Below are 56,775 nucleotides of genomic sequence, written 5' to 3'. Positions count from 1 at the left end.
GGAGGCCGCACAGGTCGGTTCCGGCCGCGCGCTGCGTCCCCAGGACATGGCGTTCCCGACCTACCGCGAGCACGGTGTGCTCTATTGCCGCGGTATCGACCCGATCATGCCGCTGGGTCTGTTCCGCGGCGTCGACCAGGGCGGTTGGGATCCCAACGAGTTCAAGTTCAACATGTACACGATCGTCATCGGGGCGCAGACCCTGCACGCGACCGGGTACGCCATGGGCGTGACCATGGACGGCAAGACCGGCACCGAGGACGGCGAGGCGGTTATCGCCTACTTCGGCGACGGCGCGACCAGCCAGGGCGACGTCAACGAGGCGTTCATCTGGGCGGGCGTGTTCAACGCCCCGATGGTCTTCTTCTGCCAGAACAACCAGTACGCCATCTCGGAGCCCCTCGAGCGGCAGACCCGGATCCCCCTCTACCGGCGTGCCGCCGGCTTCGGCTTCCCCGGCATCCGCGTCGACGGCAACGACGTGCTCGCCTCGTACGCGGTCACCCGCGCGGCGCTCGACCACGCACGGCTCGGTCAGGGCCCGACGATGATCGAGGCCTACACCTACCGGATGGGCGCGCACACCACCTCCGACGACCCCACCCGCTACCGGATCGCCAGCGAGGTCGAGGCCTGGCAGGCCAAGGACCCGATCCTGCGGGTACGCGCCTTCCTCGAGAAGCAGCAGATCGCCGACGCGGCGTTCTTCACCGAGGTCGACGAGCAGGCCAAGCGGGAGGCCGTGCACCTGCGCGAGCGGGTGCTCGAGATGCCCGACCCGTCGCCGTCGACGATCTTCGACAACGTCTACCCCCACGGTTCGCCGCTGGTCGACCAGCAGCGCGCGGGGTTCAGCGACTACCAGGCGTCGTTCGAGGGGAGCGCACACTGATGGCCGAGAAGCTGACCCTGGGCAAAGCGCTCAACACCGGCCTGCGTCGCGCGCTCGAGCGCGACCCGAAGGTCGTCATCATGGGTGAGGACGTCGGCAAGCTCGGCGGCGTCTTCCGGATCACCGACGGCCTCCAGAAGGACTTCGGTGACGATCGGGTGATCGACACCCCGCTGGCCGAGTCCGGCATCATCGGCACCGCCGTCGGTCTCGCCATCCGCGGCTACCGCCCGGTCTGCGAGATCCAGTTCGACGGCTTCGTCTACCCCGCGTACGACCAGATCGTGTCGCAGGTGGCGAAGATGCACTACCGCTCGCAGGGCAAGGTGCGGCTGCCGATCGTCATCCGCATCCCGTTCGGCGGCGGCATCGGCGCGGTCGAGCACCACTCGGAGTCGCCCGAGGCCTACTTCGCGCACACCGCCGGCCTCAAGGTCGTCGCCTGCTCGAACCCGGAAGACGCGTACTTCATGATCCAGCAGGCGGTCGCGTCCGACGACCCGATCGTCTTCCTGGAGCCGAAGCGGCGCTACTGGGAGAAGGGCGACGTCGACCTCGACCTGGACCCGGCGTCGGCCCACCCGCTGCACGCGTCCCGCACGGTCCGCCCCGGCACCGACGTGACGGTGCTGGCGTACGGGCCGATGGTGCGCACCGCTCTGGACGCGGCCACCGCCGCGCAGGAGGACGGGCGCTCGCTCGAGGTGATCGACCTGCGTACGCTCTCGCCGCTCGACCTGGGCCCGGCCTACGAGTCGGTCCGGCGCACCGGTCGTTGCGTGGTCGTCCACGAGGCGCCCAGCAACGTCGGCCTCGGCGCGGAGCTCGCCGCCCGGATCACCGAGGAGTGCTTCTACTCCCTGGAGGCCCCGGTGCTGCGGGTGACCGGCTTCGACACCCCGTACCCCGCGGCTAGGGTCGAAGAGGAATACCTGCCCGATCTCGACCGGGTGCTCGACGCCGTCGACCGCTCGTTCGGTTGGTGACCGCGATGTCCCGGATCAAAGTGTTCAACCTGCCTGACCTCGGTGAGGGGCTGACCGAGGGCGAGATCCTCAAGTGGCTCGTCCAGGTCGGTGAGGAGATCGAGCTCAACCAGCCGCTCGTCGAGGTGGAGACGGCCAAGGCCGCCGTCGAGATCCCGGCGAAGTGGGCCGGCAAGGTCGTCGAGATCCACCACGCCGAGGGTACGACCGTCGAGGTGGGCGCACCGATCGTCGCGATCGACACCGACCCGTCCGCGGCCGACGCTCCTACCCCGTCGGCGGCCTCGCTGGCCGCGGTCGAGGTGGCGCCGGCCGAGGGCGCCGTCGAGCCCGGCCTGATCGGTGGTCCGGCGCCCGGTGGGCGCACGGCGGTGCTGGTCGGCTATGGGCCCAAGACGGTGGCTGCCAAGCGCCGTCCGCGCAAGGGCGACGGCGCGCCGGTCGCCGCCGCTCCCGCTCCCGTCGCGGCACCCGCACCCGCTCCCGTGGTGCCCGCGCCGGCTCCGCCGGTCGAGGTTCCGGCGGACGCCCCCGGCGCCGGGGGCCGCGACCAGGTCGCGCTGGCCAAGCCGCCGGTCCGCAAGCTGGCCAAGGACCTGGGTGTCGACCTGGGCACGCTGGTCGGCTCGGGGCCGCAGGGCTCGATCACCCGCGACGACGTGCTGGCGGTGCGGAACGGCGGCGCGGTCGCGCCGGCCGCGGCGCCGGTGGTGGCGATCCCGGCGGGCGCCCGCGAGCAGCGCATCCCGGTCAAGGGCGTGCGCAAGCTGACCGCGGAGAACATGGTCGCGTCGGCGTTCACCGCGCCGCACGTGACGGTGTTCCTGACCGTCGACATGACCCGCACGATGCAGGCGATCGAGCGGCTGCGGGCGCTGCCGGACTGGCGCGAGGTGCGGATCTCCCCGCTGCTCCTCGTCGCGAAGGCGATCCTGCTGGCGGCCAAGCGGCACCCGATGGTCAACTCGACGTGGGCCGGCGACGAGATCATCGTCAAGGACTACGTCAACCTGGGCATCGCGGCAGCGACCGAGCGTGGGCTGATCGTGCCCAACATCAAGGACGCCGGCCGGTTGTCCCTCCGCGAGCTCGCCGACGCGATGACCGCATTGGTGCAGACCGCGAAGTCGGGCAAGACGCCGCCGGCCGACATGTCCGGTGGCACGCTCACCATCACCAACGTCGGCGTCTTCGGCGTCGACGCGGGCACGCCGATCCTGCCGCCGGGCGAGTCGGCGATCATCGCGTTCGGCGCTGTGCGCGATACGCCGTGGGTGCACGAGGGCGAGATCAAGATTCGCCAGGTCACCCAGCTAGCGATGTCGTTCGACCACCGGATCATCGACGGTGAGCTCGGCGCCAAGTTCCTGCGCGACGTGGGCGCGTTCCTCACCGATCCTGAGGCGACGCTGTTGGCTTGGACGTAGTTCGCGGCATTTGTCAGAGCCGGCGTGACCCTCGGGTCACGCCGGCTCTTTCGTTTGTTCTTCCGTACACCCTGGCGACAACCTTTGTTTGTTCGGCTGGTGGCGCGGCTCACCTAATAATCGATGGCGAGCGAAGCCTGGATGCGCCACAATGGGTACAGACGCCGGTTGGGGGCGACCGGTGCAGACCAGGGGAGTTTTGCAATGAGCACCATGATGGACCGTTTCCGCACGCACCGTGACCAGATGCGCCGCGTCCGCGCGCTCGAGCGGGCACTCAGCGAGACCAACTCGCCGGCGGTCCGTGCCGAGATCATCGCGATCTCGCAGCGCAGCCAGCGCTAGTCACGCGCCGTAACTCAAAGGTCCGTCCGGCTTGCCGGGCGGACCTTTCGTATTGGTGTGGTTACCGGATCCACCGTTGCGGTGCTGCTCACAGCACCGGGATTCCTACCCGTCGCACCGCCCGGTACGGTTGGTCCGGCTGCCCTGGCATCGGCATGAAACCAGGGTCGCTGTTCCGCGATGGAGGAGGCGACGATGACGTCCGAGGGTTCGCAGCACCCCGGCTACGAGCCGGACGAAGCTGCCCCGGACGCTGGCGGGGACCGTTTCGGCGAGGCTGACCCGCGGCGCCGACCGGCCGGCGACGCGTGGGCGCCACCGGGCTACGACCCACCACAGCGGACGGACCAGTGGACGCCCTCGCAGGGTGGTCAGTGGGGCGCCCCGGCACCCGACAACGCGTACGGCGCTCCGCGCCGGCCGGGTGAGCAGGGGCCCGTCAACGGGCACCGGCCGGGCGTGCACGACGAGCCTCCGGCGCACTACACGCCGGCGCCGGCCCCGATCCCGCAGGCGCCCGAGCCGACCCCGCTGCCGCCCCAGCAGACCCGGGTCCCCGGCGCGTCGTTCGGTGCCTTCCCGCCCGCCGAGTCGCCGGCCGAGGTCGGCGACCGCTACGGCGCGATCGACTACCACGGCAAGACCGAATACCCGCCGAGCGTGCCGCAGCCGCGCACCTCGAGCGACAGCCCGGCGACCGGCCGCGTGCAGATCCCGCAGCCGACCGACCCGGGCACCGACCAGCCCTCGTCGGGCGCGCCGTCGTTCGACTCCTACGGCGCCGGCCCCGGCGCGCCGACCGGCTACTCCGGGCCGAGCGGCTGGACCCCGCCGCCGCCGATCGACAGCGGCGCACCGGCCGGCCGGCCCAGCGGTGACTCGGGCGGCTTCCCGAGCGGTGACTCCGGTGGGTTCTCCGGCTTCGCCGCCGGCACCCGCGGTCTCGGTGACGCTGCTCCGCCCCAGGGCTCGACTCCGACCAGCGGCGGCCCTGGCGGGTCGGCGCCGATGGGCTCCGCGTCCGTGGGCTCCGCATCGGTCGGCTCGGCACGGGTCGGCGGCGGCTCGATGGGCGCCGCGTCGGTGCCGATGGGCGCCGTGCGGATCGACCCGGGCCAGTTCGGCCCCGAGCAACCGGCCGAGGAGCGCTCCGCCTACCCGGCGGTGCCCAGCCAGGGCGGCCCGACCTCCGGCGCGCCGAGCGGCACGGCATCGGCCGGCCGCGCGGTCAGCGCCAGTGCTTCGGTGCCGACCGCGAGCCGCGTCCAGCCGGCGACCGACGAGCCGATTCCGCAGGCCGCCAACACGCCTCCCCAGCCGCGGGTCTACGGCCGCGCGGTCGGCGCGCCCGCCGACTCCCCGGCCGCTCCGGAGGCGCCCGGCTTCGGCGGCCCCGGTGCCGAGCAGTTCCGCGGCCCCAGCGGCTTCGCGCCGAGCGCCGACCAGCCCGGCTCGGCCTTCCCGGGCTCGCCGGCCGGCGGCAACCGGTTCGGCGGCGCTCCCGAGGGTGGCAGCTTCCCGGGCTTCGGCGAGGCGCCGAGCACGGGCACGCAGCAGGGCGGCTTCCCCGGCCGCGGTGAGGGCCCGCAGGGCTTCGCGGGCCCGCAGGGTTTCCCGGGCTCACCCGCCCGCGAAGACTCGGGCTTCCCGGGCCGTGGCGACGAGGGTGGTTTCCGGCCGCAGGGCTTCCCGGGCTCGCCGGCCCGCGAGGACTCGGGCTTCCCGGGTGCGCCGGCCCGCGGCGACGAAAGCGGCTTCGGCGGCCAGCAGCCCGCTTTCCCGGGTGCGCCGGGTCGTAGTGACGAGAACAGCTTCGGTGGCCAGCCGGGCTTCCCGGGTGCGCCCGGCCGTGGTGACGAGAACAGCTTTGGCGGCCAGCCCGGGTTCCCGGGTGCGCCCGGCCGTGGTGACGAGGGCGGCTTCGGCGGCCCGTCCGGCTTCGCGGGTGCGCCGGGTCGTTCGGAGGAGGGCGGCTTCGGCGGCCAGCAGCCCGGCTTCCCTGGTGCCCCCGGTGGTCGGGCGGACGAGGGTGGCTTCGGCTCTTCCCCCTACGGCAGCCCGCCGAGTCGGGACGGCTTCGGACCTGGCGACAGCCAGGGCCCGCCGACCGCGTTCGGTCCGCCGATCGAGGTGCCGCCGGCGCCGCCCGGTCCGCCGGGCAGTTTCCGCTCCAGCGCCCGGGTCACGCCGCCCGGCGTCGACGCGCCCGAGGGCCCGCAGGGCATCCGCCCGCCGGGTGGCTATGCCGGTGTGCCCGGCATGCCTCCGCCGGGGGGACCGCAGGCAGGTCCGCAGGCAGGTCCGCAGGGCCGGATCAGCGGTCCGCTCAACTCGGGCCGCCCGCTCGGTGGCGCCAACCGACCCGGCGGCCCGCCGACCGCGACCTGGCCGGCCACGCCGGCCGACGCGGACCAGGGCCGGTTCGACGCGTTCCGGCCCGACGCGGAGGCGCCGGCCACGCCGGCCACCAGCGACGACAAGCCGGACCCGCCGCCGAAGGAGCGCAACGGCCGGGTGCTGGCGATGGTCCTGACCGCGGCGGTGCTGCTGCTGGTCATTCCGCTCGCGGTGGTCTACCTGTTCACCCGCTCCAGCGGTGACGGCTTCAACCCGGCGGTCGGTGAGTGCGTGCGGCAGGTCGGCAGCGGCGCGACCTCGGCGGAGTGCGGCGAGCCCGACGCGTTCGAGGTGGTCTCCCGGGTCAACGACGCGGCCCAGTGCCCCGACAAGGGCCAGCCGTTCGTCGAGGTCTCCGGTGGGCGCTCGAACAACGTGCTCTGCCTGGCCCCGAAGGCGGCCGCCCCGCCGGCCGGCGACGGCAGCCCGTCGCCAACCCCCAGCAACTGACGGTGCGAGCCGGGCGCGTGAGCGCCCGGCTCGAACGTCACTCGCCAAGCCGGTCGCGGTTCTCGGCCAGCCAGGCGTCCAGGGCCGCGGGGTCGTTGAGATCGACGCCCTCGGCGATGAGCTGGGCCACGGCCGCCGTCGCGGGGCTGCGGCGCTCGCCGGTGGTGTAGAGGCGGACGAACTCCGGCACGGTGTCTTCCACGGCCTGGTCGGTCGCGGCCACCGCCTCGGCCGGGAGACCGCGCACCCGCGACGCGTACGCCGCCCAGGCCCGGACCACCCTCGGCAGCAGCGCCGCGTCGTCCATGTCGAGCACCGCGCGCCGGTGCACCCAGTCGAGCAGGAACAGCTCGACCACGATCGGGCTCCACCGCATCGGGTCGGCGTCGGGCAGGCTCGCGGCGTGGTCGAGCACCAGGCTCAGGCAGAAGTGCAATGAGCCCAGGTCGCCCTCGGGCAGCCGGTCGAGCTCGAACCGGGCCGCCTCGGGTGCGGCCAGGAAGGTCCGGATCAGCGCCGAGCGCTCCTCGTCGCCGAGCGGCTCGGGCAGATCGGGCACGGGGCTCAGCGCCGGCATCGGCAGCAGGGCCAGGCGGGCACCGACCAGCGCGCGGTCGGTGGCCAGCGAGCCCTCGCCGGGCAGGTCACCCATCTCGTCGGTGATCTGGAGGTGGCGGGCCACCTCGCCGCGCAGGGTGCGCGGGTCCTCCTCGCGGAACCAGGTCAGCCCGTCGGCCGCGCACATCCGGCGGACCTGACCGAGGATCCGCTCGGCGGGGCCACCGACGAACACGTCCTTGGTGATGCCGATGTTGTGGTCGACCAGCGCGACGACGGCGTGCTCCGGACCACCCTCGGCGTCGTCCTCGTACGCGAAGGTGGCCAGGTAGGAGGTCTGGTCCCCGTACACGTCGCCATAGGCGTAGGTGCCGGTCGGCCGGACCCGCCCGAGCTGGCCGGACCACGACGGCGCCTGGGCGCCGGGCTTGACCGCGGCGGCGCCGGGCGCGTCGGGGACAAGGGAGGCGAAAACGGACCGGATGGTGGTCGCGGCCGCGGCCCGGCGGCGGGAGGTGGCGGTGAGGAAACCTTCCACGAAGGTACGGACGGCGCCGGCACGATCTTCTTCGGCGATCGCGTAGACGCTGCCGAGCAACGCGGTGCCGAGCATCTCGGCGTCCAGCGCGCAGTCGAGCTTGTCGACGTCACGCGCGGCCTTCAGTACGGCCTCATAGGGAGTCTGTGGCGTCGCCATGAAACGACCCTACGCTGGTCGCGCGGCGCCGGCACGAGCCAACTATCGGGGTGGTCCGGCCGCTGCATAGGCGTCCCGGGCGGTCGTGTAGTCGCGCAGAACCGCCCTGACCGGCGCGATCACCTGTTCGCGGCCCACCTCGGCGACCGACTCCCGCATCCGCGCCTCGGCCCGGCGCCGGGCCCGGCGGGCACCCCAACGGATGAACGGTTTCACCAGCAGGGCCAGCAGGATGCCGGCGGCCAGCCCGCCCAGCAGCCCCAGGGTCGGCAGCGGCACCTCGCCGACCATCGGGTAGTCGAACCGCGGCAACCCGAGGGCCCGGACGATGTAGCCGGCCACCAGCCAGCCCAGCCCGGCCACGGCGACCAGGGTGAGCAGCCACTGCAGGAGGCCGACCGCCCGCCACCAGGCCCGCTTGCGCTCGACGCCGAGCTCGGTGCCGGCGACCGCCTTGTCGAGGGCGTCGGGCAGGTCGCCGAGCCGGGACCGGGCCGCGTCGCCGACCGCGACCCGCCACGCCTCGGGCAGCTCGCCGGAGGTGGTGTCGGTGACGGTGCGCAGGGCGATGCCCAACGAGGCCCGCTGCGCGGCGCTGGGGTCGGGGAGCGAGGTGGTCGCCGGCACGGTGCCGTCGGCCGGCGCGAGCTCGGTGCCGACCACCGTCGGCGTGTGCAGGTGCAGCCGGCGCAGCGGGTCGGGACGCAGCTTGCGCCAGAACTTGACCAGCGGCCAGCCGGTCGCGGCGCCGGCCCGGTGCCGGTAGGCCCGCTCGGTCGCGTCGGCCACCGCCGGCACGCCCGCGACGCCGGCGAGCGCGTCGGCGAGGCGGCGGGAGGTGGCGCGGTCGACGTCGGCCGGCGCCGGACCGCCGACCAGGTCGTCGAGCCGGGCCAGCGCGGTGTCGACGTCGCTGTTGAGCCGGCGCAGCGCCGCCTGGCGCTCGGCCACCGTGCGTTCCAGCAGGCGGCGCAGCTCGACCATGGCCGCGTCCTGGACCGCCGCCGTCGCCACCACCGGCACGCCGCCGAGGCCGTCTTCTTCGAGCAGCCGGCGCAGGTCGCCGAGCACCTTCGGCAGGTCGGTCGTGGAGAGCCGGTCGGCCTGGTTGAGCACGACGACGGTGACGTCCTTGTGCCGGTGGAACTCCCGCAGGTAGGCCTCGTGCACCACGCGGTCGCCGTATTTCTGCGGGTCGACCACCCAGACGATCAGGTCGACGAGCCCGAGCAACCGGTCGACCTCGACCCGGTGGGCCGCCTCGACCGAGTCGAAGTCGGGCAGGTCGAGCAGGACGAGTCCGCGCAGCGGGGCCTCGTCGTCACCGTCGAGCGGGCTCTCCCGGGCGAACCGGTTGCGGGGGAGCACCCCGACCCAGTCGAGCAGGCCGCCGGCCTCGTCCGCGGCGCCCCAGACGCAGCCGAACGCCTGACCCGTGGTGGGCCGGCGGACCCCGACCGGCGAGAGGTGCATGTGGGCCAGCGCGTTGAACAGGCTGGACTTGCCGCTGCCGGTGGCGCCGGCGAGGGCGACCAGCGTGTGGTCGCGGGACAGGGCGAGCCGGCCGCCGGCCCGCTCGACCAGCGTGTGTGCGGGCACCAACCGGTCGGAGGGCAGGTGGCCGTCGGCGGCGTCGAGGAAGCTCTGGACCGCGTCGAGCCGGCCGATCAGGATGTCGGGATCGACACGGCGGTTGCCGCGCAGGGCCTCCCGGACCCGGCCCATGAACTGGGTCACCGCAGCTCCCCCAGATCCCGCTGCGGCAGGGCGAGCTTGCTGCCGGTCGTGAGCGCCGCCGCGGACCGGGCCCGCTCGACCTCGGCCGCGGCCGCGCGCAGCTCGCCACCCGGGTCCGCGTCGACGCCGACCGCCTCGATCCGGTCGAAGTAGCGGGCCGCCTCGTCGGCGAGCAGGTCGTCGACCCGGTCGAGCAGGTCCTGGCGGGCCTTGGCGGCGAGCCGGCGGATCGCCTGGTCGCCGAAGATCGCTTCGAGCACCTTCTGCGCGGCGACCGTGGTGCCGGCGGCGGTGCCGATCTCCAGGCCGGTCGGGATGAACGCCGTCGAGGCGAACACCGCGATCATGACGGCCAGGCCGGTGGCGTTGACCGCGTACGCCGCCGTGCGGGCCACGAACCGCTTGTCGCTGCCTTCCTGGCGGACGAGCTCGAGCACGCCGCGCTGCCAGTCGCGGACCAGCCGGTCGGCGCGGTCGGCGAGGTCGGGTGTCGGCCGGGCCAGCGAGGGCTCGAGCAAGGCGGCCCCGGCCGGGTGCGCCTGCCACCCGGTGTACGCGTTCTCGGCGGCGTCACCGGCCACCCCGCGCAACAGCGTGGTGAGCTGGGACTCGATCGCCGACTTGAGCTGGTTGCCGGGCTGTGGCCGGCCGGTCACGGCCGCCGTGATCCGGTCGCGCAGCCGCCCTATCCGCGCCTCCAGGCCCCGGAAGAAGTCACCGGTGCCGACGAACTCGTGCCAGCGGGAGAGCACCTCGCCCCGCAGCAGCCGGCCGTCCTTGAGGCTGCGCTCGACGGTCTCGGCGCCGCCGCGGTAGGCCGCGCGGACCCGCTCGCGCAAGGCCCGGGCCGCCGCGGCCTGCTCGTCGGCCGCGGCCGCCAGCCCGTCGGCGGCCGGGCTTAGGGCGGCGACGGCGCCGTCGAGGGTCTGCCGAACCACCGCGGCGCGGGCGTTGGCGTCGCTGGCCAGCCGGTCGAACCAGGCGCGGAGCTCGGCGGTGTCGCGGCCGGGCAGCAGGCCCTGGCCGTCGACGTCGGTCTCGGGCAGCACGAACAGCGGTGCCTCGGCCAGGTCGTTGGCCTCGAGCATCTCCGCGAGGTGGGCGGGCACGTCGTCGCCCGCCTCGTCCGGCACCCGGTCGAGCACGAGGGCGATCACGGTGCCGCGCAGCCGGGCGGTGCGCAGGAGCCCCCACGGCACGGCGTCGGCGTAACGGGCGGCGGTGGTGACGAAGAGCCAGAGGTCGGCGGCGGCCAGCAGTTGGGCGGCGAGTTGCCGGTTCTGGTCGACCACCGAGTCGATGTCGGGCGCGTCGAGGAACGCCAGCCCGGGCGTGAGCGCGGGTGCGGCGACCAGTTGCAGGGTGTGCGGGTCGTCGCTGGGCTTGGTCGTCCGGGTCAGGCCGGGCAGCAGGTCGCCCGCGCGGAACCACTGGCTGTCGGACGGGTTGCAGACGAGCACCGGTGCCCGGGTCGTCGGGCGGAGCACCCCGGGCGCGCTCACCCGGGCCTGCACGAGGCTGTTGACCAGCGTCGATTTGCCGGCGCCGGTGGAGCCGCCGACGACCACCAGCAGGGGTGCGTCGAGCCGGGCCAGGCGGGGCAGAAGGTAATCGTCGAGCTGAGCGACCAGGGCGGCACCGACCTCACGCGCCTCGGCGGCGGAGGTCAGGGACAGCGGGAAGTCGACCCCGGAGATCGCCGTCCGTAGTCGGCCGAGGGCGGTCGGCAACCCCTCGGGGGCCACCGCCGCCACCTGCGTCGTCACGGGTAAAGCGTGCCCGATCTATTCCGCCTGTACAACAGGAACGCGGCGGTTGAAGTTGCGCGTACCACACTCAACCCGATTTGACGCCTGGCGCGATCGTGGCATCATTGAGCCCGGTCCACTCAACTTGTAGATAAGGAAGTAGCCATGGCACGTGCGGTCGGCATCGACCTCGGCACGACGAACTCGGTCGTCAGCGTCCTCGAAGGCGGTGAGCCCACCGTCATCGCGAACGCGGAGGGTGCGCGCACGACCCCCTCGATCGTCGCGTTCGCCCGCAACGGCGAGGTGCTCGTCGGTGAGGTCGCCAAGCGCCAGGCGGTTACCAACCCAGACCGGACGATCCGTTCGGTCAAGCGGGAGATGGGCACCAACTGGTCGATTGACATCGACGGCAAGAAATACACCTCGCAGGAGATCTCGGCCCGCGTCCTGATGAAGCTCAAGCGGGACGCCGAGGCCTACCTGGGCGAGCAGATCGCCGACGCGGTGATCACCGTCCCGGCGTACTTCAACGACGCGCAGCGCCAGGCCACCAAGGAGGCCGGTGACATCGCGGGCTTCAACGTGCTCCGCATCGTCAACGAGCCGACCGCGGCCGCGCTGGCCTACGGCCTCGACAAGGGCTCCAAGGAGCAGACCATCCTGGTCTTCGACCTCGGTGGCGGCACGTTCGACGTGTCCGTGCTGGAGCTCGCCGACGGCGTCGTCGAGGTCAAGTCCACCTCGGGCGACAACCACCTCGGTGGCGACGACTGGGACGAGCGGGTCATCGAGCACCTGGTCAAGACGTTCCGCGGCCAGCACGGCATCGACCTCTCGCAGGACAAGATGGCGATGCAGCGGCTGCGTGAGGCCGCCGAGAAGGCCAAGATCGAGCTTTCCGCGGCGACCACCACCAACATCAACCTGCCCTACATCACCGCTGGTGAGGCCGGTCCGCTGCACCTGGACGTGAGCCTGTCCCGGTCCGAGTTCCAGCGCATGACGCAGGACCTGCTGGACCGCACGAAGAACCCGTTCGAGCAGGCCATCAAGGACGCCGGCGTCAAGGTCGCCGACGTCGACCACGTCATCCTGGTCGGCGGCTCGACCCGGATGCCCGCGGTGACCGACCTGGTCAAGCAGCTCACCGGCAAGGAGCCCAACAAGGGCGTCAACCCCGACGAGGTCGTCGCGGTCGGCGCGGCGCTGCAGGCCGGCGTGCTCAAGGGCGAGGTCAAGGACGTTCTGCTCCTCGACGTCACCCCGCTGAGCCTGGGCATCGAGACCAAGGGCGGCATCTTCACCAAGCTGATCGAGCGCAACACCACGATCCCGACGAAGCGCTCCGAGGTCTTCACGACGGCCGACGACAACCAGCCGTCCGTGCTGATCCAGGTCTTCCAGGGCGAGCGCGAGATCGCGGCCTACAACAAGAAGCTCGCGACGTTCGAGCTGACCGGGCTCCCGCCGGCGCCGCGTGGCGTGCCGCAGATCGAGGTCACCTTCGACATCGACGCCAACGGCATCGTCCACGTCAACGCCAAGGACCTGGGCACCGGCAAGGAGCAGTCGATGACGATCACCGGCGGCTCGGCGCTGCCGAAGGACGACATCGACCGCATGATGCGCGACGCCCAGGACCACGCCGACGACGACAAGCGTCGCCGTGAGGAGGCGGAGACCCGCAACGTCGCCGAGCAGCTGCAGTGGCAGACCGAGAAGTTCCTGGCGGAGAGCGGCGACAAGCTCCCGGCCGAGTCCCGTGACCAGATCAACGAGGCGCTGGGCGACCTGCGCAGCGCCCTGGGCGGCACCGACCTCGAGAAGATCAAGTCGGCGCACGAGAAGCTGGCTCAGGTCTCGCAGCAGGCCGGCTCGCTGCTCTACGCGCAGCAGCAGCAGGGTGAGCAGCCCGGCCCCGATGGTGCTGCCGGCCCCGGCCCCGACGGCGCTGCCGGCCCGGGCACCGGTGCTCCGGGTGGCAACGGCAACGGTCCGGACGACGTGGTCGACGCCGAGATCGTCGAGGACGACAAGAAGTGACCCGGCGGCACACGACGTCAGTGAGGATGTCGGCATGACGGAAAAGCCACGAGCCGCCGACCCGGCAGCCGCCGGGTCGGCGCCGGGTGGCACCGATCGCGACCAGGCCGATGGCAAGGGAGCGGAGCGGATCGTCATCCGGGACAAGCGACGGATCGACGCGACCGGCGGCAAGCTCAAGCACGAGAAGAGCGAGCCGGCGGAGCCGGCGGCGGAGGAGCAGAGCACCGAGGTGCCCGGCCCGTCCGCGCCGGCCGAGCAGCAGCCGGTCGACACGCCGGCGCCGGCCGCCGATGCCGGCACCGAAGCCAAGCCGGCGGAGGAAGAGAGCACGACCGCGACGGGTGGCCTGGGCGCCGAGCTCGAGTCGCTCCGGGTCGACCTGGAGGAGCGCACGCGTGACCTCCAGCGGGTCTCCGCGGAATACGCCAACTACCGCAAGCGGGTCGACCGCGACCGGGGAGTGGCGGCCGAGCAGACCACCGGCCTGGTGATCAGCTCGCTGCTGCCGGTGCTGGACGACCTCGACCGGGCCCGCGAGCACGGCGACCTGGTCGGGCCGTTCGGCAGTGTGGCCGAGCAGCTCGTCACGGCCCTGGGCAAGTTCGGGCTGACCGCGTTCGGCGAGAAGGGCGACCCGTTCGACCCGACCCGGCACGACGCGGTGGCCCACCTGACCTCGGCAGAGGTGACGGAGCCGACGTGCATCGACGTGATGCGCCGCGGCTACCAACTCGGCGACCGGCTGCTGCGACCAGCGCTGGTCGCGGTGGCCGACCCCGAGTGACGGTCAACCTACGGCTCCTCGGAAGGGAGGCGGGCTGAGATGGGCTCCAAGGACTGGCTGGAGAAGGACTTCTACGCGGTCCTAGGCGTTCCGAAGTCCGCCTCCTCCGACGAGATCAAGCGCAGCTACCGCAAACTCGCGCGGGAGCTGCACCCCGACCACAACCCGGGCAACAGCGAGGCCGAGGACCGGTTCAAGGCCGTCTCCGAGGCGTACGACGTGCTGTCCGACACCGGTCGGCGCAAGGAGTACGACGAGATGCGCTCGCTCTTCGGTGCGGGCGCGTTCCGTCGAGGTGCTCGCACCGGTGGCGGGTCCGGCCCGGGCGGCTTCGACCCCTCGGACCTGTTCGGCTTCGGCGGCGCCGGTGGCGGTGGACCCACCACGGGCACCGGTCGCGACGGGCGCTTCGGCGGTGCCGGCTTCTCCGACCTGTTCGGCTCGATCTTCTCGGGCGGCGGGCGCGGGCAGCCACAGCAGCCGCGTGGTCCGGCCCGGGGTCGCGACGTGGAGGCCGAGGTCACCCTCGACTTCGGCGACGCGGTCCGCGGTGTCACGCTGCCGCTGACGTTGCGGGCGCCGGGTGTCTGCGACACCTGCCACGGCAACGGCGCCAAGCCGGGCACCCAGCCACGCACCTGTCCGCAGTGTCAGGGCTCCGGGCTGATCACCCGCAACCAGGGCTCGTTCAGCTTCTCGGAGCCGTGCCGCGAGTGCCAGGGCGTCGGCACCATCGTCGACGAGAAGTGCCCGGAGTGCCGGGGCACCGGCGGCGTCACCAAGGCCCGCACGCTCAACGTGCGGTTCCCGGCCGGCGTCTCCGACGGGCAGCGCATCCGGCTGGCCGGCCGGGGCGAGGCGGGCGACCGCGGCGGTCCGCCCGGTGACCTCTACGTGCTGGTCCGGGTGCGGGCCGACGACATGTTCGGCCGATCGGGCAACGATCTGACGATCACGGCGCCGATCACGTACCCGGAAGCGGTGTTCGGCACCGACCTGCGGGTCCCGACGATGGACGGTTACGTGACGCTGCGGGTGCCGCCGGGCACACCGAGCGGCCGCGTCCTGCGCGCCCGGGGCAAGGGCGTGACCAAGCGTGACGGACAGGCCGGCGACCTCCTCGTCACCATCGAGGTGGCCGTGCCGACGGCGCTGACCGACGAGGCCCGCGAGGCGCTGGAGAAGTTCGCCGTGCTGTCGCCGGACGCGGGTCGCGACACGTTGTGGCGGAGGTGACCACCCCATGCAGCCCTACGAGCCAGTGCAGCCCTACGAAGAGCAGGAAATCTCGGTCACGATCGAGACGACCTCCGACGCCAAGGTCCTGATCATCTCGGTGGCGGCCCGGATGGCCGGCATGCATCCGCAGACCCTCCGGCAGTACGACCGGCTCGGGCTGGTGCAGCCGGGCCGGGCGGCCGGCGGCGGGCGGCGCTACAGCACCCGCGACGTCGAGTTGCTCCGCGAGGTGCAGCGGCTGAGCCAGGACGAGGGCATCAACCTGGAGGGCATCCGGCGGATCATCAGCCTGGAGCAGACGGCCGGCGACCTGCGTGAGCAGATCGCCGAGCTGGAGGCGGCGCTGAGCGCGGCCTATCGGCGGATCGCCGAGCTGGAGTCGATGGGCCCTTACCCGCGCGGTGACCTGGTGCCGACCGCCCGCACGTCGACCGCGCTGGTGGTCTGGCGGCCACGCCGACCGACCGACCCGCCGACGCGATAAGCGCCCGTCAGAGTCGACGAAGGACTAACCTCACCATATCGGACAAAGAAGGCCGGGATCCACGGGGGGTCCCGGCCTTCTTCGCCCGGGGGGTTCGAGGATTGGACATTCAACACCGCCGGCTGGCGGCCAACGACGCCGTGCACCACTACGCGGTGGTCGGCACGGGCCCGCCGCTGATCCTGCTGCACGGCTTTCCGCAGACCTGGCGGGCCTGGTCGCGGGTGGCCGAGCTGCTGGCCGGTGAGTTCCGGATCGTCATGCCCGACCTGCGTGGGCTCGGTGGCTCGCCCGGCCCGGCCGGCGGCTACGACAAGCACAGCCTGGCGGGTGACGTGCGGGCCATCGCCCGGGCGGAGTTCGGCACCGCCGCCCCCGCCACGGTGTGCGGCCACGACCTGGGCGGTTACGTCGGGTTCGCGTACGCGCTGAGCCACCGCGACGCGACCGCCGCCCTGCTGCTCGTCGAGGCGGCACCGCCCGGCACCTCGCAGCTCGACCACCAGATGACCAACCCGCGCAGCTGGCAGATCGCCTTCCACGCCAACGCCGATGTCGCCCACCTGTTGATCGGCGGGCGGGAGCGGGCGTACATCGACTTCGTCATCCGGTCTCGGATCTTCGACGCGGGCGCGATCGACGCAGCCGAGGTGGACCGCTACGCGGAGGCCTACAGCGCACCCGGCGCGCTGCGGGCGGCGCTGGAGATGTACCGCTCGCTCGCCCTGGACCGCCAGCTCAACCTGGCCGCGTTGGCCGAGGACGGCCGGTTGACCATGCCGGTGACCGCGGTGGGTGCCGCGCCGGCCGCGACCGAGGCCGGGCTGCGCGAGATGGTCGCCGAGATCGCCACCGACGGACGGGCCGAAGTCGTACCGGAAACCGGCTACTGGATCGCCGAGGAACAGCCAGCGGCGCTCGCGGAGATCATCCGCAACGCCGCCCGGGTCCGAAGCTAGGAAAGCCGCCGGCCGGAGCGGACCAGGCCGCCCTCGCACCAGTCGCGGTAGTCGAAGAGCTCGGGCTTGGCCAGCAGCACCCGGCTGTTGTGCGCCCAGGTGCGCATCTGGTCGTCGCCCAGCGTCTCGGCCTGCTGCACGAGCTTGCGCAGCCGCCGCTTCGGGTGGGCGCGGAACTTCGTGCGGATGCCGTCGGCCGCGTAGATGTAGAGGCAGTGCAGCGCGAACCTGCGGGCCGGACACGACCGGTCCATCGCCAGCTCGAACAGCGTGGTGACGAGATGGTCGCCCGAGACCAACAGATCCCAGTCGGGGGGCATGGACTGCAACGGGACAGTGTCCGGTTGGTAGGCCCAGGCTCGCAACTCCGCCGGTGTTGGATCAACGGGATTGGTGAAGCCGCTGAACGACGTCGACTGCACGCTCACGGACACCTCGCTCCGCATGGTCATGCGTCGATCTCGCCCAATGGTCGATCTTCCGCTAACAGACCCATCTGCGGCGTCACGCTAGCGCTTGGCGCGAACCGGGGGAAGGGGTCAAAGGTTAAGACCCGGGCACGATCGGCTGTGAGCGCTGAGTTACTGGCCAGTAGCGTCCGGTGTGTGTTGAGTTAGGGCTCCTTGCGCCTCGGTCGCCTGGACGGGCACCGCCGCGACGACCGTCGGCCGGGGTCGCAGTAGCGCCTTGAACCACTCGAAGTCCGGCAGCCGCGCGATGATCGGGCCGACCACGACGGTGATCAGAACGTACGCCGTGGCGAGCGCGCCCAGCTCCGGGTTGATGCCCGGCGTGGCCACCGCGAGCCCGGCGATGACGATCGAGAACTCGCCGCGCGGGGTCAGCGCGAGGCCGGCCCGCCACCGACCGCGCACCGCGATGCCGGCGCGCCGGGCGGCGACGTACCCGGTGAGGATCTTGGTCGCGATGGTGGCGATCGCGAGCCCGATCGCCGGCAACAGGACGGGCGGCAGGTGGGCCGGGTCGGTGGTCAGCCCGAAGAACAGGAAGAACACCGCGGCGAAGATGTCCCGCAACGGGGAGAGCAGCCTGGTGGCGTGGTGGGCGACCGGGCCGGAGACCGCGATGCCGACGAGGAACGCGCCCACGGCGGCGGACACCTTCAGCTGCGCGGCCACGCCGGCGACCAGCAGGGTGAGGCCGAAGATGCCGAGCAGCAGCGCCTCGGGGTCGCGCGCGGAGATGGCCTTGGAGATCCAGCCGCCGAACCGGATCGCGACGACCAGCACGACCGTGACGGCGAGCACCGCGATGCCGAGCGCGATGCCGCCGCCGAGCAGCCCGGTGCCGGCCAGCAGCGCGGTCAGCAACGGCAGGTAGAGCGCCATCGCCAGGTCTTCCATCACCAGGACCGAGAGCACGACCGGGGTCTCCCGGTTGCCGAGCCGGCCCAGGTCCGCGAGCACCTTGGCCACCACGCCCGACGAGGTCACCCAGGTGACGCCGGCGAGCACCACGGCGGCGACCCAGCCCCAGCCGAGGATCAGCGCGAAGGCCGCGCCGGGCAGCGCGTTGAGCACCGCGTCCAGCAGGCCGACCGGTGCGGCGGCGCGCAGGTTGCCGACGAGCTCGTCGGCCGAGTACTCCAGGCCGAGCAGCACCAGCAGGAGGATCACGCCGATCTCGGCGCCGACCGAGAAGAACTCCTCGCTCGCGTTGAGCGGCAGCAGCCCACCGTGGCCGAAGGCCAGGCCGGCGAGGAGGTAGAGCGGGATCGGCGAAATGCCGAAGCGGCGGCTGAGCCGCCCGAGCAGGCCGAGGAGGAACATCAGCGCCCCGACCTCGATCAGCAGGACCGTCGTGCTCTGGTGCATCGCCGGTTCAGCCGTCGGGATCGTTGTCGGCGAGGATGCGGGTCAGCGCGTCGAGGCTCTTGCGGGTGCCGACCGCGACCACCACGTCACCGCTCTCGAACCGGAAGTCCGGGCCGGGCGACGGGATGACCTGCGCGGCGCGCAGCGTCGCGACGATCGAGGCGCTGGTGCGGGTGCGCGCCCGGGTGTCGCCGAGCGGGCGGCCGACGAACGGCGAGCTCGCGGGCAGGGCGATCTGCTCGGTGAGCAGGCCGGCGGCCTGGTCGCGCAGGCCGGCGAGCTGACCCAGCATCAGCGACGCGCCGAGCAGGTCGGCGAGCGCCTCGGCCTCGTCGTCGGTGAGCGGGATCGCGGCCAGCCGCGCGTCGGGATCGTCGCGGTCGTAGACGATGAGCGCCCGCCGCCCGTCGCGGTGTGACACCACACCGAGTCGGCGGCCCGCCTCCGTGACGAAGTCGTGCCGCACACCAATACCGGGTAACGACGTCTGTTCCACCCGTACTCGCACGGTGGCAACTTATCCAAAGATCGGGAACCATGCCCATCCCACGAGACTCGTATCCGTACGGGGAGGTGTCATGCGCGGACGGATCATGACGGCGGCGGCGGTCGTAGTCGTGCTGCTGACGGGGTGTTCGGTCGGTGACATCCGGCGCAAGCCGCCACCGCCGCCGAGTGCCCCGCCGGCACCGACGGCCGAGGTGGTGGACTTCGAGACGCGCCGGGGCTCGATCCCGGTGCCGCCGAGCTATCGGCTGCGGAGCGTCGAGTTCGTCGACCAGGCGCTGGGCTACGCGCTGTTCGGCCGGTGCGGCTCGACCAGCGACGCGCCCGGCGTGGCGGAGAGTTGCTCGGCGGCCCTGGTGCGCACCGAGGACGGCGGGCGGAGCTGGCACCAGGTCTACCACCCGCATCCCGAGGGCAAGGACCATCAGCTGTACGCGGACCGCGCGCGGTTGGTGCTCTGGGTGGACCCGGACGGCTACTACGTCTCGTTCGACCGGGGACGGACGTTCGAGTACGCGGCCGGTGACTACGACGTGGTCCGGCCGATGTTCGGCGAATACCAGGCCTGCTGCGACGCTGACGAGAAGCAGCGCGTCGTGTGGTTCGGTGGGGACGGCAAGCCGTCGCCGACCAAGGCGCAGCCGGACTTGCCCAACGTCCGTGCCGTGGCTTCGGCGGTGCACTGGCTCTTCGCGGTCGGCATCGACGACAACGGCCGGCCGATCGCCTCGGTCTCCAACGACCAGGGTGCGACCTGGCGTCAGGTGCCGGTCGCGGGCGCGAGTGGCAAGGTCGGCGCGGTCCAGATCGCCGTCGACCGCAGCGGCACGTACGCCTGGATGATCGGCCAGACCGACCTGATCTCGTGGCCGTCGCTCTGGTACTTCGACGACAACGGCTGGCGGCCGATGGGCGCGACGGGCCATCCGCGGGACTTCACCTCGGCTGTCGTCCTCGAGGACGCCAGTCTCGCCGTCACCACCCCGCAGGGGGTCGGCCTGGTGTCAGGCGACGCCTTCCAGCGCCTGGACTGGCCGATCGGCGGCTGCTCCCTGCGCATGTTGCCCGAGGGGACGCTGTTCTGCCCGCACGACGCGGTCAGCTGGCTCGGCATCGAGGACTTCGGCCAACGGAAGTGGATCAGGGTGCTCGTGGGCAACGAGTGACGCAGATCACAGCCCTGAGGTTGAGCGGAATAGACTCAACTCTGGTTGTGTCGTGTCTAGTGGACGCCAGCTACCAGGGGAGCCCATGAACACCGAACGTCTGACGACCAAGAGTCGTGAGGTCATCACCAGCGCGGCCGCCGGGGCGGCCCAGCGCGGCAACGCCACCGTCGAGCCGTGGCACCTCCTGCTCAGCCTCCTCGATACCGGCGGCTCGACCGCCGGCGGCCTGCTGCGCGCGGTCGGGGCCAACGCCGCCGACATCCGCCGCGCCGCCGCCCGGGCGATCGAGAGCCTGCCCACCGCGCAGGGCCCGAGCGTCGCCGAGCCCAGCCTGTCCCGCGAGTTCGTCAACGCCATCGGCGCGGCCGAGCAGATCGCCCGCCCGCTCGGCGACGAGTTCGTCTCCACCGAGCACCTGCTCGCCGGCCTCGCCCGGGTCGGTGGTGCCGTGGCCGACGTGCTGAAGGCCCAGGGCGCGACCGAGGCCAACCTCGTCGCCGCCTTCCCCGCCATCCGCGGCGGCGACCGCCGGGTCACCAACGCCGATCCGGAGCAGACCTACCAGGCACTCGAGAAATACGGCGTCGACCTCACCGCGCGCGCCAAGGACGGCAAGACCGACCCGGTGATCGGCCGCGACTCCGAGATCCGGCGGGTCATGCAGGTGCTGTCCCGCAAGACCAAGAACAACCCGGTGCTGATCGGTGAGCCCGGCGTCGGCAAGACCGCGATCGTCGAGGGCCTGGCCCAGCGGATCGTGGCGGGTGACGTGCCCGAGTCGCTGCGCGACAAGAAGCTCGTCTCGCTGGACCTCGCCGCGATGGTCGCCGGCGCTTCGTACCGCGGCCAGTTCGAGGAGCGGCTCAAGTCGGTCCTCGAAGAGATCAAGAACTCCGACGGCCAGGTCATCACGTTCCTCGACGAGCTGCACACCGTCGTCGGTGCGGGGCGCGGCGAGGGCTCGATGGACGCCGGCAACATGCTCAAGCCGATGCTCGCCCGCGGCGAGCTGCGCATGGTCGGCGCCACCACGCTCGACGAATACCGCCAGCACATCGAGAAGGACCCCGCGCTCGAGCGGCGGTTCCAGCCCGTCGTGGTCGGCGAGCCGTCGGTCGAGGACACCATCGGCATCCTCCGTGGGCTCAAGGAGCGCTACGAGGTGCACCACGGCGTGCGGATCACCGACGCCGCACTAGTTAGCGCCGCTGCCCTGGCCGACCGCTACATCACCGACCGGTTCCTGCCCGACAAGGCGATCGACCTGGTCGACGAGGCCGGCTCGCGGCTGCGCATGGAGATCGACTCGCGGCCGGTCGAGGTCGACGAGGTCGAGCGGGCCGTGCGCCGGCTCGAGATCGAGGAGATGGCGCTGGCCAAGGAGCCCGACGTGGCCTCCGCCGAGCGCCTCGCGCGGCTGCGCAAGGAGCTGGCCGACAAGCGCGAGCAGCTGACCGCGCTGTCCGACCGGTGGCGCCTGGAGAAGGAGCACATCACCAAGATCTCTACCGCCAAGGAGGAGCTGGAGCGGCTGCGTGGCGACGAGAGCCACGCCGAGCGCGACGGCGACTTCGCCCGGGCCTCCGAGCTGCGCTACGGCCGGATCCCCGAGCTGGAGGCGGAGCTCACCGCCGCCGAGGCCGAGCTCGTGTCGCTGCAGACCAGCGGCGCGATGCTGAAGGAGGAGGTCGGCGCCGACGACATCGCCACCGTCGTGGCGGCGTGGACCGGCATCCCGGCCGGCCGGCTGCTGGAGGGCGAGACGGTCAAGCTCCTCCGGATGGAGGATTCCCTCTCGTCCCGCGTGGTCGGGCAGCCCGAAGCCGTGGGCGCGGTCGCTGACGCGGTGCGCCGGGCCCGGGCCGGCATCGCCGACCCTGACCGGCCGACCGGCAGCTTCCTGTTCCTCGGCCCGACCGGCGTCGGCAAGACCGAGCTGGCCAAGGCGCTCGCCGGGTTCCTGTTCGACGACGAGCGGGCGATGGTACGCATCGACATGAGCGAGCACGGCGAGAAGCACAGCGTCGCCCGGCTCGTCGGTGCCCCGCCCGGCTACATCGGCTACGAGGAGGGCGGGCAGCTGACCGAGGCGGTGCGCCGCCGGCCGTACTCGGTGATCCTGCTCGACGAGGTCGAGAAGGCCCACCCGGACGTGTTCGACGTGCTGCTCCAGGTGCTCGACGACGGCCGGCTGACCGACGGGCAGGGCCGCACGGTCGACTTCCGCAACGCGATCCTGATCCTCACGTCCAACCTGGGCTCGACGCTGATCGCCGACCCCACCCTGGGCGAGGAGCAGCGGCGCGAGGCCGTGCTGGCCGTGGTCCGTGCGCACTTCAAGCCGGAGTTCCTCAACCGGCTCGACGACATCGTGGTGTTCTCCGCGCTGTCCGGGCCGCAGTTGCGGGCGATCGTCGACATCCAGCTCGAGTTCCTGCGCAAGCGGCTGGCCGACCGGCGGCTCACCCTCGACGTCACCGACGCGGGCAAGTCCTGGCTGGCCGAGCACGGCTACGACCCGATCTACGGCGCCCGGCCGCTGCGCCGGCTGGTGCAGTCGGCGATCGGCGACAGCCTGGCCAAGGCGCTGCTGGCCGGCGAGATCCGTGACGGCGACACCGTCTCGGTCGACCTGGCCGACAGCAAGGACGGGTTGACCGTGATGGCGCTCGTCAACTGATCGATGGCTGTCTCGGGGCGACAGAGTGGCGCGCTACTAGTACCTTGATCTTCACTCATTGTGATGTTTCGAGGAAGGAGTGCCGTGTCGGAGCTCGCCCCCGGTTCGGACCGTGCCCGGCCGCCGGGCACGGTCCGGATTTCCAGCTACCTCCTCTATCTGACCGCCGCCATCGCGGTGGTCTCGATGGCCGTCTCGTTCAGCACGATCGGCGCGGTGCGCGAGGTCTACAGCGACGCCTTCGCCGACGTCGAGATGGGTGAAAGCGTCGACACGTTCGTGGTCGGCGGGATCATCGTCATCGGTGTCCTCACCCTGCTGGTGGCCATCGGCCTCGTGGTGTTGAGCTTCCTCAACCTGCGGGGCAAGAACGTCGCGCGGATCATCACCTGGGTGCTCGGCGGCGTCTACCTGCTGTGTTGCGGTGGCCTTTCGCTGGCCGGAGCGTCCGGCTTCGGTGGCGCCTCGTCGACCGACGGCGGGCCGGACCCGGCCGAGATCGAGCGACAGCTGGATGCCGCGCTGCCCGACTGGTACGGACCGGTCAACGTCGTCCTCCAGGTGATCCCGATCCTGGCGGTGCTGGTCGCGCTGATCCTGTTGGCGCTGCCCGCCTCCAACGAGTGGTTCAAGCCGAAGGCGGCGACGTGGGAGCCGCCGACGCCCGGTTACCCGGTGATGCCGGGATCGAGCTACCCCACACCGCAGTTCCCGCAGCAGGCCGGTGAGCCGCCCCTGCCGCCAGCGCCGCCGGTGCCGGGCTCGGAGCCGCCGGAGACGCCGGCTCCGCCGGTGCCGGGCTCGGAGCCGCCGGAGACGCCGGCTCCGCCGCGCTGACACCACAGAGCGCACAACCGGGGCCTTCCGAGTAGGTTCGTCTACAACGGATCTACCGGAGGGCCCCGTGTCGTACCCAGCGCAAGTTCTCCCGCAACAGCCGGTCACCGACCGGCGCCGGCCGCCGGGCACGGTGCGCGCCGCCGCCGGTGTCCTCGTGGTGATGGCGGTCGGCGGTGTGTTCTACGGCGGCATCGGTCTCGTGCTGATGCCCGGCATCGTCGAGCGGTTCCAGGACCTCGCCCCCGCCGCCGGCGTTTCCGCGGAGGACATCAACGGCGGCACGACACTGCTGCGCGGTGTGCCGATCGCGGCGGCCTTCGTCGGCGTGGTCTCGGCGCTGCTGCTGGCCGGGCTCGTGGTCGGCCTGCTGCGCGGCGTGCGGGCGGTTCGCGTCGCGACCTTCGTGGTGTGCGGCCTCGGTCTGCTCGGCGGCATCCTCGCCACCGTGTTCGGCTTCGTGCAGCGGCTCAACTCGTTCGGCGACGACACGTTGCTGGGTGCCCTCAACGAGGCCCACCCGGGCTGGTGGCCGTGGACCAGCGCGGTCCTTTCGCTCCTTCAGGTGGTGGGCTACTTTGTCGTCACGTTGCTGCTGATCTCCCCACCGGCCAACGAGTACTTCCGGCCCGCGCCGTCGCTACCCCCCGGCCCCACCGGCGCGCCGCCGATCCCACCCCCGCCCCCGGTCGACCCGACGGACTGGCAACGCCCGGATCCGCCGACGACCACCCCCGCCGCCATGTGAGGGAACCCAGTGCCGACCGCACTCGTGACCGGCGCCACCGCAGGGATCGGCGCGGCGTTCGTCCGCCGCCTCGCCGCCGACGGCCACCACCTCGTGCTCGTCGCCCGCGATGCCGACCGGCTCGCCGCCATCGCCGCCGAGACCGGCGGCACGGCCGAGATCCTGCCGGCGGACCTCTCGACGGAGTCCGGTGTGACCGCGGTCGCGGAGCGGTTGGCCGGCCACGTCGACCTGCTGGTCAACAACGCCGGCTCGACCCTCAACCGGTCCTTTCTGAAGTCGACGGCCGCCGACGAGACCTCGTTGCTGCGCCTCAACATCGACGCCGTCATGCGGCTCACCCACGCGGCGTTGCCGGCCATGACCAGCCGTGGCAATGGCTCTGTGATCAACGTCTCGTCGGCCTCGTCGTTCGCGCCGGTGATGCCGGGCTCGACCTACCCGGCGAGCAAGGCCTGGGTCACCCATTTCAGTGAGTCGATCGGGCACGCGGTCGCTGGGCTCGGGGTCCGGGTGATGGCGCTGTGCCCCGGCTACACGCGCACCGAGTTCCACGATCGGGCGGGCATCGACATGTCGAAAACCCCGTCCTGGTTGTGGTTGAAGGCCGACGATGTCGTCGCCGGCGCGCTCCGCGACCTCGAGCGCGGGCGGCTGGTCAGCGTGCCGGACTGGAAGTACAAAGTGGCCGTGTTCGGCATGCGGCACGCCCCGCGCAGCGTCTTCGCGCGCGTCGCCCGGGACACCCGCGGCCGCATCGGCCGCGACAACCTGTGACGGTCGCCTCGGTCGGATAGCCGCCCGCCACTGTTCGCTATCGGGCGAAATTTCCCGATCGCTGGTGGGGCGCCCAGCAGGTTCACAGAATCGACCAGTACGCTTCTCCCCCATGGGGGACCACGACGACCTGCGTAAATTCATCACTGAACTAGCCGTGGTGCACGGCAAGGTGGTGCTTTCCTCGGGACGTGAAGCCGACTGGTATGTCGACCTTCGTCGCGTGGCCCTTCACTATGCGTCCGCACCGTTGGTCGGACGTGTGATGCTCGACCTGACTTCCGACTGGGACTTCGACGCGGTGGGTGGACTCACCCTCGGCGCCGACCCGGTGGCGACCGCCATGCTCCATGCGGCGGCGTCGACCGGGCGACCGCTCGACGCGTTCGTGGTCCGCAAGACGGCCAAGGCGCACGGTCTCCAACGCCGGATCGAGGGTCCTGAGGTTGCCGGACGACGGGTGCTGGTCGTGGAAGACGCCTCCACGACCGGGGGAAGCCCGTTGACCGCCGTCGAGGCGCTCCGGGAAGCCGGGGCTGAGGTGGTAGGCGTAGCGGTTATCGTCGATCGGGGAGCGAGCGACGCCATTCGGGCGGCGGGACTCCCTTACAAGGCGGCCTACTCGATGGCTGACCTCGGCCTAGTGGCGTAAAAGTTTGCCGATTCGGACCTGCTCATATGCAGGCGGGTCGATGCTGTAAGTGGAAGGATGGAATACGTGGGAACTGCGTTGGCTGAAATGACCATGCCTCAGATCTCGCCGCTCGCCGGCGAGCCAATCGAACGTGCAGATGCCGAGCGCCTCGCTGGGGTGCTCAAGGCGCTTGCCGACCCGGCCCGACTGCGGCTGCTGAGCCTCATCCAGTCGGCACCGGAAGGTGAGGCCTGCGTCTGCGACCTGACCGCTCCGCTCGGGCTCTCCCAGCCGACCGTGAGCCACCACCTGCGGATCCTGACCGAGGCTGGCTTGCTCGAGCGGGAGAAGCGCGGCGTGTGGGCCTACTACCGCCTCGTGCCGTCGGCTATCGCCACGATCGCCGACCTGCTCACCCCGCCGCGCAAGCGCGCCACCAAGAAGGCCGCGCGCTGAAGCGGTGACATCAACTGGCCCGGCGTCGCCTCCCAGACTCGACGCCGGGTCCGACGATGAGCGTGACCTGCGCGACGAGCTCGCGGAGGGCGGCGCCGCGGTAGTTCGTGCCGGCCTGGTGGTCGGCTCCGGTGGCAACCTGTCAGCCCGGCTCTCGGGCGCCGACACCTGCTGGGTGACCGGCGCCGGCACCTGGCTCGACCGGCTGTCCCGTCCGTCGTTCGTCCGCATGCGGATCAGCGACGGCGCGGTCCTGCGCTCCGGCGACGCGTTGCCCGCGGGCATCGGCACCGTGCCCGCGATGCGCCATTCGGCTGACCTGCCGCCGAGCTCCGAGTTCGCGCTGCACCTCGCCACCTATCGCGCTCGCCCCGACGTGACCGCGATCATCCATCTGCATCCGCAGACCGCCCTGCTGCTCGACGCGCTGGGCGAACGCATCCGCCTGCTGACCACCGACCACGCGTTCTATGTGCGTCGGGTCGGCGTCGTGCCGTTCCACGCGCCCGGCACCAGCGAGCTGGCCGAGGCCGCCGCGCTGGCCGCGACCGACGGCACCAACTGCTTCGTGCTGAGCCGCCACGGCTGTTCGGTGCTGGCCGACAGCGTCGAGCTCGCGCTCAAGCGCGCCTACAACCTCGAGGAAGCGGCGCAGCTCACCTATCGTGCGCTGGCCCTCGGCCGGCTCGCCGGCCTGACCGACCAGCCACCGCCGGCCGGCGCCTGAGCCTTCAGTTGGCCCGGTGCGAGCCGCGGTGCGAGCGGTGGTCGTCGTCGCCGTCCGTCATGGCGTCGGCGATGCCGGCGACCGGTGAGACACCGATGACCGCCAGCTCCTTGGCCCGCTTGGCGGCGCGCCGGTCGCGGATGATCTCGATGATGATCGGCAGAACCGAGATGAGCACGATCAGCGCGACGAACGGCAGGATGTAGCGGTCGATGTGGGTGCCGATGGCGTCGTAGATCTTCCCCGCCAGCAGGTAGCCGACCAGGATGATGCCGTCGGTCCAGAGGATCGCGCCGACCACGTTCCACACGAAGAACTGCCGGGCGGGCATGCCGAGCACGCCGGCCACCGGGTTGAGGAACGTGCGGACGATCGGGATGAAGCGGGCCAGGACGACCGCCTTGGCCGGGCCGAACTTCTGGAAGTAGTGCTCGGCCTTCTCGACGTATTCGCGCTTGAACAGCTTCGAGTCGGGCTTCTCGAACATCCGCGTGCCGTAGCGGGCGCCAAGGTAGTGGCCCAGCTGGGCGCCGATGATCGCGCACAGCGGCGCGCCGATCAGCAGGCCCGCCAGCGAGAGCTTGGTGCCGTCGCCGAAGATCGCGTCGGCCACCGGGGTGGCGGCCACGCCGGCCAGGAACAGCAGCGAGTCGCCCGGGAAGAAGAAGCCGACCAGCAGGCCCGTCTCGGCGAACAGGATCGCCCACACCCCGTACAGGCCGAAGGTGTGCACAAGATCCTTCGGGTCCAACGGGTTGAAGGCGAGAGTGTCGGCTAGGGCGCGGGTCGTCTCCACGGGCACAAAGGCTACCGGGCTGCGCAAGCCCAGGTGGGTAGGGCGGCCGAACCAGCCTGGTTCAGGCGGCGCGGACCCGGGTCATCAGCACCCCGGCGACGATCATCAGGACACCCAGCGCGGCGAGGCTGCCGGCGGGCGCACCCGTGATGGGCAGCCGGCCCGGCGCCGGGGCGGCGGCGCGGTTGACGGTGATCGTGGCGCGGTCGTTGGTCGTGTCGGAGTCGTCGGCGCCGACGAGCCGCACCGACCCCTCGGTCGGCGCGGACCGGTCGACCCGCAGCTCGAAGGCGAACTGGACGGTGAAGCCGGCCGGGACGAACGGGCCGGGGCGGCACCGGTACGCCGCCGCGCCGGCCACTCCGAGGGCGTCCGGGTCGAACAGCGGGGCGCACTCGGGTGCCGCCGCGGTCGCGGTCGTGCCCGGTGGGATCGTCACGTCGACCACGGCGACGTCGCCGTCGGGACGCTCGGCCGCGGCCGGCCCGTCGTTGCGCACGCCGACCGTCACCGCCCGCGTCTCGCCGACCGCGCCCCGCACCGCCGCACCGACCGCCACCAGGTCGGCGTCGTGGTAGCCGGTCACCGTGACCGTCAGGGTGCTGCGGTTGTTGCTGGGCTCGGTGTCGGCCTGGTCGGCCATCGGACGCAGCCCGACCTCGCCGGTCAGGCTGAGCTCACCCTCGGTGCCGGGCTCGCCGCCGGAGTAGCCGTGCCCGGCCAGGAACGACTCGTAGTCGGCCGCCTCGGCGGCGGTGAGCCAGGTCGCCTCCGTCCGCCTCGTGCCGGGCGCGGCGGTGTCGGCGCCGAGCAGGAAGGGCCAGACGGCGCTGTACGTGGCGCCCGGCGTGAAGGTGCCCTCGAACCAGCAGTTGCGCAGCCGGTCCTCGACGTAGAGGCAGTTGGTGAACTTGCGGGTCGCGCGGAACGCGTGCGTCTGCGTGAAGTAGACACTGGGTCGCTCGACCGCGGTCGCGCCGGCGACCTCGACCGTCAACGGCAGCGTGAACGACTGGCCCGGCCTTCGACCGATCTCGGTCGACGGGCCGGCCACGAGGTCGACGCCGGTGCCGACCCGCACCCACGACGAGCCGGAGACCAGCGGCAGCCCGGCCGCCTGGACGCCGAGCTGGAGCGGTCCGTCGCCGACCCCGGCGCCGTCGACGGCGCGGACCACCACGTCGAACTCGCCGGTCAGCGGTGCGCTGCCGAGCCGGACCTGGTCGCGGGCGCAGGCCAGGATCGTCGGTGTGGTGAGCGTGCAGGCTGGTGCGACCACCTCGACCAGGCCCGCCAGCGCGCTGAAGTCGTAGGTGACCACCACGTCGTCGAGGACCCCTGGCTCAGCGGAGATGAGGTTGGCACCGACGACGACTCCGGTGTGCCCGACCGCGACGGTCACGTCGCGCATGTTGATCGAGACGGCCTCGGGCGCCGCGAACGCCGGTGGCGCGGCGATCAGCAGGGCGGCACAGACGGCGCCACCGACGGCGGCGAGCTTGCGCAACCCCGTGCGCGGCATCCGGCACCCTCCCCAAGGGATCGACGCGGACTCTAGTCACGGAAGATCTCGATCGCGATAGCACAGTCGGTAGTCTGGCCGAACGGCTGAATATCGGTGATCTTCGCAGCGCTTTGGAGGTCCGCGCGCGTCGTCCTGGCAGAGCCACCCCGGAGGTACCCGTGACGCCGCAGACGTACGAGGAGTTCGCCGATGCCCAACTCGGCGCCATGCTCCGGTACGCCGTGATGCTCTGCGGCGACCCGCATCTCGCACAGGACCTGGTGCAGGAGACGATGGTGCGGGTCCAGCTCAACTGGAAGAAAGTGGTACGGGCGGACGCGCCCGACCGCTACGTCCGCCGGATGATCACCAACCAGTACCTCGACTGGCGGCGCGGCTCGTGGCTGCGCCGGGTGCTGCTCCGGGCGGAACCCGACGAGGCGGCCAAGGTCGTACCCGTCGACCATGCTCAGCTCAGCGCGGACCGTGACCAGATCTGGTCCTGGCTCGCCCGCTTGCCGAAGGCGCAACGCGCGGCCCTGGTGCTGCGTTACTACGAAGACCTGCCCGACGCCGAGATCGCCGAGGTGCTCGGTTGCGCCGTCGGCACGGTGCGATCGTCGATTTCGCGGGCGCTCGCGACGCTGCGGGCTGAGATGGTGGAGACCTGTCCATGATCGAAGAGCAACTGCGCGATTCGTTCGAGCGGCACGAGATCCTCGCGCCGCCGTCCGCACCGCTGCGCGCGGCCATCGATCGTGCGGTGGTACGCCGCCGGCGTAACCGCTTCGGGCGGCGGCTGGCCGGTGCCGCGCTGGCCGTCGTCGCCGCGCTGTCGGCGCCGTTCGTGCTGCGGGACACCGCCCGGCAGCCGATCGTGGACATCCCCCTGCTGCCCGGCAGCGTGGCCGCCGTGGACCGGCCGCTCACGGTCGCCGTGCTCGGCGTCGACGACGACGGCGGCCGCAGCTACCGTGCCGACACCGTGCTGCTGGTGCACGTTCCGGCCGGTGCGCACACCGCCTACCTGGTCTCGCTGCCGCGCGACCTGCTGGTGGAGATTCCGGACAAGGGCCGCGCGCGGCTCGGCGAGACCTTCTACTTCGGCAGCCAGCGCCGCGGCCAGGAGCCGGATCTCGCCGCGGGAGCGGCCCTGACCGCCGGCACGATCACGGCGACCACCGGCCTGTCCGTCGACGCGACGGTGACCGTGCGTTACTCGGGCCTGCGCGAGGTGACCGACGCGCTGGGCGGCGTCGAGATCTGCATCGATCGCCCGGTGACGTCGCGGCGCAGCGATCACGTCTACCCCGCCGGCTGCCAGCGGCTCGACGGCCGCAGCATGCTCGACCTGCTCCGCCAACGGAAGCTGCCGCACGGCGTCTACGACCGCGACGCCAACGGGCGGGCGTTCGTGCGCGGGCTGATCAACAGCGAGGTGCGCGACCCGGTGCGGCTGGCCCGGGTGGTGCACGCTGCGGCGGACGGCATCGCGGTGGCCGGCGTGGGCATCACCACGCCGCAACTGTTGCGGGTCGCCACGGAGATCGACACGGTCAGCTCGATCGACATCGGCTCGAAGTTCCGGGGCGTGGTCATCGACGGCGTCGAGTACGAGCGGCTCGACCCCACGCTCAGCAAGCCGGTCTTCGACGCGATCAAGGAAAACCGGCTGACCGGCTGGGTCCAGGCGAACCCGCAGGCCGTGCGCTAGCGGCTCAGCGGCGGTAGTCGTCGTCGGTGCCGACCGCCTGGGCCTGCTCGACGGCGTCGGCCTCGGGCACCTCGGGGCCGGTCCGGACGCGGTCGTCGCGCGGGTCGTCGGGCCGTGCCGGGGTCGCCTGCTCCCTGGCGTCCGCCTCGGGTGCCTCCGGGTCGCGCTCGTCGATCGAGTTGCTGTCCTGGGTCATCGGCGCCGCCCCCTTCCCTCTCACCGTACGCCCGCCCGGTTGATCACGGCGCTGGTCGTACCGCCTGACCTGCCTGTCAGGGTGTTCTGGTGTTGCGGGATAATCCCAATGGAGGACAGCGCGGTCCGGCATCCGTGACCGGATTAGACAAGGAGCGGCAGACATGCCCATCGCTTCGCCCGAGGTGTACGCCGAAATGCTCGATCGCGCCAAGGCCGGCGCGTTCGCCTATCCCGCCATCAACGTGACCTCGTCGCAGTCGCTCAACGCGGCCCTGCGCGGGTTCGCCGAGGCGGAGAGCGACGGCATCATCCAGGTCTCGACGGGTGGTGCCGAATACCTCTCCGGTCCGACCGTCAAGAACATGGTGACCGGCGCCGTCGCGCTCGCCACCTACGCGCACGAGGTCGCCAAGAACTTCCCGGTGAACATCGCGCTGCACACCGACCACTGCCCCAAGGACAAGCTCGACACGTACGTGCGGCCGCTGCTGGCCATCTCCAAGGAGCGGGTCGCGCGGGGCGAGGCCCCGCTGTTCCAGTCGCACATGTGGGACGGCTCCGCGGTGCCGCTCGACGAGAACCTCGACATCGCCGCCGAGCTGCTGGCCGAGGCGGCCGCCGCGCACGTCGTCCTGGAGATCGAGGTCGGCGTCGTCGGCGGCGAGGAAGACGGCGTCGAGAACGCCATCAACCACAAGCTCTACACCACCGTCGAAGACGGCCTGGCCATGGTCGACAAGCTCGGCCTCGGCGAGAAGGGCCGCTACATGGCGGCGCTGACCTTCGGCAACGTGCACGGCGTCTACAAGCCGGGCAACGTCAAGCTCCGCCCGGAGATCCTCAAGGAGATCCAGGACGCGGTCGGCGCCCGCAGCGGCAAGGACAAGCCGCTCTCGCTGGTCTTCCACGGCGGCTCCGGCTCGCTGCTCTCCGAGATCCGCGAGGCGCTCGACTACGGCGTGGTCAAGATGAACATCGACACCGACACGCAGTACGCGTTCACCCGCCCGGTCGTCGAGCACATGTTCAAGAACTACGACGGCGTGCTGAAGATCGACGGCGAGGTCGGCAACAAGAAGCAGTACGACCCGCGCGCCTGGGGCAAGTCGGCCGAGGCCGGCATGGCCCAGCGGGTCTCGCAGGCCTGCGAGGACCTCCGCTCGACCGGCACGACCCTCTCGAAGTAGCTCTTTCGAAGCCCGGTCCCTCGTTGGGGCCGGGCTTCGTTTTGCGGTCTGGTGACCGATTTCTGTATTATCGACCGATGTCTGTGGCCATCGAGGGGTACGCGCCGCAGTGGCACCACACGGCCCGCACGCTGGCCGCCGTCCACCGAGCGCGGTTCACCAGGCTGATCGGCCGTCCGCTGGCCGGCGCCTGGGTGATGTGGGACAGCGACCGGCAGTCCCGGTTCGCCGAGGGCCCGGTGATCCTCGGCTTCGGCGACACCAACGTCGAGATCACCCACCGCAAGTTCGACGAGTGCGGCATCACCTGGGACCAGGTCGACATGTCGGCGCCGCTGGACTGGCCGGGCCTGCGGCTCGACTGGCGCGCCGCGGCCCACCCCGCGCTGGCCGCCGTGACCGGCCGCCTGCTGCGCGAGGTCAACGTGATCGAGCGGATCCTGCCGTCGCAGTGGCGCCCCCGGCTCCTCGACGCGATCGAGCTCCGGTTCGAGGGGGCCAGGCTCGCCGTCTACAACGCCATGGACGAGAACGGGCTGTCGAGCCGTCCCGAGGTGACGTGGCCGATCGGGTTCTGGCGGCGGGTTCCTATAGCTTGACGGTTAGAGTGCTGCGTGACCATCGCCTCCCTGCTGAGCAGTGACGACCTCGCCCAGATCGCCGAAGACGCCACGGAGCGCGGTGAGCCCACGAGCGGCGCCGCCGCTTTGGTGGCGGTCGTCGACGAGGGTCGGCTGGCCGATCCGACCGACGCCGCCATCGCCCTCGGCATGGCGTCGGACCTGCTGTTCGAGGCCGAGGACCTGGCCGGCAGCCTCGCGCTGATCGAGCGGGCCATCGCCGCCCACGACGAGCCAGGCCCGTCCCTCGACTTCGCCCGCATCTTCCGGGCGCAGTTGCTCTTCCTGGTCGACCGCCCCGACGAGGCCATGGCCGAGCTGACGCCGCTGCGGCCGCTGCTGACCCAGGACCCCGACGCGGCCACGGCGATCGCCGAGGCACTGATGTCCGGTGGGCGTGGCCAGACCGCACACGAATGGCTGACCGCGGCCGTGCACGAGGCCCGCGCGAGCCTGCCCGAGGAGGAGCCGGAGGACGAGGCCGGCCAGCTCGCGACCGAGATCGCGTACCGCCTGATCACCGAGCGGCACAACGTCCGGCACGAGCTGGAGCTCCCGCACGACGACCTCGACGAGATGGCCGAGGAGTTGGAGGCCGCGGCCGAGGAGGAGCAGCGCGCCGAGCTCACCGCGGCTCTCAGCGGACCGGTCCTGTTCTTCCCGGTTGCCGAGTTCGACCGGTTGGCCGAGCGGCTGCCCGAGGTGGCGCGCAGCTGCGGACCGACCTGGGACGACCACCGGGCCGACATCGAGCGGATCTTCGCGTTCTGCGCGGAGTCCGGGATGACCGGCGAGACGCGGCTCGTGCGCGGCACCGCCGATGAGCTGGCGTCCTGGCTGGCGGATCGTGCCGGCGAGGACCCGGAGGACGAGGTCTTCGACGAGTACGCCGAGCAGATCGACGAGCCCGGCCGGGTCGTACCGTGGCCGCCGGCCCGCAACGACGCCTGCTGGTGCGGTTCGGGCGGCAAGTACAAGAAGTGCTGCCTGCCGCGCTCCCGCCAAGACTAGTTCTTCTCGGTCAACACCCGGACGGCTTCGCGGACGTCGTCCGTGACGTGGATGGTCGTGGACAGGTCGCCGAAGCGGGACAGCGCCATCAGCGGGCGCAGCAGCGTCTCGATCGGCAACGTCTTCGTCCAATATTCGGAGTCGAGGAAGACGTACGCGCCGCTCGCCCCGTCGGTGCCGTAGAAGGTCTTGGTCGCCGCCTGGAAGACCTCCTGCACGGTGCCGGCGCGGCCCGGTGCGAACACGATGCCGCCCCGGGCCAGCCGCAGGATCATGTCCTCGCGGATCGCGTTGGAGAAGTACTTCGCGATTCGGCCCGCGAACAGGTTGGCCGGCTCGTGCCCGTACAGCCAGGTGGGTATGGCCAGGCCGCCCTGCCGGGGCCAGTCGTCGCCGGCCGGCGCGAACCGCTCGCGGACCTTCAGCGCCACGGCCGTGAACGGCTCGTGGTCGAGGAAGTCGGGCGCGGCCGCGAGCTCGTCGATCGCGCTGGTCAGGTCCTCGGCCGGCCGGGTCGACAGGTACGAGCCCAGGTTGGCCGCCTCCATCACGCCCGGGCCGCCGCCGGTCACGATCAGCTGGCCGGCCCGGGTGAGCTCCCAACCGAGGGTGGCGGCGAGCCGGTACGGGGCCGAGCCGCGCGCCACCGCGTGGCCACCCATCACGCCGACCACCGTGTCGGCACCGTGCTCGGCGATCCAGGTGCGCGTCACGTCGGCCAGGCCGTTGTCGATCGCGTGGTCGTGCAGCCGCTGGGCCAGCGCCTCGCGGACCTCCGGCGTCGCGCCGCCGGCCGCGCGGAAGTGGTCGTAGACCACCGTGTCGTACATGCCGGCGAAACCGCCGTCGTCGAATCCGGCCGCCAGGTCGGCCGGGGTGTAGAGCCGCGCCGGGTGGCTCGGGTAGGGCAGCTTCGGGAAGCCGGGAATCACGTGCGCGCCGCGCAGCACCAGCGCCGCCTCGATCTCCGGCGTCTCGAACCGGCAACCGACGAACAGCGCGTCCGTCAGGTCGACGCCGGCCAGCTCCGGGATCGGGTCGAGGTCGAGGCGCAGGCCCTGGATGGTCAGGCCGGCGAGGCTGCCACGGCGGAGGTGGTGGTCGAGCTCGGCGCGCGACTCGATCTCGTCGGGGGTCGAGTCGGGCAGGGCGACGATGTCGGCGGGCGGTGGAGTCGGCACGCACCACAACGTACTTGAGAGCCCGGCGGGGGGCCGGGGTCGATGTACGCGAGAGCCCGGCCGGGCCGGGCTCTCGCACCGGGGTCCTGGGGAGGCTCCGGACTTCTATTTGTAGTCCTGACTGCCGGTACACACTTCCGCCGCACGCGTGACGAAAGCCTCAGCCGTTCAGCCAGCGTCCGCCCTCGGTCGCACGGTTGAATGTGCTGATGCAGAACCTGATGCCCGAGCCGCCGGCGACCCGGATCCCGGTCGACGAGGCGGCCGCCGCCGCCCTGGAAGCGGCCGCGAAGGACGGCAGCGAAGCCGCCTACGAGCAGGCCGCTGCCGCACACCCGACCTCGAGTGCGGCCTGGGCGGAACTGGCCCAGCGGGCACTCGACGAGGGCCGTGCGGTCACCGCGTACGCGTACGCCCGCACCGGCTACCACCGGGGCCTCGACCAGCTGCGCCGCAACGGCTGGAAGGGCCACGGACCGGTGCCGTGGTCGCACGAGGGCAACCGCGGGTTCCTGCACAGCCTCTACGTGCTGTCCCGGGCCGCCGACGTGATCGGCGAGGCCGACGAGGCCGCCCGGTGCGCGCAGTTCGTGCGCGACTGCGACCCCGCCGCCGCCGACGCCCTCAGCGGCTAAGCCGCTCCGCGGCTGACGCCCCTCCGCTCTGCTTCTTTAGAGGCCTTCGGCCACGGCCGCGGCGATCCGCAACCACGCGTCGCGGGTCTCCCGGCTGAGGCCGGCGTAGTGCAGTGGCTCGCCGGTGTCGATCAGGCGCTCGTAGGGCGCCAGCAACACTGCCCGCGTGCGCGCCGCGAAGTGATTCTCGATCGGCGGCAGGTCGATCTCCCGCCGCGACGGCGGCATCGACACCACGGTGACCGCCTGCCGGACGAGCCGGTGCCGGCCGGTCTGCTCGAGGTGGTCGAGCATCCGGGCGGCGGTCTCGGCCGAGTCGTTGCGGGCCGACATCGTCACCACGAGCTGGTCGGTCGCGTCGATCGCGGCCTGCCAGTTCTGGGCGCGCACGTTGTTGCCCGTGTCCACGAAGATCAACTTGTAGAACCGGCTGACCACGTCGCGGAGGTGCGCGAACGCGGCGGCGGTCAACATCTCGCCGGCCGTCGCGGACTCGTCTGACGCGAGCACGTCGAACATGCCCTCGCCCTGGGCCCGCACGTACTGCGACAGGTCACCGACCCGGCCCTGCGCGCCCCGGAACTGCGCCAGGTCCCGCAGCAGGTCGCGCACCGTGCGGTTGTGGAAGTCCTGCTGGGCGCGCATGCCCAGGGTGCCCTGGGTCTCGTTGTTGTCCCAGGCCAGCACGTAGCCGCCGCGCTTCTGCCCGAAGGTCATCGCGAGCAGCAGGATCGCGACGGTCTTGCCCGCGCCACCCTTCGGGTTGACCACGGTGACCTGCCGCAGCCCGCCGAAGTTGCGCCGGATCGTCTCGATGCCCTGGCGGCGTTCCCGCTCGCCCGTGCCGGGCGGCAGCTTGACCAGGCCCATCGAGGTGCGGTTGACCACCGCGCGGACCCCGGAGGTGGCGATCGGGTCCGGCGCGCGCAGGGCCCGCCGGCGGGCGAAGTCGTCCGCCGTGGGCACCTGACCGTCGGGCGCCCACTCACCGCGCGGGTTGGCGGTCGCGGGCGGGGTCGACGGCGTCGGCATCCGGTAGACGCCCTGTTGCGGCACCTCGACCACGCCGGGAGCGACCTCACCGGGCGTGGACTCGTCCTGTTCCGCGGCTAGGTCCTGCACGTGCGGCGGGAGCGGAGCGTTCGGCTGGTGCGGTGCGCTGTGCAGCGGCTGCCGCGCGCCCTGCTGGGCCGGCGGTGGCGGGGCGGCTGGTGGGCCCTGCGGCGGCGGAGCCGCCGCTGAGTGGCCCGCGGCGCCGCCGGGAGGTGCGGATGGCATGTTGGGCCCCCCACCGGCGTTGGCCGGCGGCGCGGTGGGGTGCTGCGGCGGTGCGCCGGCGTTGGCCGGCGGCGCGGTGGGGTGCTGCGGCGGTGGGCCGGCTTGGCTCGGCTGGTTGGCGTGCGCGGGCGGTGCGCCGCCGGGCGGTCCGGCTGGCGGCGCCGGGGGGCGTTGCGGAGGCTGGGCCCACGGCGTGCCGGGCACCTGGCCCTCGCCGGGCCGCTGGGCGGGCACGGTCGCGCTCTGCTGCGGCGCGGGCGGCATCGCCGGCGGGCGGGCGGAGGGCGGATTCTGGCCACCCGTCGGGTGTCGCGCCGGCTGAGGCGGTGCGGGTGGCTGCGGGCGGTAGACAGGCCCGGACGCCGGGGTCGCGTGCGGCGCCGGCGCAGCCGCGTGCGTCGCTGGGGGAGCCCCGTGCGGCGCCGGCGGAGCCGCGTGGGGTGCGGGCGGAACCGCGTGCGGCGCTTGGGCGGGTGGGGTCGGCGGAGCCAGGCCGGGCCGGTTGATCGGCGGCGGCGCGGGCGGTGCCGGCACGCGGATCGGCGGCGGTGGCGGCGGCACCGGCGGACCGCCGTGCACCGGACCGTCGTGATCGCCATGTTCGGCCGAACCCGAGCCGGCCTCGGTCTCGTCCGGCGGCCACGGCTGCTCGGCGCCCCGCGCCGCGCCGTTGCCACTGGGCCGGTAGACCCGGTCCGAATCGTCAACCACGCCGGTTCACCTCCACAACAGCGGTCACACCAGCGCCAAGCGTAAGGGGCGTTCGCGTGTGGGGCCGACCGCCGGGGGATCAGCGGGTGTAAACGGCCCAGGCGCCGGGTTCGATCCACCAGGATCGCTTGCGGGTCAGCTTGCCCGCCACACCGTCGTCGACGAACGGCACCTCTTCGTCGCGGGGCAGCACGGCGACGGCCCGGCCACGCGCCCGGCGTACCTCCACCCGCACCTTGGCCTTGCCGAACAGCGACCGGGAGACCATCGGCACGGCGACCGCGACCTCGATCTGCCCGGAGGTCGGGTCCGCGTCAGCCAGCAGCGGCAACCCGTCGAGCTCGGCGTAGCCGTCGGCGTTGCCCACCGCGCAGGCCAACACCGGGTCGTCGCCGTCGGAGAGCACGGCGTCGTCGACCTCGACCCGCCCGCGCCAGGTGGGCTGGCCTTCGCCGATCAGGGCGCCGTCGAGGGTGACCGAGCCGGCATCGTTGCGCAACAGGTCCAGCCGCCGGACGGTGTCGCCGAGCGCGACCGCCGCGACCTCGGCCGGGTCGCGCGGCAGGCCGAGCCGGGTGACGAGGTCGCGGGAGGCCGGGCCCATCGGCAGCACCGCCAGCGCCGGCAGGTCCGGCACGGTCCGGTTGCCGGCGAGGTCCGCGGGCCGGCGGCTGGGCGGAGGCGCGTACCGGCGGACGAGCCGCCGCACCACGTGCCGCAACTGGCCGTCGGTCGCGACCGCCACCACCAGCCGGGTCTTGCTGTCGCCGTCGGGCCAGGTCAGGCCGTCTTCGCGGGCGGGACCGTCGAAGCGCGCCAGCGCGGCGTCGACGTCCTGGTCAGAGTGCGCGGTGACCGTCTCGACCCGCGCTCCGGCGGCGGCGAGCGCATCCAGACACGCCCGGACCGGGGCCCGCAGGGTGTCCGTCGCGCAGGTGTCCGCGCCGCAACACGCCTCACCCGCGCCCTCGGCAAGCGTCAGCAGCACCACGTCGTACACGGTCGGTCTCCTCGCGCCCCGGTCAGGCATCTGTTCGTTTGTTGTTAGCCTGACACTTCGGGCTCGCCAAGCGGTCGCCACCCTGGCACCCGAGCCCCGTGGAGGCGGTCGAAAAAGATGCCAGCGATAGTGCTTCTCGGCGCGCAGTGGGGCGACGAGGGCAAAGGCAAGGTTACCGACCTGCTTGGCGGGCAGGTCGACTATGTGGTCCGTTACTCGGGCGGCAACAACGCCGGGCACACGGTGATCACCCCGGACGGGCAGAAGTACGCGCTGCACCTGATGCCGTCCGGCGCGCTCTCGCCGAACGCCGTGATCGTCATCGGCAACGGCGTGGTGATCGACCCCAAGGTGCTGCTCGCCGAGATCGACGGGCTCGCGGAGCGCGGCGTCGACGTGTCCCGCCTGCGGATCTCCGGTGACGCGCACCTGATCATGCCGCACCACCGGGCGCTGGACCGCGTCGTCGAGCGCTACCTGGGCTCGGGGCGGATCGGCACGACGGGTCGGGGGATCGGCCCGGCGTACGGCGACAAGGTCGCGCGGATGGGCATCCGGGTGCAGGACCTGCTCGACCCGGGCATTCTCCGCAAGAAGGTCGAGCTGGCCCTGCGGGAGAAGAACCAGACCCTGTTCAAGGTCTACAACCGCAAGGCGATCGACACGGACTCGGTGGTCGAGGAATACCTGGCGTACGCCGAGCGCCTGCGCCCGTACATCGCCGAGACCCGCGAGATCCTCTGGGCGGCGCTGGACCGCGGCGAGATCGTCCTGATGGAGGGCGCCCAGGCCACCATGCTCGACATGGACCACGGCACCTATCCGTTCGTGACGTCGTCCAACCCGACGGCCGGCGGTGCCTGCGTCGGCGCGGGGATCCCGCCCACCAAGGTCACCCAGGTGATCGGCGTCGCCAAGGCGTACACGACCCGGGTTGGCTCTGGTCCGTTCCCGACCGAGCTGTTCGACGAGAACGGCGCGCACCTGCGCAAGGTCGGCGCGGAATATGGCACGACGACCGGTCGGGAGCGGCGCTGCGGCTGGTTCGACGCGGTGGTCGGGCGCTACGCGGTGCGGCTCAACGGCATCACCGACCTGGTGATCACCAAGCTGGACGTGCTGACCGGCCTGGAGAAGGTGCCGATCTGCGTCGGGTACGAGATCAACGGCACGATCCACTCGGACATGCCGATGTCGCAGACCGACTTCCACCACGCGGTGCCGGTCTACGAGGAGCACGACGGTTGGTGGGAGGACATCTCCAAGGCCCGCACCTTCGCCGAGCTGCCCGCCGCGGCCCGGTCCTACGTGGAGCGGATCGAGGAGCTGTGCGGCACCCGGGTGTCGGTCATCGGGGTGGGTCCGGGGCGCGAGGAGAACGTCGTACGCCACGAGCTTCTCCGCGTCGCCTAGGATCCGACATCGTGCGCATTCTTCTCATTGGTAACGGCGGGCGCGAGCATGCCCTCGCCATCGGTCTCGCGGCTTCGCCGGGTGTCACGCTGATCGCGGCACCCGGCAACCCGGGCATCGCCCAGGTCGCCGAGCTGCGTCCGGTCGACCAGCTGAACCCGGACGCGGTTGCCGCACTCGCCGTCGAGGTCGCGGCCGACCTGGTCGTGGTCGGTCCGGAGGCGCCGCTGGTCGCCGGGGTCGCCGACGCGGTGCGGGCCAAGGGCATCGCCTGCTTCGGCCCGACCGCTGCGGCCGCCGAGATCGAGGGCTCGAAGACCTTCGCCAACGAGGTCATGGCCGCCGCCGGGGTGCCGACCGCCGCGTCGGTGTCGACCAGCGACCTTGCGGTGGTGGAGTTGGCGCTCGACCGGTTCGGCGCGCCCTACGTGGTGAAGAACGACGGCCTGGCGGCCGGCAAGGGCGTCCTGGTCACGGACGACCGCTCCGCGGCTCTGGCGCACGCGGCGGACTGCGGGCGGGTGGTGATCGAGGAGTACCTCGCCGGGCCGGAAGTCTCGCTGTTCGTGGTCTGCGACGGCGAGACGGCCGTGCCGCTGCTGCCCGCTCAGGACTTCAAGCGGATCGGCGAGGGCGACACCGGGCTCAACACCGGCGGGATGGGCGCGTACGCCCCGCTGCCGTGGGCGCCCGCGTCGCTCGTGCCGGACGTGCTCTCCTCGGTCGTCCACCCGACGCTGGCTGAGCTGCGGCAGCGCGGGCGGCCGTTCGCCGGGCTGCTCTACGTCGGGCTGGCGCTGACCCGCACCGGGCCCAAGGTGATCGAGTTCAACGCGCGGTTCGGCGATCCCGAGTCGCAGGTCGTGCTCGCCCTGCTGGAGACGCCGCTGGCCGAGTTGCTGCGGGCGGCGGCCACCGGGACGCTCGCCGCTCTGCCGCCGTTGCGGTGGAAGCCGGGTGCCGCGGTGACGGTGGTGATCGCGTCGGCGGGTTATCCGGAGTCCGCGCGTACCGGTGACGTGATCTCTGGTGCTGATGGTCCTGGCTTCGTCCACGCGGGGACGGCGCGCTCTTCGTCCGGGTCGCTGGTTTCCGCCGGTGGGCGGGTGCTCTCGGCGACGGCCACCGGTCCGGATCTGGCTGCTGCCCGGGTTGCGGCCTATGAGTTGGTCGACCAGGTCTCGTTGGCCGACGCGGTGGTCCGGCGGGACATCGCGCTCGCCGCGGTCGAGGGGCGGATCGAGATCCCCCGGTAGTCGGATCGGGTGGCGTCGGGAACGCGACGGTGACGCGGCACGAAAGCGGGATTCGCCCGGCTCGATCGGTTCCTACCGTGTAGAGCCATGAGGACCTTCCGCACCCCACTCGTGCTGCTCACCGCCGTTGCGGCAACGCTGTTGACGGGCTGCGGTGAGAAGCCCGGCAACAACCTTGGCAACGGGACGCCCACCGGGGCGTCCTATGTGATCGGCGAGGACACGCCCACCGACGCCGACCTGACGCCCAGCCCTTCGCCGTCGGCTTCTCTGCCGGCCGGCGAGAACGGTGGATCCAACGGCGGCGAGCAGCGCAAGGATCCGTGGATCCAGTACTTCCGGATCAAGCAGAAGCCGCATTGCCCGTCCGGCCAGTGGCCCAACGGCCGCGAGGTCATCGTCGAGTGGAAGGTGACGGGGACCGACAAGGTCACCATCTCGGTCGACGGCCCGGGCATCTACGACACCTTCGACGCCTCGGGATCGCAGTCGTTCTCGTTCTCGTGTGGTGACTGGGGCCCGGGTGAGACAGCCAAGCACACGTACCTCCTGATGACCGTCGGTGGAGGTCCCGTGGCGAAGAAGACGATCACGGCGACGGCTACCGTCAGCGGCGGGGCCACCGGCTCCCCGTCTCCTGCGGCTGAGCAGGCGGCGCCCGACGCACCCTGAGGTTCGGATGCCGGAAGGTCACACGATCCATCGGCTGGCGGCCCGGCATCGCTCGCTGTTCGCCGGGCACAAGGTCGAGCTCAGCAGCCCGCAGGGCCGGTTCGCTGCCGGGGCTTTGTTGCTGTCCGGTCGGTTGTTGATCTCAACCGAGGCGTACGGGAAGCATCTGCTGCACCACTACGACTCCGGGTCGACGGTGCACGTGCATCTCGGGCTCTACGGCACGGTGACCGACGGGGCCGAGCCGGCTCCGTCGCCCCCCGTCGGGCAGGTGCGGATGCGTCTGGTCGGCGGTGGGCACTGGCTGGATCTGCGGGGGCCGACGGCCTGCTCGGTGCTCTCGCCGGCGGAGGTCGACGCGTTGCGGTCGCGGCTCGGTGCGGACCCGTTGCGCGCGGACGCTGATCCGTCCGCTGCTTTCGCCCGGATCGGGCGTAGCTCCTCGGCCATCGCGGGGCTGCTGCTCGACCAGTCGCTGTTCGCCGGGGTCGGGCTGGTGTACGCCTGTGAGGTGCTGTTCCGGGCCGGCATCGGGCCGACGCGACCTGGGCGGTCGTTGTCCGCCGCTGTTTTGTCGTCGCTCTGGTCGGACCTGTGTGGGTTGATGGCCGAAGGGGTCGCGCGGGGGCGGATCGACACCGTGCACAGCGCCCACCTGCCTGAGGCGATGGGTCGGGAGCCGCGCGTCGACCGGCATGGTGGTGAGGTCTACGTCTATCGCCGCGCCGGTCAACCGTGCCTGGTCTGCGGCACCGCGATCGAGCGGGCCGGGCTGGCCGGGCGCAACTCGTACTGGTGCCCGACCTGTCAGGCCTGAGGGTCGCGGAGGCCGACGCAGTCGAGCGCCCAGAACGGTTCCGCGTAGACGAGGGTGCCGGTCATCCAATCCTCGTACGCGCTGAGCTTGACGACTTGGAAAGCCGCGTCGGGGATGCGCAGGCTGGGCTTGCGGAAGCCCAGCGGGCCGCCCGGTTCGAAGCCTCGTTCGCGGTAGTAGGCGGGGTCGCCCTCGAGGAAGAGCAGGGGTGCGCCGGCGTGGTCGGCCTCCTCGATCGCCCGGCCCACGAGTTGGGTGCCGATTCCCTTGCGCTGGTGTTGCGGCAACACGCCGAGGGGTGACAGCACCAGGACGTCGACCAGCCTTTTCGGCGCGTCCAGCCTTGAGGCAGTGAGCAGCACATGGCCGGCGGGCTCGCCGTCGACCGTTGCCACGTAGCCGCGCGGTTGCCAACGTGCCGGGTGTTGCCGCAACGCGGTGACGAGGCGGGGAACCAGGTCGCCGCCGAACGCGCTGGCATGGATCTGTTGGACGGCGGTGGCGTCCTCAGGTGTCTCTTCGCGAATCATCGGCCCATTTTGTCGACCGGGTTGCTGGCGGCGCACTGGGTTATCGCGACGGCGATCGCCTCATCTTGTCGACCGCGTTGCCGGCGGCGCACAGGGTTATCGCGAGGGCTGCGGCGCCGAGGGCGCTCCACATGACACCGGCGAGGGTGTGCGGCGCGACGAACTCGGCGACGACGACCAGCGCGGCGCAGGCGATCCAGACGGGGGCCGACGCCCACTTGGTCGCCGTGGCGACGCGGTCGTTGACCAGCACGAAGACCAGTGCGTAAAGCGCGCCGGTGGCGGCGAAGACCGGTGCGTAGCGGCCCAGGTGGGTGTAGTCGGCGCCGCCGGCCAGCCCGAAGGCGAAGCCGCCGGCCAGGGCGGACGCGGCGATCAGGACGGCGCCGCTGGCGGCAACCAGGAGCAGCGCGGTGCGTAGCGCACGCCGGTTGCCCTGAGCGAGGCGGGGCAGGGCCAGCACGGTGACCACCTGCGGCGCCCAGAGCGCACCCTTGGTCAACACCGTGCCGACGGAGTACGCGCCGGAGGCGTCCGCGGTCAGCAGATGGCGGGCGAGGAGCAGGTCGGCGTACGAGGCAACCAGCATCGCCAGCGTCGCCGAGCAGGCGGTGAGCACCTCGCGGGCGCGGATGGCGTCGGCGACGTGCGGCTGGTCGGTCCTGCTGAGGATGGCCAGGGCGGGTGGGATCAGCCAGGCCACGACGGCGCCGACGACCAGTGAGGTGGTCAGGCCCGCGCCGGCGACCAGGCCGCCGATCAGGCCCGCGTAGCGGCCGAGCGCGAGGATCGCCATACCGGCCGCGAGGCGCAGGAAGCGCTCGTCGCCCTGGAGCTCGCCGAGCCAGCGACCCGCGAGCACGTTGGGCACGGTGGCGACCGCGGCCAGCAGCGCGTAGCCGGCCGGCAGGTCGAACACCCGCACCAGCGCCGGGGCGAGAACGAGCAGCGTGCCGGCGCAGATGAGCGAGGTCAACAGGCTGATCCGGCCGGTCTGCCCGGCGCCGTTGCGAGCGCGGTGCACGGCGATCGCGATCTGGAGCCCGAGCCCGGGCACGGACGCGATGGCGGTCAGGCCGAGCATGGTGGCCAGGGCGCTGAGATCGGCGCTGCTCAGCTGACGGGCGCCGATGACGGGCACGAGGTAGCCGAGCGCGTTGGTCAGGGCACCGGCGATGGCAACGGCGGCGCCGGCGGTCGCGATGCGCCGCCCCGTGGCGGTGGCCGGGGTGGCTGGTTGGCGGGTCAGTGCTGACATAACGCCGTGCAGCCTATGGCCTGGGGCGGGGTTGGTGTGCCTGTTATCAAATCGTGACACGTCGATATGTTGGTCACGAAGCGTGTCATTGGTGGCATGGTCTGTGGTCCTTTGTGGGCATTTCATGGCTCGGCTTTCGGTGGGGTGGCTCGCAACGAGGTTACTGCCGGGTAACCCATCGGTTGTGACCTTCCTCGCGCAGGGGCACGATCGGTCCGGTCTCGGTTACCAGTGAGTAACGCGGAGGAGGAACCATGTCAGAACGCCTCGAAACCGCGCGGGGACGGACCCGTTGGCGGCGGTTCGCCGCTTTTTCGGTGCCCGCCCTGGCGGCTGCGGGATTCATCGTCTTCGGGATGGCCAACGGTGCGGTGGCCGCGTCGTTCGCCGTTTCGGGCCAGACGTTCAAGGTCTCGGCGGACAAGTTGGTCGGCAACGGCTTCGTCCAGTACGGCAGCGTCACGAAGGACAGCGAGGGCGCCGAACACCCGGTCGCGGTGTCGGGGATCCGCCACGCGACGCTGACCAACCTGTGCCAGTCGGTGAAGGTCCCGGGCGCGCCGGTGGTCCTGACCATCAACGCGGGCGGCAACGGCAAGCCCGCGACAGCCAACAACCTGCTCCTGGACATCACCGACCTACGCGGCGACGCGACGTTCACGAACATCGAGATCGGCCGGGACGCGGGTTCCCTGGACAAGGCCGCGACCAGCGGTGAGCCGGGCACGTTCGGCCAACAGTCGGACCGCATCGTCATCAACGACCTGAAGCAGGTCGCCTGGTCGACGACGGCGGGCACCTTCACCCTCACGGGCCTGCACCTGAAGGTCAACGTCGGCGACGACGCCAAGGAATGTTTCTAACGATGCGCGGGCTGTCCGTAGCCCGGCTGGGCCTCGCCCGGCGCCGCTTCCGCGCCTGGCGCGAATCCCGCCCGTTCTGGGGTGGGCTGTTCCTGGTCCTGAGCGCCGCCGAGATCTTCCTGAGCACGCAGCTGAGTCTCGGAGGCCTGAGCTTCCAACTGGGCCCGACCGGCTTCCTGTCCTGGCTGATCCCAACCGTCTTGCTGACCTGCGGCGTGCTGACCTGGACAACTCCCGCGCAACGCCTGTTCTACGCGGTAGTGGGCGCCGTGACAGCGGTGTTCTCCCTGATCGGCATAAACCTGGGCGGCTTCTTCGTCGGCCTACTCTTCGGCATCGTCGGCGCGGGCCTGGTCTTCGCCTGGACACCAGGCACGCCGTCGAGTCCAACAGCCACCGACCCAACCGCACCCCCATCTTCGGCAGCGCCTAACGCGGAGGCGCCGGGTCCGGTCGTGGCCAGCCCGACGGCGCGGCCCTCTCCGGTGGCTGACGCGGAGGCGGCGCCGGGTCCGGTGGTGGCCGATCCAACCGCACCCCCTTCTTCGGCGGCGCCTGACGCGGAGGCGCTGGGTTCGGTTGTGGCCGGCCCGACGGCGCGGCCCTCTCCGGTGGCTGACGCGGAGGCGGCGCCGGGTCCGGTGGTGGCCGATCCAACCGCACCCCCTTCTTCGGCGGCGCCTGACGCGGAGGCCCCGGGCCCGGTGGTGGCCGGTCCGATCGTGCGGCCAGTTTCTGGGGTGGCTGACGCGGAGGAGCTGGGTCCGGTTGTGGTTGGCCCGATGGCGCAGATTGGGGCAGGGGCTGACCGGAGCGTGACGGCGAGTCTGGTGGACGGCGTCGGTGGGACGCTTGGTCCGGGTGCCGCGGCTGCCGGTCAGCGCGGTCCGGACGACGTCTCGAACGCGCGCGTGGTCGCAGAAAACCCTCCCGATCCCGCCGCCGACCGCTCTTTGTCGAGCGGCGACCCCCTCGCAACCACACCGCCGCGGTTGAGGGCACCGGCTGATGGGTCGGATGGGCTCGTGGCCGAGTGGCCGAGGGAGGGCATCGGGGAGACCTCCGCGGCGACTCGGAGGAACGGCGGCCCGCAGGGCTATTCGGTCGTCGTGCTCCTGTTGGTGTTGGGGCTGAGTGCGGTGGTCGCAGTGCGGGCCGGGACGCCCGCGTATGCGGCGCCGTGCCCGAAGCCCACGAAGACCGCACCCGGTCAGCGCACCGCCACGCCGTCGCCTGGGGCTGGGGCTGGGCAGCCGACACCGGAGAAGCCGCGGCGAGGGATTCTCGGCGACATCATCGACGGGATCACCGGCATCCTCGGCGGCGGCGATGACGACTCGCCGGATCCGGGCCCCGATCCGAGCCCCCGAACGAGCCCGAAACCGGCGCCTTCCGCGGTCGGCGGCAAGCCGGCACCAGGCGACTGTGCCGGCGCCTCTCCGGGCGCCTCCGCGGAGCCGAGCGCCGTCGTCCCGCTGCTGGGCCCGGACCCGAGCGTGCCCGCAGTGAACAGCAAGCCGTCATTGCTGACCGGCACCAAGCTGACGATGTGGGGGCTGCGCCTCGAAGGCATCTACGTGCTGCACACCGCGGCCGGCGACGTCAGGTCGTTGAAGTTCAGCATGAGCCGGTCGCTCGTCCGCACCTTCGCGTTGCGGGTGCCGCAGAAAGCGGGCGCCCCGTTGCTGATCGAAAGCGACACCCTGACCGTGCGAGGCGACGTCGCGTTCTACACGTCGCGGTTCGTCGGCCGGATCGCCGGCATCAAGCTCACCCTGACCCCGGACTCGCCGTTGCCGCCGAACGGCATACCGCTGACGATCCCGAGGATCGACTTCGACGACCCGCGCATCGACCTGATGTATGTGTCGTGCGACGAACTGCTCGCACCCACGTTGAACGAATCGTTCGTATCCGCGTCGACCTGAGCCCACGGGAGTGATCGCACCGCGACCACTCCCGTGCGGCCGCGGTCAGAGGCGAGCCAGGGCGGCCTTCAGCGGGTCGAGGCCGACCGAGCCCAGGTCGAGGGCCTGGCGGTGGAACTCTTTGAGGTTGAAGTCGGCGCCCTTGCGGGCCTTGGCGTCGTCGCGGGCCTGCAGCCAAATGCGCTCGCCGACCTTGTAGGACGGCGCCTGGCCCGGCCACCCGAGGTAGCGGTTGAGCTCGAAGCGGAGCACGTCGTCCTGCACGCGGCAGTGGGCGCGCATGAACTCCCAGCCGAGCTCCGGGGTCCAGCGCTCGCCGGGGTGGAAGCCGAACGGGTTGTCGCGCGGGATCTCCAGCTCGAGGTGCATGCCGATGTCGACGATGACGCGGGCGGCGCGGAAGGCCTGTGCGTCGAGCATGCCCAGGCGGTCGCCCGGGTCGGCCAGGTAGCCGAGGTCGTCCATGAGGCGCTCGGCGTACAACGCCCAGCCCTCGCCGTGTCCGGAGACCCAGAGCAGCAGCCGCTGGTAGCGGTTGAGCAGCTCCGTGCGCACGGCGGTCTGCGCGACCTGGAGGTGGTGGCCCGGGACGCCCTCGTGGTAGACGGTCGTGACCTCTTTCCACGTGGAGAAATCGGTCTGGCCGCCGGGCACCGCCCACCACATGCGGCCGGGACGGCTGAAGTCTTCGCTCGGGCCCGTGTAGTAGATGCCGCCGTCACTGGTCGGCGCCAGCATGCACTCGATGCGGCGGACCTGCTCCGGGATGTCGAAGTGGGTGCCGTGCAGCTCGGCGATCGCCTTGTCGGCCAGGCTCTGCATCCAGTCGCGGAAGGCCTCCTTGCCCTCGATGCGCCGGGCCGGGTCGGCGTCGAGGGCGCGCACCGCGTCGTCGATCGTGGCGCCGGAGCCCACGATCTGGGCGGCCACCTTGCGCATCTCACCCTCGAGGCGGGCCAGCTCTTCGAAGCCCCAGGCGTACGTCTCGTCCAGGTCGACCTTGGCTCCGAGGAAGTATTGCGAGGCGAGCTGGTAGCGCTCACGACCCGCGGCCTGCTTGTCGCGGCCGAGCGGGGCGAGCTCGTCGCGCAGGAAGACGCCGAACGCCTGGGTCGCCGCGGTGGAGGCGGCCGCGCCCTGGTTGAGCGTGGAGCGCAGCGCGCCGTCGGCGTCGAGCCGGTCGGCGAGGGCGTGGAAGAAGTTGTCGCGCGCCGGGTCGGTCCAGATGTCGCACTGCTTGGCCACCTCGATCATCTGGTGGCGGGAGCTGACGTGGCCCTGCGCCGCGGCCTCGCGCAGCGTCACCTGTAGCTGCTCGACCGCTCGCGGGAAGGCGTTGAGCCGGGCCGCGATGTTGCCGACCGCGTCGGTGCCCTCGGTGGGCATGAGGTCGAACGCACCGCGCAAACCGTGCAGGGCGCTCGAGATGACGTTGACCTCGCTGGTGACCTCGCCGGCGTCGTAGCGCGCCAGCTCCAGGCCCAGCCGCTCCTGCATCGCCTCTTTGGCGACCCGCTCGGACTCGGTGCCGGGCTCGAGGGTGGCCAGGTCGCTCAGTGTGCGCCTGGTCAGGTCGGCGCCGGCCGCGAAGCCGTCGGGTGAGAGGTCTTCGAACTTGTCGTCGAAGCCCTTGATGCCGACAAAGGTGGCGCCGGCTGGGTTGAGCGGCGCCCACTCGTCGACGTAATGGTTGGCGAGGTCATCGATTTGTCCCACGCGTTCGACCCTACGGCACGGGTCCGACGATTTTTGGGGTGCGGGCGGCGGGTAGGGGCGAGTCGAGGGACAGGTCCGAAACTCGCGCGATTCTTGTCGTACCCATAAGGCAAAGTGTCATGAGTGAAGACCGCGACCACTCCTGACAAGGCCGACCCCCGCGGCTGGCTGCCTGGATTCGTGCTCCTCGGCGTCATCTGGGGCTCGAGCTTCCTGTTCATCAAGGTCGGGGTGGCCGAGCTACATCCGCTCTACGTGACGCTCGGCCGAGTCCTCGCCGGCGTCCTGACCCTGCTCGTCGTGATCGCCGTGACCCGCGACCGGTTGCCCCGCGACCTGCGGCTATGGGGGCATCTGACGGTCACCGGCGTGGTGGGCACGGCAATGCCATTCACCCTTTTCGGGTACGGGGAGGAGCGCGTCTCGTCGTCCCTGGCCGGCATCTGGAACGCCACGACGGCCCTGCTGGTGCTGCCGCTGGCGGTCTACCTGTTCCGCACCGAGCGGATGACCGTCAACCGAGCGGTCGGTCTCCTGATCGGTTTCATCGGTGTGCTGGTCGTGCTGGGCGTCTGGGAGGGCCTGGGCGGCGCGCAGTTCACCGGCCAACTGATGTGCATCGCGGCGGCGGCCTGCTACGCGGTCGCCATCCCCTACACGAAGCGCTTCATCAGTGACAGCGGCGCCTCGGGGCTGGCGCTGGCGGCCGGTCAACTGATCACGGCGACGATCGCGCTGGCCATCGTCGCGCCGCTCGCGGTCGGCGCACCAACCCCGCTGGGCGACCTGTCGGGCAAGGCGATCGCCAGCATCCTGGCCCTGGGCGCGATCGGCACGGGCCTGGCCTTCGTACTCAACATGCGCAACATCCAAATCGTCGGCGCCACCACCGCCTCGATGGTCACCTACCTGATCCCGGTCTTCGCCGTCGTCCTCGGCGTACTGGCCCTCGACGAGCACATCACCTGGCACCAGCCGGTCGGCGCCGTGATCGTCCTGGCCGGCGTCGCGGTCGCCCAGGGCCTGATCGCCACCCGCAAGCGCCCCCGCCTGGCCGCAATGGCCCCAGAAGCCGAGCTAGCCACCGACCGCGCCTAGTCCCAGCGACGGCCGCCGCACCGCAAAGGCCGCGCCCAGAGACGGGCCGCGCGCATTGGCCGCGTGTGGTGGGCGGGCCGCACCCGGCAGGGGGCCGTGCGCGGTCAGCGACGGGCCCGTGCCCGGCGACGGGCGCTGTTTGGCGACAGACCACGCCTGGCACTGGGCTGTGCCCGGCACTGGGCCGCACCCGGCAGCCGGCCGTGCGCGGGTCAGCGACGGGCCGGTGCCCGGCGGCGGGCGCTGTTTGGCGACAGACCCGGCCCGGCTCTGTGCCGCACTCGGCAGCGGGCCGTGCGCGGGTCAGCGACGGGCCGGTGCCCGGCGGCGGGCGGTGTTTGGCGACAGACCACGCCTGGCGCTGGGTCGTGCCTGGCGCTGGGTCGTGCCCGGCACTCGGCCGCGCCTGGCGGCGGGCCATGCCCGCGAAAGGCCGCGACGCGAAGGTCTAGCTTTCGTGGGCGGCGGCCCAGGCCACGAGTTGGGCGGCCGGCCAGGTGTTGACGACGCGGTCCGCTGGCACGCCGCACAGGGCGGCGCGTTCGCAGCCGTAGCGTTGCCAGTCGAGCTGCCCGGGGGCGTGTGCGTCGGTGCTGATGGTGAAGTCGCAGCCAGCTTCGAGGGCCTGCCGGATCAGGCGTTTGGGTGGGTCCTGTCGTTCCGGGCGCGAGTTGATCTCGACGGCTTTGCCGTGTTCGGCGCACGCGGCGAAGACCGCGGCCGCGTCGAAGTCCGACGGCGGGCGTAGCCGCTTGCGGTGGCCGCGGTCGCCCGGGCCTTCCGCCCCCGCGGGCCGGTTGGCGACCATGCGGCCCGTGCAGTGGCCGAGCACGTCAAGGTGCGGGTTCTCGACAGCCCGGAGCATCCGGCGGGTCATCCGGGCGCTCTCGTCGCGCAGCCCGCTGTGCACCGAGCCGACGACCACGTCGAGCCGGGCGAGCAGCTCGTCCTCCTGGTCGAGCGAGCCGTCGGCGAGGATGTCGACCTCGATGCCGGTGAGGATCCGGAAGCCTTCCGGCAGCGCCTCGTTGACCGCGGCCACGTAGTCGAGCTGCTTCCTCAGCCGGTCGGCCGGCAGGCCCCGCGCCACCTTCAGCGAAGGGGAGTGGTCGGTCAGCACCACGTACTCGTGACCCAGCTCGACCGCCGCGAGCGCCATCTCCTCGATCGGCGAGCCGCCGTCGGACCAGTCGGAGTGGGTGTGGCAGTCACCCCGCAGCGCGGACCGCAACGCCGCCGCTGCCGAGTCGAGGTCGACACCCTCGGTCGCGTTGAGTCTGCGCAGGTAGACCGGCTCCTCGCCGGCCAACGACTCGGTGACGCACCGGGCGGTCACGTCGCCGACGCCGGACAGCTCGGTGAGCGTGCCGGCCGCCGCGCGCTGGGCGATCTCGCCGGCCGGCAGCCCGCTGAGCGTCTTGGCCGCCGAGCGAAACGCGCGTACCCGGTAGGTCGCCTCGTTGGCTCGTTCAAGCAGGAACGCGATGCGCCGGAGATCGGCGAGCGGATCACGCGCGGTCGTCACGCTTCGAACCTACTGGGCAAAGAGGCCCGGCACCGACCCCGGTTAGCGTTGGCGTCATGCGAACGATCGACTGGGTGGACGGGGCCATCGAGCTCATCGACCAGACCAAACTGCCTGGCCAGCTCGAGGTCCGGCGGATCGGCACCGTCGAGGAGCTGGTCGACGCGATCCGCACGCTCGCGGTCCGGGGAGCGCCGGCGCTGGGGGTGGCCGGCGGCTACGGCGTCGCGCTGGCGGCCAAGCAACACGGTGGCGACGCCGACGCGCTGGCGGCCGCCGTGCACAGGGTGACGACGGCCCGTCCGACGGCGGTCAACCTCGCCCGCGGGGCGCAGCGGGCGGCGGCCCAACTGCCCGGCGGCTTCGACGCGGTGCTCGCCGAGGCGGACGCGCTGCGCGACGAGGAGATCGCCGCGTCGGCGGCGATGGCGACCCGTGGCGCGGACCTGTTGACCGAACTTTGCGGAGAGCAGCCGAAGGTGCTGACCCACTGCAACACCGGCGCCCTCGCGGCGGTCGTCGGCGGCACGGCGCTGGGCGTCGTGGCCGAGCTACATCGCCGGCGGACGCTCGGTCCCGTGATCGCCAGCGAGACCCGGCCCCTCCTGCAAGGGGCCAGGTTGACCGCCTGGGAGCTCGACCAGCTCGGCGTCGACTTCCGGGTCGCGGTCGACGGCGCCGGGCCGTTCCTGATGGCCCGCGGTCAGGTGGACGTCGTGGTGCTGGGCGCCGACCGGATCTGCGGCAACGGCGACACGATCAACAAGGTCGGCACGTACGCGCACGCGTTGGGCGCCCGGCGGGCCGGCATTCCGTTCGTGGTGGTGGCGCCGGAGTCGACGGTCGATGTCGACACGCCCGCCGGCACCGACGTGGAGATCGAGGACCGCGACGGCGCCGAGGTGATCACCGGCGTGCCGGCGGTCAACCCGGCGTTCGACATGACGCCGTACGACCTGGTGACCGCGATCGTCACAGATCGTCGAGTAATCCGCCTGGACCGCGGGGAGCGGGTCTGACCACGCTGACCGTCGACCGGTCGGCGGCGACGGCCCGCACCCAGCCACCGGCGCGGCCGAGTCGCAGCAGGGCGTCGGGCCGGGCGGGGATGTCCAGCGGTGCGGCCAGCGACGGCGGCCAGTCGGCGCGCATCGCATGACCCGGCGCCAGCCAGGGCAACAGCGCGTTGATCGGGTCGGGCGCGTCCAACGCGGCCCGCGCGTCCTGCAGCGCGGCGATGATGGCGTCCAGCGTCGGCCCGACCGCGGGCGCGTTGCCGCCACACATCGCCGCGACCAGCTCGGGCCGAGTTGCGGCAACGCGGGTGCCGTCGCGGAACGACCCCGCGGCCAGGGCGCCGGCGAGTGGGTCGGCCGCACCGGCGGCGAGGGCGGTGGCCAGCAGATGGGGTACGTGGCTGATGGCGGCCACGGCCCGGTCGTGCTCCTCGGCCGTGGCCGGCACCACCCGGGCACCGAGCCCGATGACGAGCTCGGCCAGGTCCAGCCAGTCGCCCAGTGAGGTCTGGCCGGACTCGAAGCACAGCACCCAGGCGCAGTCGTGGAAGAGGTCGGCGTCGGCCGCACCGAACCCGGAGCTCTCCTTGCCAGCCATCGGGTGGCCGCCGACGAAGCCCGACAACCGCTGGTGACGCGCCTGCAACCGTTGCTCGACCAGCATCCGGACCGGCGTCTTGACCGAGGTCACGTCGGTGACCAGACCGGTGTAGCCCGTGGCGGCGAGCTCGTCGAACACCCGCGGCAACGCTGGCAACGGCACGGCGACGAGCACCAGGTCGGCGCCCGCGACGGTGTCCCGGATCGTGCCCGTGATCTGCCAGCGAGCGTGCTGCGGCGCGCGAGCCGCGGCGGTGCGTGCGGTCGCCCGGGTGGCCGGGTCGGCGTCGTAACCGAGCACGCGATGCCCGCGGGCGGCCAGCGCGCGCAGCGCCGACCCGCCGATGAGACCCAACCCGATCACCGCGATGTCCACGCGAGCGACTTTCGCACACCTCGACCCGTTGCGGCGCATGATGCCGGTGGGGCGACGCCGTTCGCGTTTCGCGCGCTGGTTACCGCGAATCGCCCAGATACGGTGTTGACGTGACATTTAGGGTCAAACTCTGCGGGCTCATCGCCTCTGTCGCGGCCACCGCGGCTCTGTTGACGCCGGGTTCGCCGGCGCTCGCCGCGGTCGTCAAGGTGACGCCGGATCCGTTGCCGACGTTCAACGGCACGGTGCTGGCCACCGCGTACGCCGGGGACACGCTCTACGTGGGCGGCGACTTCACCAGCGTGACGGCCGGCGGCCGCACGGTGACGCGGAACCGGCTCGCGGCGGTCAACGCCCGCACGGGCGCGCTGCTCAACTGGGCCCCCGCCGCGGACGGCACGGTCCGGGCCATCGCCGCGTCGGGTCGGGCCGTGTTCGTCGGAGGCGCGTTCACCGCCATCAGCGGCACCCACCGGGACGGCCTGGCCCGCCTCGATGCCGGCAACGGCGCGGTGCACAACTCCTTCAAGCAGTCGTTGACCGGCATGCCGTACTCGCTGGCGGTGGCCAACGGTCGGCTCTACGCCGGTGGCACGATGACCAGCCTCAACGGCCAGGCGATTCACCGCCTCGCCGCGTTCGACCCCAACACCGGTGCGGCGGTCGCGGGCTGGCGGCCGCGGGCCGACGACACCGTCGAGTCGGTCGTCGCGGTCGGCCGCCGGATCTACGTGGGTGGCCAGTTCGACTCGATCGGCGGGGCGTCCGGCACGCGGCACCTCGCGGCGTTGACCACCGGAGGCGCGGTCGACACCGGCTTCACCTCGCGGGCCAGCGAGGTCGTGCACGCGGTCGCGGTCGGCGCGTCCGGCATCTACGCCGCGATGGGCGGGCCCGGTGGCCGGCTCGGTGCGTTCACCACCTCGGGTGCCGCCCGTTGGACCCTGACGATGGACGGGGACGCCCAGGCGGTCGCCGTGCTCGACAAGGTCGTCTACATCGGCGGCCACTACGACAACGTGTGCAAGTCGGCCCGTACCGGAGACAAGGGCTCCTGCATCGACGGCAACATCCGCCGGATCAAGCTGGCCGCGGCGAACGAGTCCGGCGGCGCGTTGCTGCCCTGGGCCGCCGACGGCAACGGGTCGAGCGGGGTGCACACGATGGCGGCCAGCGGCAGCCTGCACAAGGTGGTGGCGGGTGGCGCGTTCACCACGATCCGCGGTGCCTCTCGAGCCCGCCTCGCCCAGTTCGGCTGAGGGCACGGCAACGCTCGGTAGGGTGGGTACGGGTTCGAGAGGGGGTTCCGATGACGCAACAGGCGATGCCACCTGCGGGCGCTCCGCGTACACCGCCATCGGGTCTGTTCCCCTCGACGCGAACCCGACCCACCTATCGCGAGCCGCACGCCGTGCGCGGTGGCGCGGTGGCCTCCGGTGCCGGCGCCGGGGCCGTCTGGCTGCTGGCCTTCGGCGTGCTCGACTCGACGGTCAACGGCTACGCCTACTGGACGCTGCTGGCCGGCGGGATTGCCGCTCTGGTGGCGTTGGTGCTGGCCAAGGTCGGTGACCGTGGTGTCGCGGTGGGCCTCGCGGCCGCCACCGCGCTCGGCTGGAGCATCGCGACGATCGTCGTCGTGGTCACCTGGCTGTCCCGCGGTGACTGGCCACTGTGGTGACCTGCCGTGGTCGCGCCGCGACTCGTGGTCGCCGGAAAGCCGCGCTGGGTAGGGGATTGCGTGCACTGTGCGACCGGCCTTGACTAACCGCTCGAGCATCGGAGACGCTGCCGCCATGGCTTGGAAAGTGCAGCGGCTGGACCCTGAGCGCAGCCGCCGCCGGATGCAGCTGCTGGCTGAGCTCGCGGGAGCGAAGTCGGTCCGCGAGCGCAGCCAGCCTCGACGGGCTCAGGGCGACCGGCTGCGCGAGTTGATCGCGACCCGGCGCCGGCTGGCCAGCTGACCACTAACTCCTTCGGGGCGTTGGCCGGGCTGCCGCCGGCCCGACCGACTACCGTCACGTCGTAATGGAATGCCGGTGCACGGCGGCGGCCGCGCGCCACCGGGGTAATTGGGGGCATACGCCGTGTCGTACTTCGCTGGAGCCGCGGTCCGCGGCTCTGCCGGCTGGACCGCCGCCGAGGTCAACCTGAACGGCGTCGCCGACGTCGAAGAGGTCGCGGACCGGCTCCGCGACGTCGACCTGGACGCCGACATCTCGCTGCTGTTCGTCGAGTCCGACGACACCTATCTGGTCGTCATGCGACTCGACGAGGGCGAGGACCTGCGGATCTTCGGCTCCGACTCGGCCTTCGCCGAGGAGTCGCGGCTGGGATCGCTGCTCGTCGGCGACCTCAAGGCGCCGGCGATCGAGATCGACGAGGTCGTCGAGCAGAGCGCCGACCCTGACAAGCCGGCCGCGGACCCCGACGCCGATCCGGTCGGTGAGGCCGACCTGCTCGCCGACCTGGGTGTGTCGGCCCGCCGGCTGCTGGAACTGTGCACCCGCGAAGGGCTGTTGCCGGCCGACGTCACCGCCGAGGTCTGCCAGACGGTCGGCTGCGGCGACGAGGTCGAGGAGCTCCGGGAGGCGTGACGGCCCCCCGACGCGACCGCCACGAGGAGTGGATGCGGCGGGCGCTGACGGTCGCGGCCGACGCCGCGGTCACTGACGCGGCTGACGTCCCGGTCGGTGCGGTGCTGCTCGACGCGGCCGGCAAGGAGCTCGCGGTCGGGCACAACGAGCGCGAGT

Annotated in this window: 54 protein-coding genes (2 of these 54 only partly in view); 37 read left to right on the top strand and 17 right to left on the bottom strand. The window is 72.0% G+C overall.

Annotation, left to right across the window (positions count from 1 at the left end; genetic code table 11):
• The 5 genes from pdhA to CHC05_RS34170 all read left to right on the top strand — a co-directional run.
• On the top strand, window positions 1–892 hold the 3' portion of the coding sequence (gene pdhA, locus CHC05_RS34185) for a pyruvate dehydrogenase (acetyl-transferring) E1 component subunit alpha (RefSeq protein WP_089254770.1). 233 nt of this gene lie to the left of the window's left edge; the window shows 892 of its 1,125 coding nt (coding positions 234–1,125); its start codon lies beyond the left edge, outside the window; the stop codon is at window positions 890–892.
• Window positions 889–1,878, top strand: coding sequence for an alpha-ketoacid dehydrogenase subunit beta (locus CHC05_RS34180; RefSeq protein WP_089254808.1), 990 nt, complete (start codon window positions 889–891; stop codon window positions 1,876–1,878). The genes pdhA and CHC05_RS34180 overlap by 4 nt, the downstream gene beginning before the upstream one ends.
• Window positions 1,875–3,305 (top strand): dihydrolipoamide acetyltransferase family protein, encoded by a 1,431-nt coding sequence (locus CHC05_RS34175; protein ID WP_179266496.1) that lies wholly within the window; start codon window positions 1,875–1,877, stop codon window positions 3,303–3,305. Before CHC05_RS34180 ends, CHC05_RS34175 begins: the two co-directional genes overlap by 4 nt.
• Before the next feature lie 204 nt (window positions 3,306–3,509).
• Window positions 3,510–3,650 (top strand): hypothetical protein, encoded by a 141-nt coding sequence (locus tag CHC05_RS41820; protein ID WP_176985345.1) that lies wholly within the window; start codon window positions 3,510–3,512, stop codon window positions 3,648–3,650.
• Between the two features lie 195 nt (window positions 3,651–3,845).
• A complete protein-coding gene (locus CHC05_RS34170; protein ID WP_144022897.1) occupies window positions 3,846–6,497 on the top strand; it encodes an LppU/SCO3897 family protein in 2,652 nt (883 codons plus the stop codon).
• 37 nt (window positions 6,498–6,534) lie between these two features.
• Here the strand turns inward: CHC05_RS34170 and CHC05_RS34165 are convergent, their stop codons facing one another.
• From CHC05_RS34165 to CHC05_RS34155, 3 genes are read right to left on the bottom strand one after another with little or no spacing between them, the layout of a single operon-like run.
• Entirely contained in the window at window positions 6,535–7,752 is a 1,218-nt protein-coding gene (locus CHC05_RS34165; protein WP_089254768.1) for a hypothetical protein, read from the bottom strand.
• A gap of 42 nt (window positions 7,753–7,794) precedes the next feature.
• Window positions 7,795–9,477: a GTPase family protein gene (locus tag CHC05_RS34160; protein WP_089254806.1), complete on the bottom strand. Its 1,683-nt coding sequence runs from the start codon at window positions 9,475–9,477 to the stop codon at window positions 7,795–7,797.
• Window positions 9,478–9,485: 8 nt separating this feature from the next.
• Window positions 9,486–11,255, bottom strand: coding sequence for an ABC transporter (locus CHC05_RS34155; protein WP_245871360.1), 1,770 nt, complete (start codon window positions 11,253–11,255; stop codon window positions 9,486–9,488).
• A 147-nt stretch (window positions 11,256–11,402) separates the two neighbouring features.
• Here CHC05_RS34155 and dnaK point away from each other — a divergent pair, with 147 nt between their 5' ends.
• From dnaK to CHC05_RS34130, 5 genes are all read left to right on the top strand, one after another.
• Complete coding sequence (dnaK, locus tag CHC05_RS34150) at window positions 11,403–13,283, top strand: molecular chaperone DnaK (protein WP_089254767.1); 1,881 nt, start codon at window positions 11,403–11,405, stop codon at window positions 13,281–13,283.
• 34 nt (window positions 13,284–13,317) lie between these two features.
• Window positions 13,318–14,070 carry a nucleotide exchange factor GrpE gene (gene grpE, locus CHC05_RS34145; RefSeq protein ID WP_089254766.1) on the top strand — a complete coding sequence of 251 codons (753 nt, stop codon included), beginning with the start codon at window positions 13,318–13,320 and terminating at the stop codon, window positions 14,068–14,070.
• Window positions 14,071–14,109: 39 nt separating this feature from the next.
• Window positions 14,110–15,306, top strand: coding sequence for a molecular chaperone DnaJ (gene dnaJ, locus CHC05_RS34140; RefSeq protein WP_089254765.1), 1,197 nt, complete (start codon window positions 14,110–14,112; stop codon window positions 15,304–15,306).
• Between the two features lie 7 nt (window positions 15,307–15,313).
• The gene (locus CHC05_RS34135; RefSeq protein ID WP_089254764.1) at window positions 15,314–15,793 is read left to right on the top strand and encodes a heat shock protein transcriptional repressor HspR; all 480 of its coding nucleotides are present in this window, start codon (window positions 15,314–15,316) and stop codon (window positions 15,791–15,793) included.
• Window positions 15,794–15,894: 101 nt separating this feature from the next.
• Window positions 15,895–16,752 (top strand): alpha/beta fold hydrolase, encoded by an 858-nt coding sequence (locus tag CHC05_RS34130; protein ID WP_179266495.1) that lies wholly within the window; start codon window positions 15,895–15,897, stop codon window positions 16,750–16,752.
• On the opposite strand, the gene CHC05_RS34125 is transcribed toward CHC05_RS34130, so the two are convergent.
• From CHC05_RS34125 to CHC05_RS34115, 3 genes are all read right to left on the bottom strand, one after another.
• Entirely contained in the window at window positions 16,749–17,180 is a 432-nt protein-coding gene (locus CHC05_RS34125) for a hypothetical protein (protein ID WP_089254804.1), read from the bottom strand. The genes CHC05_RS34130 and CHC05_RS34125 overlap by 4 nt on opposite strands.
• A 153-nt stretch (window positions 17,181–17,333) precedes the next feature.
• Entirely contained in the window at window positions 17,334–18,587 is a 1,254-nt protein-coding gene (locus CHC05_RS34120; protein WP_089254762.1) for a cation:proton antiporter, read from the bottom strand.
• A 7-nt stretch (window positions 18,588–18,594) separates the two neighbouring features.
• The gene (locus CHC05_RS34115) at window positions 18,595–19,095 is read right to left on the bottom strand and encodes a cation:proton antiporter regulatory subunit (protein WP_089254761.1); all 501 of its coding nucleotides are present in this window, start codon (window positions 19,093–19,095) and stop codon (window positions 18,595–18,597) included.
• Window positions 19,096–19,165: 70 nt separating this feature from the next.
• Between CHC05_RS34115 and CHC05_RS34110 the strand changes: the two genes are divergently transcribed.
• The 8 genes from CHC05_RS34110 to CHC05_RS34075 all read left to right on the top strand — a co-directional run bounded on the left by CHC05_RS34110 (window position 19,166) and on the right by CHC05_RS34075 (window position 27,122).
• Complete coding sequence (locus CHC05_RS34110) at window positions 19,166–20,260, top strand: hypothetical protein (RefSeq protein WP_144022895.1); 1,095 nt, start codon at window positions 19,166–19,168, stop codon at window positions 20,258–20,260.
• Window positions 20,261–20,345: 85 nt separating this feature from the next.
• Window positions 20,346–22,943, top strand: coding sequence for an ATP-dependent chaperone ClpB (gene clpB, locus CHC05_RS34105; RefSeq protein ID WP_089254759.1), 2,598 nt, complete (start codon window positions 20,346–20,348; stop codon window positions 22,941–22,943).
• 84 nt (window positions 22,944–23,027) lie between these two features.
• The gene (locus CHC05_RS41815; RefSeq protein ID WP_179266494.1) at window positions 23,028–23,780 is read left to right on the top strand and encodes a hypothetical protein; all 753 of its coding nucleotides are present in this window, start codon (window positions 23,028–23,030) and stop codon (window positions 23,778–23,780) included.
• A gap of 67 nt (window positions 23,781–23,847) precedes the next feature.
• Entirely contained in the window at window positions 23,848–24,528 is a 681-nt protein-coding gene (locus tag CHC05_RS34095; protein ID WP_089254758.1) for a hypothetical protein, read from the top strand.
• Between the two features lie 9 nt (window positions 24,529–24,537).
• Window positions 24,538–25,305: an SDR family NAD(P)-dependent oxidoreductase gene (locus tag CHC05_RS34090; protein ID WP_089254757.1), complete on the top strand. Its 768-nt coding sequence runs from the start codon at window positions 24,538–24,540 to the stop codon at window positions 25,303–25,305.
• Between the two features lie 112 nt (window positions 25,306–25,417).
• Window positions 25,418–25,957, top strand: coding sequence for an orotate phosphoribosyltransferase (pyrE, locus tag CHC05_RS34085; RefSeq protein WP_089254756.1), 540 nt, complete (start codon window positions 25,418–25,420; stop codon window positions 25,955–25,957).
• 57 nt (window positions 25,958–26,014) lie between these two features.
• The gene (locus CHC05_RS34080; protein WP_089254755.1) at window positions 26,015–26,395 is read left to right on the top strand and encodes an ArsR/SmtB family transcription factor; all 381 of its coding nucleotides are present in this window, start codon (window positions 26,015–26,017) and stop codon (window positions 26,393–26,395) included.
• A gap of 4 nt (window positions 26,396–26,399) precedes the next feature.
• Window positions 26,400–27,122, top strand: coding sequence for a class II aldolase/adducin family protein (locus tag CHC05_RS34075; protein ID WP_089254754.1), 723 nt, complete (start codon window positions 26,400–26,402; stop codon window positions 27,120–27,122).
• Between the two features lie 4 nt (window positions 27,123–27,126).
• Here the strand turns inward: CHC05_RS34075 and CHC05_RS34070 are convergent, their stop codons facing one another.
• Window positions 27,127–27,918 (bottom strand): DedA family protein, encoded by a 792-nt coding sequence (locus CHC05_RS34070; protein WP_179266493.1) that lies wholly within the window; start codon window positions 27,916–27,918, stop codon window positions 27,127–27,129.
• A gap of 61 nt (window positions 27,919–27,979) precedes the next feature.
• The gene (locus CHC05_RS34065; protein ID WP_089254752.1) at window positions 27,980–29,440 is read right to left on the bottom strand and encodes a hypothetical protein; all 1,461 of its coding nucleotides are present in this window, start codon (window positions 29,438–29,440) and stop codon (window positions 27,980–27,982) included.
• Window positions 29,441–29,649: 209 nt separating this feature from the next.
• Between CHC05_RS34065 and CHC05_RS34060 the strand changes: the two genes are divergently transcribed.
• Both CHC05_RS34060 and CHC05_RS34055 read left to right on the top strand, forming a co-directional pair.
• Window positions 29,650–30,099 (top strand): SigE family RNA polymerase sigma factor, encoded by a 450-nt coding sequence (locus CHC05_RS34060; protein ID WP_089254803.1) that lies wholly within the window; start codon window positions 29,650–29,652, stop codon window positions 30,097–30,099.
• On the top strand, window positions 30,096–31,136 hold the full coding sequence (locus CHC05_RS34055; RefSeq protein WP_089254751.1) for an LCP family protein: 1,041 nt from the start codon (window positions 30,096–30,098) through the stop codon (window positions 31,134–31,136). The genes CHC05_RS34060 and CHC05_RS34055 overlap by 4 nt, the downstream gene beginning before the upstream one ends.
• 4 nt (window positions 31,137–31,140) lie before the next feature.
• On the opposite strand, the gene CHC05_RS34050 is transcribed toward CHC05_RS34055, so the two are convergent.
• Window positions 31,141–31,332: a hypothetical protein gene (locus CHC05_RS34050; RefSeq protein WP_089254750.1), complete on the bottom strand. Its 192-nt coding sequence runs from the start codon at window positions 31,330–31,332 to the stop codon at window positions 31,141–31,143.
• A 163-nt stretch (window positions 31,333–31,495) separates the two neighbouring features.
• On the opposite strand from CHC05_RS34050, the gene fbaA reads away from it, so the two are divergent.
• The 3 genes from fbaA to CHC05_RS34035 all read left to right on the top strand — a co-directional run bounded on the left by fbaA (window position 31,496) and on the right by CHC05_RS34035 (window position 34,152).
• Window positions 31,496–32,521 carry a class II fructose-bisphosphate aldolase gene (gene fbaA / locus CHC05_RS34045; RefSeq protein ID WP_089254749.1) on the top strand — a complete coding sequence of 342 codons (1,026 nt, stop codon included), beginning with the start codon at window positions 31,496–31,498 and terminating at the stop codon, window positions 32,519–32,521.
• Window positions 32,522–32,598: 77 nt separating this feature from the next.
• A complete protein-coding gene (locus tag CHC05_RS34040) occupies window positions 32,599–33,120 on the top strand; it encodes a hypothetical protein (protein WP_089254748.1) in 522 nt (173 codons plus the stop codon).
• A gap of 15 nt (window positions 33,121–33,135) precedes the next feature.
• A complete protein-coding gene (locus CHC05_RS34035; protein WP_089254747.1) occupies window positions 33,136–34,152 on the top strand; it encodes an SEC-C domain-containing protein in 1,017 nt (338 codons plus the stop codon).
• Here the strand turns inward: CHC05_RS34035 and CHC05_RS34030 are convergent.
• The gene (locus CHC05_RS34030) at window positions 34,149–35,333 is read right to left on the bottom strand and encodes an LOG family protein (protein WP_089254746.1); all 1,185 of its coding nucleotides are present in this window, start codon (window positions 35,331–35,333) and stop codon (window positions 34,149–34,151) included. The two genes, CHC05_RS34035 and CHC05_RS34030, sit on opposite strands and share 4 nt — an antisense overlap.
• Before the next feature lie 209 nt (window positions 35,334–35,542).
• On the opposite strand from CHC05_RS34030, the gene CHC05_RS34025 reads away from it, so the two are divergent.
• Window positions 35,543–35,968, top strand: coding sequence for a DUF3151 domain-containing protein (locus tag CHC05_RS34025; protein WP_089254802.1), 426 nt, complete (start codon window positions 35,543–35,545; stop codon window positions 35,966–35,968).
• 36 nt (window positions 35,969–36,004) lie between these two features.
• On the opposite strand, the gene CHC05_RS34020 is transcribed toward CHC05_RS34025, so the two are convergent.
• Complete coding sequence (locus tag CHC05_RS34020; protein ID WP_089254745.1) at window positions 36,005–37,957, bottom strand: MinD/ParA family ATP-binding protein; 1,953 nt, start codon at window positions 37,955–37,957, stop codon at window positions 36,005–36,007.
• A gap of 79 nt (window positions 37,958–38,036) precedes the next feature.
• The gene (locus CHC05_RS34015; protein WP_089254744.1) at window positions 38,037–38,957 is read right to left on the bottom strand and encodes a diacylglycerol kinase family protein; all 921 of its coding nucleotides are present in this window, start codon (window positions 38,955–38,957) and stop codon (window positions 38,037–38,039) included.
• Window positions 38,958–39,074: 117 nt separating this feature from the next.
• Between CHC05_RS34015 and CHC05_RS34010 the strand changes: the two genes are divergently transcribed.
• The 4 genes from CHC05_RS34010 to CHC05_RS33995 all read left to right on the top strand — a co-directional run bounded on the left by CHC05_RS34010 (window position 39,075) and on the right by CHC05_RS33995 (window position 43,115).
• Window positions 39,075–40,370 carry an adenylosuccinate synthase gene (locus CHC05_RS34010; protein ID WP_089254743.1) on the top strand — a complete coding sequence of 432 codons (1,296 nt, stop codon included), beginning with the start codon at window positions 39,075–39,077 and terminating at the stop codon, window positions 40,368–40,370.
• An 11-nt stretch (window positions 40,371–40,381) separates the two neighbouring features.
• Window positions 40,382–41,626, top strand: coding sequence for a phosphoribosylamine--glycine ligase (gene purD / locus CHC05_RS34005; protein WP_089254742.1), 1,245 nt, complete (start codon window positions 40,382–40,384; stop codon window positions 41,624–41,626).
• 87 nt (window positions 41,627–41,713) lie between these two features.
• Window positions 41,714–42,298 (top strand): hypothetical protein, encoded by a 585-nt coding sequence (locus CHC05_RS34000; RefSeq protein ID WP_144022894.1) that lies wholly within the window; start codon window positions 41,714–41,716, stop codon window positions 42,296–42,298.
• 7 nt (window positions 42,299–42,305) lie between these two features.
• Window positions 42,306–43,115 (top strand): Fpg/Nei family DNA glycosylase, encoded by an 810-nt coding sequence (locus CHC05_RS33995; RefSeq protein ID WP_089254740.1) that lies wholly within the window; start codon window positions 42,306–42,308, stop codon window positions 43,113–43,115.
• Here CHC05_RS33995 and CHC05_RS33990 read toward each other — a convergent pair.
• Window positions 43,106–43,645 (bottom strand): GNAT family N-acetyltransferase, encoded by a 540-nt coding sequence (locus tag CHC05_RS33990; protein ID WP_089254739.1) that lies wholly within the window; start codon window positions 43,643–43,645, stop codon window positions 43,106–43,108. The genes CHC05_RS33995 and CHC05_RS33990 overlap by 10 nt on opposite strands.
• Before the next feature lie 40 nt (window positions 43,646–43,685).
• On the bottom strand, window positions 43,686–44,903 hold the full coding sequence (locus CHC05_RS33985; protein ID WP_089254738.1) for an MATE family efflux transporter: 1,218 nt from the start codon (window positions 44,901–44,903) through the stop codon (window positions 43,686–43,688).
• Window positions 44,904–45,157: 254 nt separating this feature from the next.
• On the opposite strand from CHC05_RS33985, the gene CHC05_RS33980 reads away from it, so the two are divergent.
• Both CHC05_RS33980 and CHC05_RS41035 read left to right on the top strand, forming a co-directional pair.
• On the top strand, window positions 45,158–45,766 hold the full coding sequence (locus CHC05_RS33980; protein WP_089254737.1) for a DUF6230 family protein: 609 nt from the start codon (window positions 45,158–45,160) through the stop codon (window positions 45,764–45,766).
• Window positions 45,767–45,768: 2 nt separating this feature from the next.
• Complete coding sequence (locus CHC05_RS41035; RefSeq protein ID WP_144022893.1) at window positions 45,769–47,694, top strand: DUF6114 domain-containing protein; 1,926 nt, start codon at window positions 45,769–45,771, stop codon at window positions 47,692–47,694.
• Window positions 47,695–47,739: 45 nt separating this feature from the next.
• Here the strand turns inward: CHC05_RS41035 and CHC05_RS33970 are convergent, their stop codons facing one another.
• Complete coding sequence (locus tag CHC05_RS33970; protein WP_089254735.1) at window positions 47,740–49,410, bottom strand: DUF885 domain-containing protein; 1,671 nt, start codon at window positions 49,408–49,410, stop codon at window positions 47,740–47,742.
• A gap of 123 nt (window positions 49,411–49,533) precedes the next feature.
• On the opposite strand from CHC05_RS33970, the gene CHC05_RS33965 reads away from it, so the two are divergent.
• A complete protein-coding gene (locus CHC05_RS33965; protein ID WP_089254734.1) occupies window positions 49,534–50,508 on the top strand; it encodes a DMT family transporter in 975 nt (324 codons plus the stop codon).
• 448 nt (window positions 50,509–50,956) lie between these two features.
• On the opposite strand, the gene CHC05_RS33960 is transcribed toward CHC05_RS33965, so the two are convergent.
• Window positions 50,957–52,033 (bottom strand): PHP domain-containing protein, encoded by a 1,077-nt coding sequence (locus tag CHC05_RS33960; RefSeq protein WP_089254733.1) that lies wholly within the window; start codon window positions 52,031–52,033, stop codon window positions 50,957–50,959.
• Between the two features lie 56 nt (window positions 52,034–52,089).
• Between CHC05_RS33960 and mtnA the strand changes: the two genes are divergently transcribed.
• A complete protein-coding gene (gene mtnA, locus CHC05_RS33955; protein WP_089254732.1) occupies window positions 52,090–53,052 on the top strand; it encodes an S-methyl-5-thioribose-1-phosphate isomerase in 963 nt (320 codons plus the stop codon).
• Here the strand turns inward: mtnA and CHC05_RS33950 are convergent.
• Window positions 53,006–54,064, bottom strand: a complete 1,059-nt coding sequence (locus CHC05_RS33950; protein WP_425426883.1) for a prephenate dehydrogenase — start codon at window positions 54,062–54,064, stop codon at window positions 53,006–53,008. The genes mtnA and CHC05_RS33950 overlap by 47 nt on opposite strands.
• Window positions 54,065–54,135: 71 nt before the next feature.
• On the opposite strand from CHC05_RS33950, the gene CHC05_RS33945 reads away from it, so the two are divergent.
• The 5 genes from CHC05_RS33945 to CHC05_RS33930 form a co-directional block, all read left to right on the top strand.
• Window positions 54,136–55,284, top strand: coding sequence for a hypothetical protein (locus CHC05_RS33945; protein WP_245871359.1), 1,149 nt, complete (start codon window positions 54,136–54,138; stop codon window positions 55,282–55,284).
• A gap of 50 nt (window positions 55,285–55,334) precedes the next feature.
• A complete protein-coding gene (locus CHC05_RS33940) occupies window positions 55,335–55,703 on the top strand; it encodes a hypothetical protein (RefSeq protein WP_245871358.1) in 369 nt (122 codons plus the stop codon).
• Between the two features lie 115 nt (window positions 55,704–55,818).
• Window positions 55,819–55,986, top strand: coding sequence for a hypothetical protein (locus CHC05_RS41810; protein ID WP_179266492.1), 168 nt, complete (start codon window positions 55,819–55,821; stop codon window positions 55,984–55,986).
• Between the two features lie 123 nt (window positions 55,987–56,109).
• Complete coding sequence (locus CHC05_RS33935; RefSeq protein ID WP_089254730.1) at window positions 56,110–56,619, top strand: tRNA adenosine deaminase-associated protein; 510 nt, start codon at window positions 56,110–56,112, stop codon at window positions 56,617–56,619.
• Window positions 56,616–56,775: the start of a nucleoside deaminase gene (locus CHC05_RS33930; RefSeq protein WP_342745709.1), read on the top strand. It continues 311 nt past the right edge of the window; the window shows 160 of its 471 coding nt (coding positions 1–160); it begins with the start codon at window positions 56,616–56,618; the stop codon falls past the right edge of the window. The genes CHC05_RS33935 and CHC05_RS33930 overlap by 4 nt, the downstream gene beginning before the upstream one ends.

The organism is Asanoa hainanensis (assembly GCF_900188485.1).
In the GTDB taxonomy this organism is placed as follows: Bacteria; Actinomycetota; Actinomycetes; order Mycobacteriales; family Micromonosporaceae; genus Asanoa; species Asanoa hainanensis.
Note: the sequence above shows the minus strand (reverse complement) of the source record. Positions and strands in the feature narration are given on the sequence as shown.

Excerpts from the sequence above, each read along its gene's own strand:
- CHC05_RS41820 (WP_176985345.1), top strand. The coding sequence starts at position 3,510 with ATGAGCACCATGATGGACCGTTTCCGCACGCACCGTGACCAGATGCGC.
- CHC05_RS34170 (WP_144022897.1), top strand. The coding sequence starts at position 3,846 with ATGACGTCCGAGGGTTCGCAGCACCCCGGCTACGAGCCGGACGAAGCT.
- CHC05_RS34165 (WP_089254768.1), bottom strand. The coding sequence starts at position 7,752 with ATGGCGACGCCACAGACTCCCTATGAGGCCGTACTGAAGGCCGCGCGT.
- CHC05_RS34160 (WP_089254806.1), bottom strand. The coding sequence starts at position 9,477 with ATGGGCCGGGTCCGGGAGGCCCTGCGCGGCAACCGCCGTGTCGATCCC.
- dnaK (WP_089254767.1), top strand. The coding sequence starts at position 11,403 with ATGGCACGTGCGGTCGGCATCGACCTCGGCACGACGAACTCGGTCGTC.
- grpE (WP_089254766.1), top strand. The coding sequence starts at position 13,318 with ATGACGGAAAAGCCACGAGCCGCCGACCCGGCAGCCGCCGGGTCGGCG.
- dnaJ (WP_089254765.1), top strand. The coding sequence starts at position 14,110 with ATGGGCTCCAAGGACTGGCTGGAGAAGGACTTCTACGCGGTCCTAGGC.
- CHC05_RS34135 (WP_089254764.1), top strand. The coding sequence starts at position 15,314 with ATGCAGCCCTACGAGCCAGTGCAGCCCTACGAAGAGCAGGAAATCTCG.
- CHC05_RS34120 (WP_089254762.1), bottom strand. The coding sequence starts at position 18,587 with ATGCACCAGAGCACGACGGTCCTGCTGATCGAGGTCGGGGCGCTGATG.
- CHC05_RS34110 (WP_144022895.1), top strand. The coding sequence starts at position 19,166 with ATGCGCGGACGGATCATGACGGCGGCGGCGGTCGTAGTCGTGCTGCTG.
- clpB (WP_089254759.1), top strand. The coding sequence starts at position 20,346 with ATGAACACCGAACGTCTGACGACCAAGAGTCGTGAGGTCATCACCAGC.
- pyrE (WP_089254756.1), top strand. The coding sequence starts at position 25,418 with ATGGGGGACCACGACGACCTGCGTAAATTCATCACTGAACTAGCCGTG.
- CHC05_RS34080 (WP_089254755.1), top strand. The coding sequence starts at position 26,015 with ATGGAATACGTGGGAACTGCGTTGGCTGAAATGACCATGCCTCAGATC.
- CHC05_RS34065 (WP_089254752.1), bottom strand. The coding sequence starts at position 29,440 with ATGCCGCGCACGGGGTTGCGCAAGCTCGCCGCCGTCGGTGGCGCCGTC.
- CHC05_RS34060 (WP_089254803.1), top strand. The coding sequence starts at position 29,650 with ATGCTCCGGTACGCCGTGATGCTCTGCGGCGACCCGCATCTCGCACAG.
- CHC05_RS34055 (WP_089254751.1), top strand. The coding sequence starts at position 30,096 with ATGATCGAAGAGCAACTGCGCGATTCGTTCGAGCGGCACGAGATCCTC.
- CHC05_RS34050 (WP_089254750.1), bottom strand. The coding sequence starts at position 31,332 with ATGACCCAGGACAGCAACTCGATCGACGAGCGCGACCCGGAGGCACCC.
- fbaA (WP_089254749.1), top strand. The coding sequence starts at position 31,496 with ATGCCCATCGCTTCGCCCGAGGTGTACGCCGAAATGCTCGATCGCGCC.
- CHC05_RS34040 (WP_089254748.1), top strand. The coding sequence starts at position 32,599 with ATGTCTGTGGCCATCGAGGGGTACGCGCCGCAGTGGCACCACACGGCC.
- CHC05_RS34025 (WP_089254802.1), top strand. The coding sequence starts at position 35,543 with ATGCAGAACCTGATGCCCGAGCCGCCGGCGACCCGGATCCCGGTCGAC.
- CHC05_RS34010 (WP_089254743.1), top strand. The coding sequence starts at position 39,075 with ATGCCAGCGATAGTGCTTCTCGGCGCGCAGTGGGGCGACGAGGGCAAA.
- CHC05_RS34000 (WP_144022894.1), top strand. The coding sequence starts at position 41,714 with ATGAGGACCTTCCGCACCCCACTCGTGCTGCTCACCGCCGTTGCGGCA.
- CHC05_RS33995 (WP_089254740.1), top strand. The coding sequence starts at position 42,306 with ATGCCGGAAGGTCACACGATCCATCGGCTGGCGGCCCGGCATCGCTCG.
- CHC05_RS33990 (WP_089254739.1), bottom strand. The coding sequence starts at position 43,645 with ATGATTCGCGAAGAGACACCTGAGGACGCCACCGCCGTCCAACAGATC.
- CHC05_RS33985 (WP_089254738.1), bottom strand. The coding sequence starts at position 44,903 with ATGTCAGCACTGACCCGCCAACCAGCCACCCCGGCCACCGCCACGGGG.
- CHC05_RS33980 (WP_089254737.1), top strand. The coding sequence starts at position 45,158 with ATGTCAGAACGCCTCGAAACCGCGCGGGGACGGACCCGTTGGCGGCGG.
- CHC05_RS41035 (WP_144022893.1), top strand. The coding sequence starts at position 45,769 with ATGCGCGGGCTGTCCGTAGCCCGGCTGGGCCTCGCCCGGCGCCGCTTC.
- mtnA (WP_089254732.1), top strand. The coding sequence starts at position 52,090 with ATGCGAACGATCGACTGGGTGGACGGGGCCATCGAGCTCATCGACCAG.
- CHC05_RS33950 (WP_425426883.1), bottom strand. The coding sequence starts at position 54,064 with ATGCGCCGCAACGGGTCGAGGTGTGCGAAAGTCGCTCGCGTGGACATC.
- CHC05_RS33940 (WP_245871358.1), top strand. The coding sequence starts at position 55,335 with ATGACGCAACAGGCGATGCCACCTGCGGGCGCTCCGCGTACACCGCCA.
- CHC05_RS41810 (WP_179266492.1), top strand. The coding sequence starts at position 55,819 with ATGGCTTGGAAAGTGCAGCGGCTGGACCCTGAGCGCAGCCGCCGCCGG.